This window comes from Pedobacter suwonensis (genome assembly GCF_044762335.1).
GTDB lineage: Bacteria > Bacteroidota > Bacteroidia > Sphingobacteriales > Sphingobacteriaceae > Pedobacter.
This window is the reverse complement of record NZ_JBIWEB010000006.1, coordinates 230,687-288,357: the sequence shown is the minus strand read 5'-3', so window position 1 is coordinate 288,357 and position 57,671 is coordinate 230,687. Positions and strand designations below refer to the sequence as shown.

Below are 57,671 nucleotides of genomic sequence, written 5' to 3'. Positions count from 1 at the left end.
AAATCGACTATGGAGTTCAGCCATATCCCTGTGATCTTGCTGACTGCAAAAAATTCGCTGCAATCCAAAATTGAGGGCTTAGAACTGGGTGCCGATGCCTATGTAGAGAAGCCCTTTTCACCAGAATTCCTACAGGTGCAGATTTCCAGTCTGCTTAAAAACAGAAACAAGATCAAAGAATATTTCTCCAATTCTCCCCTCCTCCACCTGAAAAGCATGGCCTATTCTAAGGCAGATGAGCTATTTTTAGAAAAATTACAGGATACCATTAACCAAAACATCAGCAATCAGGATCTTGACGTGGAGCATCTGGCAGAAAAGATGAACATGAGCCGGCCAACGCTTTACCGGAAAATAAAATCCATTTCTAATTTAAGTCCGAATGAACTGATCAATTTAGCAAGGTTAAAAAAAGCTGCCGAGCTTTTAAATGAGGGATTATTGAAAATTTACGAAATCTCGGAGTTGGTGGGTTATAGTTCACAATCACATTTTGGAAGGAATTTTGCAAAACAATTTGGCCTGTCGCCTACTGACTATGTTAACAGTAAAATAGCAGAGAAGAAAAGAGGATAAATCAACGTGATTTTCGGCTGAAGCGGAACGGAGAAATCTGCCAAGTAATCTTTTCCGCATACATTTTAGTTAAGATCATGACCGCTTTGTCAACATCCCGCTCAAATAGGCAAAAGTCTCCTCAATTTCAAATCATTAGCTACGTATTGTTATTAATATTTATTATGTGTAAATTGTAATAACCAAAATATAGAAGCTATGAAAATGCTTAAGAAAATCGAAAACTGGGGCGATCACCACCACCCAAAATGGCTTGATTTTTTCAGAATCTTATTAGGCCTCGTGTTAATGTGGAAAGGCATTGATTTTTATATCAATATGCAAGCTTTTAGCAATTTAATGAGAGGTGCTTTTCTTGGTACGGCAATCAGCATCAGCCTGCTGGCGCACCTTATTATTGTTTTACATATTATCGGTGGTTTGGCCATCACACTGGGTACGTACACCCGCACATTCTGCCTGATAAACTTACCGATACTGATTGGTGCCGTATTCTTCATCAATATCTCTGGTGGAATTTTTAAACCCTATTCTGAATTCTGGATTTCCATTTCGGTACTGGCCGGATTAATCTGTTTCGCCATTGAAGGAAATGGATATTTATCTGTTGAACGACAGAAAATTAATCCTAAAGAAGCAGTTTAGTTAAAGTTAAAGGTAACCGATTGTCACGATTAACGGCATTAAACGGCCGTTTACGGATGCTCTTTTATTTTTTATGCATTCTAACTAAATGATTAACAAGACTTAAAATATTAATTAAAATATTTGATCGGAAAAGGTTTGGAGATTAACGCCAAATTCCTACTTTTGCAGCGGAGAGCTGGCAGAGTGGTCGAATGCGGCAGTCTTGAAAACTGTTGACTGTAACAGGTCCGGGGGTTCGAATCCCTCGCTCTCCGCATCATAAAAAAGCCTGAAATCGATAGATTTCGGGCTTTTTTTATTTAAACATCCTGTTCTAAATTCGAATGCTGAGGATATTCTTTTAAACGGATCAATTACTCCTGTCATTAACCTCAAATCTCCCCGTTTTTAGGTGCAGTACAATTTTGAACACAATCATTTCTTCATCATGCGTATCTGTTTTGCCTGTGCCATGCGATGGCTGCTCTGATGATGTATTGGTTAAAGGCATCATCCGGTGGATAATGCCCTGCAAAACGTTTTGCTTTTCTGAAGTATCGGTAATTTCTTCAAATTTGCCCCAGCACACTACACTTTTCCAGTTGAAGGTGTCACGGATCTGGTCAATCTGGAAACAGACCTGTGGGTTGCTTCTCATCATCCTGATTTTTTGTCCGGGAGCAGAATGGGCATAAACTGTACCGTTGCGGTACACATAATTAATGGGCACAATGTAACTCACCCCATGGGCGTGGCAGCCTAAACGACCTATATATTGTTCTCTAAGGAGCTTTTCAATATCCTCTTCTTTTAATGTTCCTAACATTTTCGAAAAATTAATGTTGAATAATTATTGCTACTGGCCTCCTGAAATATCTAAAACAACCCTGCCCTCTATTTCTCCCATTTTCATCTGTTCAAACACATCGTTGATGTCTTCCAGTTTTGCGGATTTAATCTGTGCCCTCACCTTGCCATCCACAGCGAATTCGATAGCTTCCTGCATGTCTTTTCTCGTTCCTACAATAGAACCCCTGATCGTAATCCTGTTTAATACGGTATCAAATATGGGAAGATCGAAACTGCCCGGGGGTAATCCGTTTAGCGACAAAGTACCTTTTCTGCGCAATGCGGAAAGCCCCTGGCTGAAAGCGATTGGCGATACTGCTGTAACCAATACGCCGTGCATTCCCCCTGTTTGTTTTTTAAGGAATTCCCCTGGATCCTGTTCAAGTGCATTAACCACAATGTCGGCACCTAATTTTCTGGCCAGATCCAATTTATCGTTTGAAACATCAATCGCAGCAACCTGTAACCCCATGGCTTTTGCATACTGAACGCCTAAATGGCCTAATCCGCCAATACCTGATATGGCAACCCATTCACCTGCTTTCACCTCAGTTTCTTTTAAACCTTTGTAAACGGTAACCCCTGCACAGATAATCGGCGCCATTTCCGCAAAATTTACGTGCGAAGGAAAATGGGCAACGTACCTGGAATCGGCGATTACATATTCTGCGAACCCACCATCAACACTATAACCGCCATTTTGTTGTTCGTAGCATAATGTTTCCCAACCTGTTAGGCAAAATTCGCAACAACCACAGGCACTGTACAACCACGGAACGCCAACTACATCGCCTTCTTTAACAGTTTTAACATCATGCCCCATTGCGGCTACCAAACCGATGGCTTCGTGACCAGGTACCAACGGCATTTTCGATTTTACCGGCCAGTCCCCGTTACAGGCGTGCAGGTCAGTATGGCATACACCGCATGAAATTACTTTTACCAGAACCTCATATTGATTGAGCGGTCTGACTGGCAGTTCTTCTATGGCCAGCGGTCCCCCATACTGGTGGACAACCGCGGCTTTCATGGTTTTAGGATACATATTTTTTTGTTTAGAATAGATTTCATAATTAAGTTTCTGAAAATCAACAGGCTTTACATCGGAATGCGGTGTTCGGGTGGTAAAACCAGGAGCGGGATCTGAATATGATCAGACATGGTTAATGTATAGCTACCATTGAACAAGCGATAAAAAAATCCTTGTTTCCGATGTACCATCACCAGCATATCGATCTGACCATTTTCCACGATCCAGTCGAGGCCATCTTTAACCCGCTCGCTGTTTACATGCCTGTGATAGATATTTTTATAGTTGACCCTATCGGCTACCCGATTTAAAAAATCTTCTGTTTTCTGTTTGTAACCTGCCGGTTCCGATGCTGGATGACCGGTATGCATGATGAGTATATCAGCATTAAAAGGTTTTGCAAATTCGGCAAGTGAACATAAAACGGGGATATCGGTATGACTGAAATCGGTAGCGAAGGCAATTTTTTTTAGTTTCTTAAACTGATAACCACCAGGTATGAGTAAAAGCGGTATTTCGCGCTCAATCATTTTTCTGGCATTACTACCGACCACAATTTTGGAGAGCTTACTTGCACTGTTCAAGCCGATTACAACGAGATTCATTTTACATTCAGTAAAAACCTTACCAACCTCATCATCCACTTCGCCATAAACCAGTTTCGAATACACTTCTGGTTTAAGGCTGTAATCCTTGTAGGCAGCTTCGTATCTCTTTTCAATCTTATGAAGCAATTTCTCCAGGGCTTTTTTAGCATCGTCTTCCATTTGGCTGTATTCTTCAGATGGCCAAACCATCGACGCTGCTAAGGGTGGTACGATAGGAAGCTGAAAAACATGGATTAGTTCTAACCTTGCCCCAATATTGTAGGCCAGGTCAGTTGCATAATTTGCTGCATTCTCTGCTGTCGGAGAGAAATCAACGGGTACCAGGATTTTTTTCATATCGTGCGCTATTTATTAAGCATAAATTTTGAAAAAAATCCATGTTAAAAATGTGAGCAGCATCAGCTATTTAAATGATTTTCAAAGAAATGCAGTAAAAACTACGCTTACTATTGCTTGGCTTCGATAAGGAGGGATTTCTAATAGCAGATATAGCGGCATGGTTATTCCCGTAATCAAAAGATATTTAGGCATTTTACTTTTCGTCCAATATTGAACAATCAATAAGCTTAACAAAAGCACAAGCCAGGCTTTGTACCAACTGAGTACACATCTTACGCCAGATAGGTAAAGACATGCAGACTATAGATAAAAATTTATCGGCTATGAATTTTAAATTTCAATGAGACATTTTGCAATATCTTTGCATCATGAAAATCCATATCCTTGGTGCATCCTGTGCAGGCACGACAACACTGGGCGAAGCTTTATCTGCCAGATTAAATATCCCCTATTTTGATACTGATCGTTTCTTCTGGGAAAAATCTGCTGTTCCCTATACGGTAAAAAGAGATCCCAAATTGCGGAACCAGATGCTCAAAAATGAGCTGAACCAAACGGAAAGCTATATTGTAGGTGGCTCGCTGGTAAGCTGGGGGGATGAATGGAAACAGATGTTCAACCTTGCGGTTTTCCTTTACCTGCCTAAAGAGATCAGAATGGAACGCCTGGTTAAAAGGGAAATAAAACGATATGGGAATGATATCTATGACGATCCGCAGCGGCACAAATTGTTTCTGGAGTTTATGGATTGGGCATCGAAATATGATGACCGCTCCTTTACAGGACGGAATATTGGCATTCATGAAACCTGGCTGGCAAGTGTAAAATGCCCGGTTATGAAAATTGAAGGAGATACCACTGTAGCGGAGCGGTTAGAACGAATTTTAGCGGTTATTAATCGTGTTTAAAAATACAATCAATATTCTGATCCATAGGTTTGGTTTCGGGAAAACATTTTTCAAAATATCGTCTTGCCGACCTTCCATCATTAATCTACCAGACGCTTACCCTAATTGCTGCAGAAACAAATTCAAATCTTCCTCCTTACCTAAACCCAACTTTTGTTTAATGCGGTAACGGCTCATGCGAACACTTTTGGGTTCAATACCTAAACGAACAGAAACCTCTTTATTGCTTAGTCCCATCAGCATATATGAACAGTATTTAAGATCGAGCCGGGTAAGGGTATGGTTTGCTTTTTCCTGCAAGCGTTCAAAAAAAGCGGGATTGGTTTCGATAAAATCTGTCTTGTGTTCTTCAAATACCTTATCCATCTTTTTCTGTTGGTTCACAATCCGTTTAATCTGCTCATCAAGCGAAAGATGGCTTTCAGGATTTACCTTTTCCGGTATAAGCTCCAGCAGTTCGTTTTTTTCTTCGATCTGTAAATTTCCTGCCAATACTTCCTTTTCCAGGCGCTCCTGGCGCTCTTTTAGCAAAACCTGCTCGGTTTGAAGCTGCATGGCCTCTGCTTCTTTTAACTGTGCTTTTAATTCAACAGCCCTTTTCTCCTGATCAATCAATTCCTGTTTCCTGATCGATGCTTTAAGTTTATAATTGTAAGACATCAGCAATAAAAGCAATGCAGCAATCCCCGTTAATCCCGAAATAATATAAAAAACATTTAGTTTTTTGGTATACCTGGCTTGCTGCTGTAAATAAGCAATCTCCCGCTCATTTTTTTGAGATTGATACTGTGCCTCTATCCTAACGGTACTGTTTATTTTTTCTTCATCAAAAGCCTTTTTATAATAATTAAAATACTGCTTTAAATAATTTAATGCTGCCTGCTGATTACCTTTTTTTTCAGTAATATTGGCGAGCCCCTGGTATATCCTGGCCTGTGTTAGTGGCATTTTTACCACTACTCCCGAAATTTTATCCAATCCGGTGAGAAGTAGTTTTTCTGCTTCATCATAGTTTCCGTCGCGTAATGCATATTCGCTTCTTAACCCATAGCAGTTTAGTAAAACCTCAAGTAAATTTGTCTTTTCAGCAATTCCCATGGCGATATCAACATATTTTTCGGCACTATCACGATAGGAAGCAGGGTAATACTGGAAATAGGCGTTGGCCGTATTTAAAGCAGATGCAGCGGTATTGCTATAGGTAAGCATACGTCCCTCCTGTTCTTTTGAGAGCCTAAGTGATTTTTTATAGGTATACAAAGCCGAATCAAGCAGATAACGTTTTAGTGTATCCTGCTTAAAACGATCATAATAACTTTGGCCAATGGTAAAATAAGCATTGTTTAACAAATCAATCTGTTTACTTTTTATCGCGCTCGAGTAACATAACCTGGCATATTTCTGTTGCTTTAACGGATCATTACCGTAGCCATAAAAACTGGCCAGATAGTGATATATGGTACTTTCGTAATCATCTGCATGCTGGCCTTTAAAAAAATCCAGGGCTTTAAGCAGCTTGGGTACCGATTTATCATTCTCATCGTTTACCAGATCTAGCCAACCACTTCTAAACCATACAAAGCCCAATGCAATACGGTCTTTTGTTCTTTGAGCATAAAGTTGGGCACTATCTAAACTTGCATAAGCACTTTTGAGATCTTTTTTCCATACATATAAATGTACAAGTGTAGCATAGGCCATGGCTTTACTTTTTCCGTCTTTTAACCCCGCTGCAACTTTAATAGCCGCGCTTGCCTGTTGAAAGGATAGTGGAAGGTTTTTTTCAAAATTAGCCTTGGCGAGTTTGCAGTATATATTTGCCTTTTCTTCTTTTGAAGTGCTTTGCGCCAGCAAATGGTTTAACGAATCTAAATAGATCTTTTGCGCTTCTGCACTTTTTAAAAAAAATAAAAGACAAAGTAAAATAACCGGTAATTTTTTCAGTGGTAGCTGCATAATCAAAAATAGAAAGAAACATTTACAACAACAGAATTACGACAATTAATCGAAAATCAGCCATTTTTAAGGCTTTTGTAGTCTCCTTGTAGACGGCTTTTTAAAAATTGGTAGTCGCAGTGTAGGTTCTCTTTTCTTGATGAAACATAAAGGCAGAGGTAATTTTGTATTGTTCAATTTACTAGAAATTCAAATTATGAAACAGAAAACAATTGCGGTAGTCGCCTATATTACACTCATCGGATGGATTATTTCTTACCTGGAATTTAAAAAATCCAAAGATAAAAGTGCATTGGCCAATTACCATTTGGGGCAGTCGCTTGGCATTATCATTACTTCTGTCTTATTAAGTGTCTTGAGTAGTATTATCCTGGCCATCATACCCTCGTTGGGCTTTGTATTTTATCTCATTTTATTACTTCCATTTGTATTGATGCTGTTGGGTATGGTAACGGCCAATAATGGTTTAGAAAAGCCTGTCCCATTGATCGGAAAAGTATTTGAAAGGAAGTTCAATTTTTCTAACTGAGCTTACTAACGCTGTATCGATATGAAAACGCGATAGCTCAACTCGCAAAATGGCAGCATCTTTGAAAGCATTTTAAACTTAATTAACCTGATCATGACTACTGAACAATATAAACAACAGTTTAACCCAGATGATAGCCCCGGATGGCAGGCGATAGATGATCAACTGGAAAAAATTTATGGCAAAACCGAAGCCAGGCATTATCCACCGCTATGCGGCATCCATTACGTAGCGGGCGGAACCGACCCTATAGATGGCGCCAGCATATATGATAGCCACCACCAGCGCTTTCACCGTCACATCATCAGCTATGGTATGAGCGAACTTTATTATGATGAAGAAAAAGCCGGTGGAGAATTTAGCAAGTGGGGCTTTGAATTTACGTTTAGGTTAGCACCATTTAAAGATGATGAAAAAGATCCTATCTGGGCCGTCCAGGTAATGAATAATTTAGCGAGGTATGTATTTACAAGTGGAAAATGGTTGGAGGAAAACCACTTCATACCGGCTAATGGACCAATAAGACTGAATACCGATACCCAGATAACGGGTTTTGTATTTGCATTGGATCCGGAACTGGGAAAAATTGAAACTCCTCATGGCGAACTTAGCTTTCTTCAGTTGGTGGGCATTACCGATACCGAGGTAGAAGAACTGAAAAAAAATCCCTCCATAGGAGCTGTTGAGGAACTGGTTGAAAGTCTAAAAAAGGATAACCCTTTATTGATAACAGACCTGAACAGAAAATAAAAAAGCTATGCGAAACATCCTTTTTACACTGCTGGTTTTTTGTTTAATTTCTTATCAATCCAAAAAGGCAGTTCAGCTACATAAAGTCCTTTCAAACTCAGAAAGGGCTGTGTTTAACATCATGGTGGGTAAAAACGGACCCAACGAAAGAAAACTTCGTTGTATTATTGACGGCGATTTTAAATGTGCTCTGCAGGCGGTTGATGATAAAGAAAGGGCTTTTAATACAGTAATCAATAAGATAAACGCGGTGGAAACAAACGACATAAAATATGGAAATGACTTAAAGAAAGCAGCGATCAGCTATTATAACGCACTTAAGCAATTCGAAATTTCTGACCGACAGGAGATTGCCCTACAACAGCTAAGCCATGATAAAACAAATACAGCACATGTGCGCGATAGCGCGATGGCAAAACAGCTGCAATTACTGAACAAAAAACAGAAAATGCGTCAGCTTATTGATAAAGAGGAAAGCAAATTGGCCGAAATACAAAAACAGTTTAACTCAGTTAACCACCTTGATTAATGGGAGAAGCATATTATTTCATTTCCTGTAAAAACAGTTTCAGATCCTCATCCTTACCCAAACCTAATTTTTGCTTTATCCGGTAACGGCTCATGCGCACGCTTTTGGCTTCAATATGCATTAGCTGAGCAATTTTTTTTGTATCCATCTTTAAATGAAGGTAGGCACAGAGTTTTAAATCGAGCGGGGTAAGTTTTTGCTGGGCTTTCTGGTTTAACGTAGAAAAGAAATCAGGATGCACCTGCTGAATCTGGAATTTTGCTTCTTCAAAATCATTATCCAACAGCAATTCTTCATTCCAGATTTTATTAATGTTGAGCTTTTGGTGATCACTCAGTTTTTCCTTAAGCTGAAACAGCACTTCCTTTTTGTGCTCCAACTGCAACTGACTGGCCATTACTTCTTTCTGCAATTGCTGCTGCTGACTTTCAAGCAAGAGCTGCTCCGCTTTTAATCTGGCCTGCTCTTCTTTTTCGAATTTCATCAGCAGTTCGGCATCCTGTTTTTCTAGATGCAATTGCCTTTCGCGCTGTAAAGAGTACCTTAACCTAAAGTGGTAAGAACGGAACATAAATATAAGGCCCAAAATGGAGGCAATGGCAATACCGATGTACAGGTACTTTTGTTGCCGCGCATATTGGGCGCGTTGCTTTAATAGCTTTACCTCATTGTTTCTTTTTTCAGCCTCATACTGTACCTCTAATTTTTGAGCATTTAAAGTCCGTTTTTCATCAAAATATTTGCTGTTGTATTCGGTTACCCGTTTCTGAAATGCCAAGGCCTTTTCGTAGCTTCCCTGTTGCTCATAAAAATTAGCCAGAGCAGTTACAATATTGATTAAAGTGTAGTAGGAAGGTACTTTCTGAGTTTTTAATATGCTATAGGCTTCTTGCAAATAGGCTTCAGTCATCATAAAATTCTTGTTCCTCTTGGCATATTCACTCAAAATCCCCAAACTGCTTGCCCTGATTTCTTCACCGTTGATGGCCCCTTTCATAACTTCGTTAGCCAATCCAGCATATCGGATGGCATTGGCTTTTGCAGCCTCATCCGTATCAGAAAAATAACGCAGGTAATAATCTGCGCTATTGATACAGGCAATACCATAGGTTTTGCGGGCAACATATTTAGGATATTGCTGATAAAGGTTTTGGGCTTTATTTAAATAGTAAATGACACTGTCTCGAAACACTGGATTTTTAGTGCTGGTGTAATTGTAATCTGCAGCAACAGATAATGCAGTATAACAATTGCCTAACAGATTATAATCGGTAGTTTTTAAGGCATTTTCGGTAGCAGCCCTCGCATATTTATTTACATTTTTAACTTCATCCCAATGGGTATTGATCATATAAAGCAGGTAATATATTTTGGCGCTAAGGTAAGGGTCGGCCATTTTCTCCGACAACTTTAGTGCAAGTCCACAATATTTGGTAATCTGCTCCGAATTATCTATCGCATTATAGAACAAAGCCTGTGCATAATAAGCGTAGGCTATTGCGATGGGCTGCCGCGATTGCTGCGCGATAAACAATGCACTATCGCCAGCTTTTTTTGATGAAACAAAATTTTTGGTTGTGGCATATATACTAGCCTGTATGGTATAGGATTTCGTAACCTCTGCTAAATTTTTAAATCTTAAAGCCAAAGCTGCGCTCTGTTGAGCTTTTCGTATCGCTGCTTTATAATCGCCGTTAATTCTACTTTGCTCCGCAAGCTGCGTTAGCAATGCCGGTTTATCTATATCGCTTAACTGATTGAGTGCAGTACTATCTAACAAAGTTTGCCCACTCGTCATCAAACAACTGGTACAAATGATGATTAAGAGAAATATCTTTTTAAAATGTTGATGTTTCATAGGGTAAAATTAACATAAAGATTGGCCTTGATGGTGATTGTAGACAAAATCCGAAAAACAGAAAACAATATAAAAAACTGAAATACAGATAATTAAATCAAACTGTAGATGTATTGTAGACGTTTTGCAAAATGCTGTAGATGCTCTGTAGGCGGCAGATTCTTTTAGATGATGATGGTTTACCCCAAATTTGACCTCAATAATTTTTCAACCTAAAAACAGAAATCATGGACAACAAAACCCTTTCAATCGTTTCTTACATCACCCTTATTGGTTGGTTAGTCGCTTATTTTGTCGGAAAAGATAAAGCTGATACTTTGCTTAAATATCATTTAAGACAATCGTTAGGCCTTGCCATTGTAAGTATTATTTTCAATATAGCCTTTACCATCATTGCTGGCATAGTACCTAGTTTATCCTTTTTAGGATTTGTGGGTTATGCATTTATCATCCTTTGGATTATTGGAATCATCAATGCGGCCAATGGCGCATTAAAACCTGTTCCGTTTATTGGTAAATGGTTCGAAGACAAGTCTTCAGTTGTTGGTAAATACTAAGATAAAGTTATGCGCCTCAAAATTTAAAATATCATGCAATTGGTGATGGCATTTGCCATCACCGCATGTTTTTTAACATTAGCCAAAGATTAAAGGTAAACCTTAAACGGATGGTAGAGGAATTGAAGCATATTTTATACTGTAGATAATCATAAAAAATGGAAGCATTTAAATACTTCGAACAAGAAGGAAACAATTATAACCTAAAAGTACAAAAGGGACTTTTATTTACCCTTGCTATTGGCTGTGTTGCAGCTATAGTTGCCATATTGATGTATAGCACCAGCAAGGCGACATTTTTCTATGTTGCTTTATTTGCTTTTATAGGCATAATGTGCATCCTGCGTACAACGGGCGCCATTATATTCAATAATCAAACCCGCGAAATACAGCGTAAACGATTTTTCTTCAGTGCTCCGGTAAACTATAGTTTTGATGATTTTGACCATTTCCTCATCTCAAAGCAAAAAAGCTATTTTATCACTATCATGGTTCAGGCCGTTATGGTCATGAGAAAAGATAATAAAACCAGACATATCCTACTGGCCCAAACTTTATTCACAGCAAAACCCCTGCAAAAACTTAGTGAAGAAGTAAGTACGATCATGGGCTTGCCACAACATTAAAATCCCAATACCTAACTATGACAGGATATAATCTAAAAAATGAAAGTGGACGTCTGAGTTTTCAGCCTGAACGGGATTATAAAGGCAAAATTTTATTTTTTTCCTTCCTTGCGGCAGTAATATTTGTGGTAACGCCTATGCTAAACCTCTATCCGAACACATACTGGAGCGTGATGGCCATTGGATTTATATCAGCCCTAACAGCGCTTTACGATTTTATCTTCCATTTTAATATTACCTATATTTTCGACGAGTACACAGGGCAAGTCTATAAAAAAATCCCCGGTTTACTTACCCGCAAGATTATGGCTTTTGAGGATGTATACATCCTTCGTTTACAGGAAGATGGGCTGTTACACTATGCCTTATCGCGTAAACAGAATAAATTTGGCAAAAGCTTTGCCATTAGCCAACCCTTTGGCAGCAGCCGCAAAAGTCAGATCAGGCAGGCAGCTTTTGAAACAGAAGTTTTAGCGGAAATTGAAAAAATCATCCATTGAAGCAAATGATAAATAAGCGCTTCAAACGTCCTAATTAAATACGATAAAAATTAATCTGGCCAACTTAAAAAACATGAACAAAGGACTTTCGATATTCTGGATAAGTTACATGCTGTTTTTCGCTATTCCGTTCCCCATGTTCATTTATTACAGCACCAGGGACGACAGCATACCCAACCTAATAACCGATAATCCATGGTATTCACTTTCGATACTGGCCATATCTGTACTATTTTGGGCAATATTGTTAATTGGTTATTTCCAGAAATGGGTAATCCGCAATTTTTCGATTAAACGTAATATAGAAAAACTTAAAACCACCGGTGAACCGAGGGAGGCCAGGATATTAGAATCCACAAAAATCCATAAAACTGACGCTGCCTATGACACCTATGAACTTACCTTGCAGTTTAAAAATCTGTCGGGCAGTCTGATTATGCAAAAAACCCTGGCAAATGATGCAAAACCTTATGAACGCCGATACGAAGCGGGCAAAACCATTGACATCCTGCTGGATAAGGAAGTAAAAAACGTTCCTTATTTTATTGTTGCCTCTACAGTGGTAAGCATTAAAAAGATGACCCTATTTTTGACCGGCCTGGCCTGGCTTACTTTTGCCTCCCTTGTTGTATGGTATTATATTTATTCCTACAATTTAGAAAGCATGGGTATGGGCTGGCGTTTCATGGGAATCGGCCATCCCTTATTAACCTGCGCCTTTATGCTGCTACTTTATCGTGCTTTCGGTGCTTTTATAGCCAAAAAATTTATCGGTAAACCAGATCAATTGTTCCTGATTAAATTTAAAGGTACGCATACTAATGCCAGGCTGCTCAAAGTCAGCCAGACCGGAACGTATATCAACGAGCAGCCGATGGTTGATTTTGAACTTGAATTTACCGATCAGTTTAACCGGAAACACCGGGCAAACATCAAAAAAATTGTAGATCTGCTAGACCTGGATAGTGTTAGACAGCCGAGTTTTTCTATTTTTTACCTGAACGAAAATCCACAAAAAATTGCCTTCGAAAGTGATCTTAACGAACTGAAAGGAGAATTTTAATGAAAAATTTCATAACAATTTATGGCCTGGTTGTGCTGCTCAGCTTATTTGGTTTGAGTTGCAAACAGATTACCAAAAGTATAAATGAAACCTTTCAACCAAACAATTCATTAGTAAGATATAATAAGAAAACAGTTTTAAACAAAATGGCATAGCTAAAGGCATTACAAAATCATCTTCTACCACCCAATTCCATTTTCCTTTAAATAATCAGCAAATGCATTAATTTATCCGCAGCCAAAACATATACTAAACATACAATTTTGGCTGCAGATAAAAAAAACCGATTAAATAAAATGCTTAAAATCAGATGTCAACCCTTAACTTGTCCCCCCCGTGCTTTGTCTTCATGTTCTATGTAGTTAAATAAATTTGCAGCTTTTTTTTTTTGCGACGAACACACTAAAACCACGTAACATTACTTAAACATAAACCAAACTTAGCGCCCTTTGCGTTTGCTCTTTGCGTCCTTTGCAGTTAAAAACTACAATAAATCCTTTAACACTACCCAAACATTCTCTGCCAAAATCTTATCGCCTTCTGCCGTAGGGTGAATACCATCGGCCTGGTTTAATTTAGGAACACCGCCCACTTTATCCAATAAAAAAGGGATAAGGGCCATTTTATTTTTCTTTGCCAGTGCCGGAAACATGTTTTTAAAGTCGGCAGCATATTTTGCCCCCATGTTTGGTGGAACCTGCATCCCTGCCAACACCATTTTAACATCAGGATATTTAGCTTTTACCTTATCGATAATGGCCTGAAGATTTTTAGTAGTTTGTGCAACGGGCAACCCCCTAAGCCCATCATTAGCCCCCAGTTCGAGCACAAAAATATCTACATGCTGTTTAAGCAGCCAGTCAACCCTTGCCTTACCACCAGCAGAAGTTTCTCCACTTAGACCGCCATTAATTACGTTATAAGGCATTTTTAAAGAATCAATCCGATTTTGGATCAATGCCGGATAAGCTTCTGTCGGGTCGAGCCCATAACCTGCAGTTAAACTGGTACCGAAAAAAAGGATATTCTTTTGTTTGGTTGCCACAGCAGCCTGCTTTTGGTCAGTTGAATCTAAAGTTTTATCCGCATTGTTTTTACTTTGCGGATTTCCGCAGCTTATCACCACAAGGCTCAAAACAAATAGCCCCATTAATCGTTTTCGTAACATATCTAATTAATCTGTATCTAATTATCTTAACAGGCAGTGCCCCGTTATGTTTGGCAAAACCTATACGCAAACCCTAAAAATTCAGCTATTGGAAAGCATATTGAACATCCGAAATGTAAGCAAAATTTACCAAAGTGCCGGACGGGAACTCACCGTTCTTGACAATATTAATTTCTCGATAACTGCCGGCTCAACGGTAGCCATTACAGGGCCATCGGGAAGCGGAAAAACCACCTTGCTAGGTTTATGTGCCGGATTGGACAGGGCCAGCAACGGAACGGTTGAACTGAACGGAATTGCACTCGAAAAATTAAACGAAGATCAGCGCGCTGCTGTTAGAAATCAATACGTAGGGTTTATTTTTCAGAATTTTCAATTACTACCTACTTTAACCGCATTGGAAAACGTAATGGTACCCTTAGAATTAAGAGGCGCAAAAAATATCCGCTCACATGCCTTAGAGCTACTGGATAAGGTTGGTCTGGCCGACCGTTCCCATCATTACCCCATCCAGTTATCGGGTGGAGAACAGCAGCGGATTTCGTTAGCAAGGGCATTTTCCAACCAACCTGCCGTGCTCTTTGCAGATGAACCTACCGGAAACCTTGATGCCGAAACCAGCGAAAAAGTAATCAAATTGCTTTTTGATTTAAACAAAGATGCAGGAACTACCCTGATCATCGTAACACATGACCTTGAGTTGGCTGCCAGAACGGAAAGAAACATTAAAATTAAAGGTGGCATCATCATCTCAGACGAAAACCCAGCTTATGTCCAATAGCCTTCCAAAACAATCTGTTCCGTTTTCCTGGCTGTTTAAAATGGCCTGGCGCGATAGCCGGAAAAACCGCGCCCGTTTGTTGCTCTTTATCTCTTCAATTATTTTGGGCATTGCGGCCCTTGTTGCCGTTTATTCTTTTAAAGATAACCTGCAAAAAGATATTGATGCACAGGCAAAAGAACTTACAGGGGCTGATCTGGTTTTAGATAGCCGGAAGGGAGTGAGCAAAGCCATGCAAAAAATGCTCGATACGCTTGGCGACGAGCGATCGCAGGAGAAAACTTTTGCTTCCATGATTTATTTTCAGAAAGGTGGAGGCAGCCGTTTGGTACAAATGAAGGCCCTGGAGGGAAATTACCCTTATTATGGCACCATAGAAACCATTCCGCTGGCTGCAGCCAGGCACTTTCAAACCGGAAGAAATGCCTTGGTAGATCAAACCCTGATGCTGCAGTTTAACGCAAAAGTTGGTGATTCGGTAAAAATAGGAGACCTTAATTTTAACATTTTGGGCACTTTAACCAAAGCACCTGGACAAACGGGCATTGGTGCCAGTATAGCTCCCACGGTGTATATTCCCCTACAAATACTAGACAAAACCAACCTAATCAAAACCGGAAGCCGGATCAATAATAAATTTTATTTCAGGTACAATGATCCGTCCGGAATAGATGAGTGGGTAAAAAAAAATGATAGTAAATTAGAGCAGGAAGGCTTTGATGCCGATACCGTAGAATCTAGAAAAGAACAAACCGGAAGATCGTTTAAAGATGTAAACCGCTTTTTGGCTTTATCTGGTTTTATTGCTTTGCTACTGGGCTGTGTTGGTGTGGGTAGTGCTATCCATGTATATATCCAGGAAAAATTAAGTGCCATTGCCACGCTAAGGTGTTTAGGATTAAAATCCCGTCATGCCTTTTTGATCTACCTGATACAGGTATTTTTTATCGGCTTAATTGCTGCAGTATTAGGGGCAGCTTTAGGCACGGGCATACAGTTTTTACTTCCATTGATGTTAAAAGATTTTCTACCGATTGAGATTACCATGCAGGTTTCGTGGCCGGCTGTAGGCCAGGGTATTTTGTTGGGGTTGATCATTTCAGTCCTTTTCGCCCTCCCCTCGCTCTTATCCGTTAGAAAAATTTCGCCATTAAACGCCATCCGGATATCTTTTGAAAAAGCAGGCGGAAAAAGAGATCCGCTAACCTGGGTAGTGTATTTGCTGATGGTAATCTTTATTACCGCTTTTACGCATCTGCAGATGAAAACATGGCTGCAAACATTTGCTTTCACCGCCAGTATTGCTATCGCTTTTGTGCTGTTAATTATACTGTCTAAAATCCTGATGTTTCTGGTACGAAAACTTTTACCCAACTCATCCGGTTATTTATGGCGGCAGGGATTTGCCAACCTCTATCGTCCGAATAACCAAACCTTAATGCTCACGGTTTCTATTGGTTTATCAACCGCATTTATCTGTACCCTGTTTTTTGTGCAAGGTATCTTAATGAGCCGTGTTACGTTGTCATCTGGCAATAACCAGCCCAATATGTTCATGTTCGATATCCAGAATACACAAAAAGAAGGATTAGACAGTTTAACCAAAGCTTTCAAACTGCCGTTAATGAACCAGGTGCCTGTAATTACCATGCGCATTGAGGAGATTAACGGGAAGAAAGCCAGTGCAGATACCAATAACAGGAGAGCTTACCGCAACGAGATCAGAGCTACTTACCAGGATACTTTAACGGCAGCAGAGAAAATTACAGCAGGCAAATGGACCGGAAAAATAAAACCCAATCAAACGGTTTATATTTCACTGGATCAGCGTTATGCCCAATCTATTCATGTTGGCCTGAATGATAAAATCCTTTTTAACGTTCAGGGCATGATGATCCCTACAGTTGTTGGAAGTTTAAGGGAAGTAAACTGGAGCAGGATGCAGACCAATTTCAGGGTAGTTTTTCCTGCCGGGGTGTTAGAAGAGGCACCGCAGTTCCATGTTTTGATGACCAGGGTACCATCGGGCGAAGTTTCGGCCCGTTTTCAAGGAGAAGTGGTTCAAAAATTCCCCAACGTTTCTGTGATTGATTTAGACCTTGTGTTAAAATTACTGGATGAATTGCTGAGTAAGATCGGTTTCGTAATCCAGTTTATGGCTGGCTTTAGTATGGTAACCGGCTGGATTGTACTTATTTCGTCAGTATTAACCAGTAAAAACCAGCGGATAAAGGAAAGCATTCTATTAAGGACCATAGGCGCCAGCAGAAAACAGATTTTAGCAATAAATGCAATTGAATATTTCTTTTTAGGTGCTTTTGCGGCAGGAGCCGGTTTAATTCTGGCCATAAGCGGAAGCTGGGCATTGGCGAAATTTACTTTCGATGCGGCCTTTGTGCCCCCATTTGTACCAACTGTGCTGTTGTTTGCTTCAATTGTATTACTCGTGGTAATTACAGGCATATTAAGTACAAGAAGTATCCTGAACCAACCACCGTTAAAGATTTTAAGAACGGAGGGGTAAGCATGTTCAGTTAATAGTTTTCGGGAGTTTTTTTAAAGTCATCATACTGGATTTATTTCGGCATCTGTCGCGCAGTTAAAGTAGCATCCCCAATTAATTTAACATCAGCACAGCTACTCTTCATTTATCTTTAAAAGGAGGCTATCCATTAATGTAACTCAATCGAATTTGTCACGTTGAGCCCGTCGAAACGGCTTTTAAGACATTTGAAACAGGTCCTTCGACAAGCTACCATTGACAGAATACCTAAGAAAGTCGTCATTGCGAGGAGAGGAACGACGAAGCAATCTATCCTGTTAGTAAGGCTTGCTGCAAAGATTTCTTCGTCGGCTGAAAAAGCCTTCTCGCAATGACGATCCTACCAGAGGCTTATTTCCAGTAAATACTTATTTCAATCATATTGATTTTATAAAATAAATTATCCCTCAGGATGACAATTCTATTTATAAAGCAGCATCTACGTTGCCATTTAACGCAAAACACTCTCTACTTTTCAATTCATTTAAACTAATCTACAGTTTTTATTAATAATCAATACTTTTACATCATGATCAGATTAAACAGCGATACCCCTAACGATATTCTTCAGGATGTAAAAATCGGAGATATGGTTACCGATACTTTCAGCAAAACCGGCCTGGTAGAAAGTATAGAAATAAAAGATGACGGCCTATACCGGATTTACGAATTTAACCTTGTTACCGGAAGAACCATTACGGTTAAAAAATAATTAAGTTTAAAAGCCTATATTTAATCACATTACCTCATAGTTCTAGCCAAATGTCATTATTAATCCTGCTTTTCGGCATTCTATTGCTTTTTGTATTGATCTTAAAAAAGATTAATCCTATGATTGCCTTACTAGCTGTGGCAATTATTACAGGTCTTTTATTAGGAATGCCCGCTACGAGAGTAATGAACTCCATTAGCAACGGAATCGGCAGTACGTTAGGGAGCATGGTAATGGTTTTGGCCCTGGGTGCGATGATGGGCAAACTGATTGAAGATAGCGGATCGGCAAAAAAAATCGTCTTCATTTTGATCGGCGCTTTTGGCAAAAAGAATATCCAGTGGGCTGTGCTGTTAACTGGCTTATTGGTTGGGATTCCATTATTTTACAATGCTGGTTTCGTGGTGTTAATTCCTTTGGTTTTTGCCATTTCAGCAACAACAGGGCTATCGAAATTATATATTGGCATCCCGATGGCCACGGCCCTTTCGGTTACCCATGGCTTTTTACCTCCTCACCCCGGTCCTGTTGCTTTAGCCGGAATTTTCCATGCCGATATTGGTAAAACCTTAATTTATGGATTAACTTTAAGCTTACCCATTGCGGTTATTGCCGGAATTTATTTTCCGAGATTAATTCTCAAAAGGGATCAATTAGCAACAGTCCAAAACTTTAGCATTAATGAAGAAGAAAATCTTCCCTCTGCCTCAAGAAGTTTTATTACCGCATTGCTGCCGGTATTTTTAATCATCGCCGGAACCATTGGGAGCAGTATTAAGATAGACTATATTGGTAAGCCGCTGTTTACATTCCTGGCCGATCCTACCGCGGCCCTGTTAATTTCGGTTATTATTGCGCTGGCACTACAAAAAACTTCTATTACAAAAGCTATGGAATCTTGTGCAGAAGGAGTGAAAAGCATTGCCATGATTATCTTGATTATTGCCGCAGGTGGTGCCTTTAAACAGATCCTGATTGATAGTGGCATGGGCGAAACGGTGAAACAGCTTACCGGAGGTTTAAATTTATCACCATTACTGCTCGCCTGGTTAATTACGGCATCACTTAGGGTAACGCTGGGTTCGGCAACAGTGGCTGCATTAACGGCTTCGGGTATGGTACTTCCTTTAATTGGTCCCGGCGCATCGCCAGAGTTAATGGTATTATCTGTTGGTGCCGGAAGTTTAATGTTCTCTCACGTTAACGATACCGGTTTCTGGATGTTTAAGGAATATTTTAACCTTAGCCTTAAAGAAACTTTCAGCACTTGGACCATGATGGAAAGTCTGGTTTCGGTTTTGGGGCTTTTAGGCGTGCTGGTATTGAATCAGTTCGTTTAGAAAAGAGAGTTGTCAACTTTAATAACCATAGCGCTGGTAAGTTGACAACTCTTCATGTACCTATAGATTTATACTGTATACGGTCTTCCAATCAGACTTTTGATCTTTTTTTGGAAAGCAGTTGCAGAAGCTTGTAGGTTAAAACAGCCCCGCTCCCACTTCTGCCGATCGAAAAAATCAGCATCCCGCTCCGATCGGGTTTAGATGGCTTAAACACTGCTGCTATCCCAGGTAAAATAAACCCGACCGACTGCCTTATCCGGTCTTTCATAGAATTAAAGCAACAGGCAAGTAGAGTTGTCAACTTTTAATACCCATAGCACTAGTAAGTGAACAACGCTTCAGGAACCTATGGATTTATCCGAAAGATTGTATTCCAAAAAAACCATTAATTCTTTACCCTGTTTTTTTCTGCATCGGCACCAGAAGATTCGTGTTTTTCAGGAGAAGAAAAGGTCTTTCCAAAACGATAGCTATAACTTAAAACAAAGTTCCTGGAATCTTGCCTGTTCCTCCATCCGGCTTCTGTTGCGGCAAGGTTATTAATTATCCCATTATATATCCGGGTTCTAAAAATATCATTTGCAGTTAATTTCAGGGTACTTTTTGCCGAAAGCTTTTTTTGCACTGCTGCGCCAAAATCATGCACCGAAGCCAGTAAAAACTGAACGTTTGAAAGTTTACTCTGATAGCTCATATTCAGCTCTGCATTCCAGGTAGGACTGATTTTAAACTGTAGATTAGGATTTGTTCTAAAATAACTGCCATTCGTCACCAAAAAACCAGTATAAAAATCTGTTTTTGAGGTTATTTTGCCAAACTCTAGATAGGCATTTAATTTTGCCCATTTCGTAATGTCGATTTCTGCATTTACAGAAACATTGGCTACCCTTGTTTTGCCTACATTGGCTGGCCGGCTATAATAGGTACCATTTAAAATTTCGATGGTCTCATTCACTTCATCTCTCACCCAGCTATAACTAAATGTTGTCGTAATCTTACTTTTGTAGGCATGAGAAAGTTCGATACTTTGTGTAAAAGAGGGTTTTAAAAAAGGATTACCAACATAATAGGTAAATTTATCCAGTGGAGAAAAGAACGGATTAAGGTCCTGATAATACGGACGGTCAATCCTTCTTCCGTAATTCAGTCCGAGTTCATTGTTCCCTGCCGTATCAAGCTTATAGGAGAAATAAAGCGTTGGAAACAAACTGTTATAAGTTCTTTTAAAACTGGAATCAGGTTTGATCAGATTCCCCAACTGATGCCCGTTGGAAACCGTATTTTCGTACCTTAAGCCAGCCTGGAGCGAAAACCGCTTCCCCTCCCTGCTCATGTTTAGGTAAACTGCATTGATATTCTCCTGATATAAAAAGTGATTGCTTTTGTCATAATCAGCACTTGTTTTTCCATTTGCGGTATTAGCGTAATCCGCAATATTATCCGTTTTGGTATAAGCGGTTTTAACTCCTGCATCCAGCTTCCACTTATTTTCCAGGGGATGCGAATAATCCATTTTAGCGGTATAGATATCGATGTCGGATGGAAGATTACCTGTTAAAATATCCTGGTATTTTAAAGCGCCGCCGGGCAGGTAACTAAAATTATTATAGGTCTGAGCCGTTCTATCCCGATAAAGCAGATAATCTGCATCAAACGTTAATTCCCGCCCTACCTGCTTAAATTTATGCCTGTAATTTAAATTTACCCCTGCATTTTGGTACTTAATCTGATCGATATTTTCGGCCCTGATTACCGAATCTAACTGCATGGAAGCATTGGATAAATTACTGATATTGTTATTTACCTGTTTGGAGATCCTGTTCATTCCGGTAAGTACCACCCCCCAGGTAGTGCGTTCAGATGCATAATAATCAACACCCGTTTTCAGGTTAAAAGTATTACCATGCCTGCGGAAATAAGAATTTTGATTAAAGTAGGACTTAGCACTACCATCAGCATTTTTATATTTCCGGTTCAGATCAAGATCCGTAAAGCTGTTATTGAGGTTATAACTTAGGTTTCCAAAAACATTAACCTTGTCTTTTCGGTAATTAAAGTTGAAGCTATTATTCGAACGGCTTAATTCGCCCTGGTTTAAACTCAGATTAATCCCTCCATTAAATCCGGCAATTTTGGTTTTCTTGGTTTTAATATTAATTACTCCCCCGTTGCCGGCAGCATCGTACTTGGCCGGTGGATTGGTCATCAGTTCAATCTGATCAAGCGAAGAAGAAGGCAAAGAACGCAAATAGTTCTCCAGATCCGAACCCGATAAATAAGTCGGTTTATCATCAACAAAAATAGTCACCCCATTTTTGCCTTTCAACGAAATTATCCCGTTCTGATCCACATTTACACCGGGCGATTTGCTTAGCACGTCCAATGCAGTTGTACCTGCATTAGAAATCAAGGCATCTACATTAACAACGGTGCGGTCTATCTTCCGCTCAACAAAAGCTTTCTGCCCCGAAACAGTCACCTCCTTTAAATTGGTTGCTCCGGTTTTGATTTTGATATCGGGCAATGCAATAACTGCATGGTCTGTGGTTAGCATCACCGTATCGGTTTGGTATATGGGCGATCCGACGACTGATATTTTAATCAGAAATTTTCCATAACCGGGCTGATCAAAACTGAACAGTCCATCCTTTTCCGTAAAAGTAGTTTTAACCAATACAGAATCTCTGAGTAGGACCACTGTAGCAAATTCTATATTTTTTCCTTCGGCATCCAATACATGGCCATAAATTCTGGATTGAGGGGATTGGGCTTGGGCAAAGGTTAGGGCAATATTCATCCATACGGCTAAAAAAGCCATGATCTTAAATTTCATGATGTGAATTGGATTAGCGCTTTAGAAATCGATTTTATTTGTTTTCAATCAGGAAATTATACATCAGCGAATGGTTATCGTTCTTTAAAAAGCGCTTTTTGTACTTTTGCTGTACTTCAGCATTTTGTTTCACCCCATTTACAATCAGCTCATCTTTATTGAGTTTATATGAAAGTTTATTGGTGCTGCTGATAATGCCATCTTTCATCAATTCCTGATTGATTGCATCGGTATAATCATGACCATCGCCATTGGTTACCGTTTTTGAGGTAACTGTACGCTGCGAACTGGTTTTAGTGGTACCTCTTTCGCCATAAACAACCGGCATTGGTGGTGTTGGAGGCGTAGCAGGAACAGCAGGTATAGCCGGTACTGCATATACAACTCCAGGTACTTTTGGTGTTCTAGGTACTTTTGGTGTTCTAGGCGTGCGAGGTGTCCCTGGCACCATTGCATAACCATATGATTTATAATCTGTTGCATGCTTCTGATATTCTTTTGCATCTTCAACAGCTTGTTTGGCATCAATAATGGCTTGTTGCCTATCATTTTCGGCTACTTTAGCGTCAACTATGGCCTGTTTACGATCCACTTCGGCTTGTTTAGCATCGATAACAGCTTGCTTTGCATCTTGCTGAGCCTGCCTTACATCGTCCAGCCATGCTTTTTCATCCGCTTGCCTGGCCTTTCTATCTTCCTTGGTTTCTGGCAGCTGTTGTTTTTCATTCATCTTTTTTAGCTGGCTTTCTACCTTTGCATTGATCTCCTTTTCCATTTGGTCTGCAGATTTTCCTTCGGCAGGCTTGGCTTTTTTCCTGGTTGTATCCTGTAGCGTAACAATTGTTGTGAATGTTTCTTTTCTGGTAACTGTTTTTGCATGGCCAACGCTTTTAAAAGCGGCAGTACAAACCACTACCGATACCAGGGCGATGGTTAATATCGTTTTTTCCATTTTGTTTAAAGTTGAATTGGTATTGAATAACATCCTGCTTGCTCTTTGCAGCAGGCTACCTTTAGTCCCGCTCATGGCCATAGCATAAGCAGGTGCACGCTGCTTAAACTCCTGACACACAATAAGGGCCTGAACGTAATTTTTTCGATCGTTTACACAGGCGATGGCCAAATCATCGCAACAGTGCTCGCGTTCTGTTTTTATTAATTGCGATACCCAAAGTACCGCCGGGTTAAAGAAAAATATAATTTCGATGAAGCTTTGCAATATATTCACCAGGTAATCTTTCCTTTTAATGTGAGCCAGTTCATGAGAGAGAATGGCTTCTACTTCGGCATTGGATAAACCATTGAGCAACCCCAAAGGAATAAGGATTAAAGGTTTAAAGTGCCCCACTACCAGGGGTACCTGTGCAATACCCGACTGCATCAGTTTGACCTGTTGCGTTAAGCCCAGTTTTTGTGCAAGTTCGTTAAGTTTTTCATCCCATTTTTTACCCGCCGCATAGATTTTATAATTACGCAGGTGATACACACCGTTTAAGCCCACCACTAACCGGATACTTTTTCCGCAAATGATCAGGAACCAAACCAATACGATCTGATAGGCATAAGCATTCCACAAAGAGAAGATGCGATTGATTCCTGAGTACATGTCGTGCTGTACTTCTGTAACGGCTTGCTGATCTGCAATTACCCTGGGCAAGTTAATTCCAACCTGATGAGAGGCCTGCGATTGTGAATGATTAACCGGCTGCTGAAGCTGCTGATAAAAAGTGTAACCTATTGCTACAACAAACAAACCTAAACATAAGGTAAGCAAATTATAACGCCATGTAGCACTTGCCTTACGGGAGGTAAACATGACCAAACCAGCTAACAAAGCTAAAATTACACCAAGCCACAAAGAGTGGAACAAGGTAGCACCCAGGGCATGAAGCCAGTTTTCGGGTAAAAGATTGATTAATTTAAATTCCATTATGATGGTTCTGTAGCTTTTGATCTGGTTAATTATTCCATGCTATCCAATAGCCGCTTAATCTCTTCGATTTCCTTTTTTGATGTTTTTTCATTGCCCAACAGCTGCATCATCAATTTCGATGCAGAACCTTTATACAAGGTGTTTACGAAACGGTTCAATAACTGATCTTTGGTTTTTTCCTCTGCTTCAACCGGAATATAAATGTGTTTCATTTGGCTTTCATCACGCTTTAAAATTCCTTTTTCAGCTAAAATTTGCATCTGTTTCAAAGTAGAGGTATAATTTACCTCTCTAAGTTCATTCAGCTTATCGTTTACAAACCGAACGGTCGAAGGTCCACATTCCCATAACACCTGAAGAATTTCCAGTTCAGCTTTGGTTGGTTCGGGCAGATTATTTTCAGCTTGATTACTTTTCATATTTTAAAGGTACGATAAATTTCGTACGACACAAATATTAGGTTGATTTTTTTTTATTTATTTAAATAAGTAATTGATTTAAATAAAATTAAAGATTAAAAACATCTTTTCATCTGCATAATGTGATTCTTTTATCTTGGATTTGGCCGGAAAGTAATCATCTATGTTGAAGCATATTTTGAAGTAAAGCATAACAAACGCTGCGAAAATAAAATGATTTTATGCAGACAAAAAACATCTGATGTTTAAAATAAACATCGTATGTTTGTTTCATTGATTTCATATTATGGAAAAAGAAAGCAAACTTTTCGAGCAAATATCCACCAAAATCAGGAACGACATTAAAGAAGGTAAATTTAAAGTAGGAGAAAAAATTCCTTCTGAGCCCGCCTTAATGGAATTATATGGTGTAGGCCGCTCTACAATCCGGGAAGCCATAAAGTCGCTCACCTTATCAGGCATCCTCACCGTGCAGCAAGGTTTTGGAACAAAAGTTAACGCCACCCCCAGCGAGCCTATTGAGCAGCGTTTGCGAAGTGCTGATTTTAAAGAAATCAATCAGGTCAGGGCCTTGCTCGAACAGGAAATCGTTCGCCTGGCCAGTAAAAACCGTACAGAATCAGACCTGAAATCCATTAGCGATGCACTTGAAAAAAGAAAATCAGCCATCGAAAGCGAATCGAGAACTGAATGTGCCAATGCCGATATTGCATTCCACCTGGCTATTGCCCACGCATCTGGCAACCATGTACTGCGTGATCTTTACGAAAGCTTTACGGTAATCATCCGCGATTTTTTTGCTAAACGCGCACCATCTGGCATCACTCATTTCGCCATGAGCCACCACCTGCATGAAGCATTGTTTGAGGCCATCAATAACAGGAATGCTGATGCTGCCCGCGAAATCATCAAAACCATATTGAACAACAATCATTAAATTATAAAAACATGTCAATTTTAACTTTTACCCTCATCTTACTCCTCGGGGCATACCTTGCAGGCCTTGTGGGCTCCTTAACCGGACTCGGTGGTGGAGTAGTTGTAATTCCCCTGCTTACGCTTGTTTTTCATGTCGATATCCGCTACGCCATAGGTGCAGCATTACTTGCTTCTATCGCCAATTCATCGGGTGCCGCCAGCGCCTATATAAAAGAAGGGATTACCAATATCCGCCTGGGGATGTTTTTGGAAATTGCAACTACCTTAGGTGCAGTACTTGGAGCAGTAATTGCTATTTATACACCTACCAATACCATCGCCATCCTTTTCGGCTGTGTTCTGCTTTTTTCTGCCGCAATGACATTAAGAAAAAAGAATCAGGCGGCTTTAACAGAAGGCAGCAAACTTTCTGCCGTATTAAAACTCAATAGCAGCTATCACACGCCAACCGGCCCGGTTAATTATAAGCTTAAAAATGTTGGCGCCGGTTTTTCCATCATGACGGTAGCGGGGGTAATGTCGGGTTTGCTTGGAATTGGTTCGGGCGCGTTAAAGGTACTGGCGATGGATACAGCCATGAAAATTCCTTTTAAGGTAAGCACAACTACCAGCAATTTCATGATCGGTGTTACGGCAGCAGCCAGTGCTGTAGTTTACCTGCAACGCGGTTACATGGATCCGGGAATTGCATTCCCTGTAGTGCTTGGCGTATTGAGCGGGGCTTTTACAGGCGCTAAATTATTAACCAGAATCAATCCTTCCACTTTAAGGATTATTTTCTGTATCGCTATTACTTTCGTTGCACTAGAAATGATTTATAACGGCTATCATCACAAATTTTAAGTTAAAATAAAATGAAAAATATGATCTCAACCCATCTTATACAAGACCGCGATGTAGAAAAAATTGTAGGCAAACTATTGAGGTTTGGTGTAATCACCGCAAGCCTGGTAGTTTTATTGGGCGGCCTGCTTTTTTTGATACAGCACGGAGCGCAAAGCCGGCCCGATTACCATATTTTTAAAGGTGAAGAAACCGACTTTATCACCTTTGATGGCATTTTTAAAGGACTTTTTACTTTTAAACCAATGGCTATTATCCAGTTTGGGGTATTACTTTTAATCATCACACCAATTTTGCGGATCATATTCTCGCTGTTCGCTTTTATATTGGAAAAAGATAAACTCTACGTTGTGATTACTTTAATTGTATTGGCCATTATATTGGGGAGTACTTTTGGAGGATTAAAGATTTAGTCTACCCATTTTTATACGATATACATGAAACTTATAAAGAGATCCATTTATATTAATCGGATTATTCCCTTTACGAATAAACAAGTCATAAAAGTATTTACTGGTCAAAGACGTGTAAGCTGATTACCAGGTATACCATAGGAAGTCATCAAAATCTCCTATGGGTATTCTTTTCAAAAGATCGCTCTATTCCTTAATCTGTTTGATGACTGCAATGAGATCTTCCTCTCCAAATTTGGCGGTGGCGGCCTTAAAAGTATTTAAGGCGGTTTGGGCCAGTGGTGATTCCAAACCAATGTCTTTAGCTAAATTTAAATCTTTTACAATATGTTTGAGGGCGAACGCCGCTTTATAATTGTCAGCAACAATAGCATCTCCTTTAATTTTGGTAAAGGTGTTAGCTATAGCACCATTATTGAGCAAATTAAGCAGATCTTCCGTTTTAATTCCCTGCTGATTGGCAAAAAGCACCGTTTCGGCCAAACCTTGTGTATATAATGCCAACAGCGAGTTAATGGCTAATTTTGCAACATTCCCGGCACCAGTACCACCTAAGTATACCGCCATTTTCCCTATTTTTTCTAAAATTGGCTTTACTTCATTAAAAGCAGCTTCATCACCACCAACCATAATCACCAACTGACCGGTTTCGGCCTGTTTTACACTACCGGAAACTGGTGCATCTAAATATTGTCCGCCTTTTTCCTTGCATAATTCCGCCATTTTTTTTGAAATGGCTGGAGAAACCGTACTCATGTTGATGATCACTTTACCTGAAATACCGCCACCGAAGAGCCCATCTTTATCATTAAAAATCTGATCAACTGTTGTATCATCGGCTACCATAATAATCACCACTTGGGTAGCATTGATCAGCTCTTTCGGGCTTTCGGCAGCTGATGCGCCCATTTCTTTCAAAGAAGCTTCCTTACCCTTGCTCCTATTGTAAACCATTACGGTATAACCTGCTTCTACCAACTGTCCGGCCATTGGGATTCCCATGTTGCCCAAGCCTACCCATCCTATTTTTGTCGTATTCATTTTACTTTTTTTATAATAAACAAATTTGCCAAAGAAAAAGCTGATATTCTTAAACATACTTAAAAAATAAATGATTTATATCGATACACAAGAATGCGAATAACTGTCAGTCTAAAGAATACTTATTCGGGCAGTACTAGATACTAATATTTTTAGTAAATTAGCCGCATATTAAATTTTCTTATCCATAAATACTGATCATGGCCAGCCCACTTAAAGATTTATATTCACCTGTTTTTTATGAGCGATTAACCCATGCATTGACGGCAGCTATACCTGGTTTCGATAAAAGTTTATTCATCAAAAAAATCTTTACGCCTGAATTCGAACTTCAGGAACTAAAAGAGCGGATGAAACATACTACGAAGGTATTACATGGTTTTTTACCTGAAGATTATCCTCAAACAATCGTAATCATTAAAAAAACAATTGAACAATTCAGGACACAGGGTATTGGAGAAGATGGACTTGCTTATATGTTTTTACCTGATTATATCGAAACCTATGGCATTGATGATTTTGAAACTTCGGTTGAAGCACTCGAATTTGTAACTCAATTTGTGAGTTGTGAATTTGCCGTTCGCCCATTTATCTTAAAATACCAGAATGAGATGATTTTGAGAATGCATAAATGGTCGCTGCATGAAAACCATAAGGTGAGAAGGCTTGCCAGCGAGGGCAGTCGTCCAAGATTACCCTGGGCTATGGGCATTCCCTTTTTAAAAAAAGACCCTTCATCCATTTTACCGATACTGGAAAATCTTAAAACAGATCCATCACCATATGTACGGCGGAGCGTTGCCAACAACTTAAATGATATTGCAAAAGATCATCCCCATGTGGTTTTAAATATGGCTAAAAACTGGTCGGGTTTAGGTGCCGAAACGGATGCAATTATTAAACATGGCAGCCGTACATTGCTTAAACAGGGGCATACTGATATCCTAAAACATTATGGATTGGATGATGCCGGAATTTTATTAAAAGACTTCAAAATCCTAACACCACAGATCAGCATTGGCGAAAGTCTGGAATTTTCTTTTTCTATTTTTAACAGCGATCCTTCTGAGCGAAAAGTGAGGCTGGAATATGCCATTTATTATAAAAAGCAACATGGGCAGAACACCAAAAAAGTATATAAAATATCGGAAAGGATTTACCCTGCCGGCGCAACTACAAACATCGTCAGAAAACAAAAGTTTGTACTGATTACCACACGTAAATTTCATTTAGGTGACCATCAGCTCTCGATCATTATTAACGGTGCCGAAAAGGACATTTTACACTTCGAATTAACGGCTTAACTTTGATTTCAATTCGTCAAGCAAAGCAATCTGCTTTTCGTTAATATGTGTAATGGCATCGCTATAACCGAACCACCCAGCCCGGTCTATTTCGGCAAAACTTTGTTTCTTACCCGATCGCGGCGGCCATTCTATTTCGAAAGTATTACTCACGACGGCTGAAGGTTCAAAATCTCCCTCAAATGCCCAGCATAATACCTTTTTACCGCCCTTTTGCACGACGGGTGTTAATTCGATGAAATTGCCAGTCAAACTTTGACCTGTTTCCTCTTTAAATTCGCGGATGGCAGCCGTTAAAGCATCTTCGCCCTCATTTAATTCCCCTTTTGGCACAGTCCAAAAGCCAAGATCCTTTTTGGCGAAGAATGGTCCACCGGGATGAACCAGAAAAAATTCAATCAGCTCATCTTTTTTTCTGAAAAGCAATATTCCGGCACTTTGTTTCATAAGGGTAATGTAGGAATTGTATCCAAAGAAGTCAAGTTTTTAAAACTTGACTTCTTTCAAATCTAATAAAAAAGCAGCTGACTTTTAAGTCTGCTGCTCTATATCATCTGTTAAGAAGAGTTTTTTTGGAGGCGTTTTACAACAATCCGTAAAGGCCGTGTGCGTAATTTCTTAAAGAGGACGATACCGTCTTCATCTTGTCAGGCGATGGGCCTTTTACTTTATAAGCTTCCGGATGAAGTTCTAAAGGTTGTTCGTTAACTTGTTCTAATGTACTTCTATTGCTTAATGTAGCATGCTGTTCTTCGCTTAATTTTAAAGGTGCCATGATCTTAAATTTATACCTAGAATAACAGCGGTACTGGAAATTAGTTTGCCATTTTTTGTTAATTTTTTAAATTATTTTTCAATATCCGAAATCCAGTTCTCGGTATCAGAAATTTTAACAGGTACTGCGGAAGCAACGATTTTCAGCACCCCACCTGCATTGATATCTTCCTGGGTGATAAAGTTCTTTTTGTAGGGCTTTCCGTTGAGGAAAACAGCTTTAATATATTTATTTTTTGAATTGAAATTTTCGGTTTCGATGGTAAAGGTTTTTCCTTTCGGCAGGCTATAGCTTAATAATGGAAATAAAGGCACATTTAAATAATAAATCGGCCAGCCTACGCAGGCAGGAGAAAAACCGCTCGCAGCAAATACATACCAGGCACTCATCGCTCCGGCATCGTCGTCCATGGTACGCAGGTAGGCTTGTGGCTGATTGCTGTAGATTTTACCGATGTAACTGCCAATTCCACGACTGTTATCATTAAAGTAGTTCTGAATAACAGTATCTGCCGCCAGTTGGTGCATCCAATATTGAGACTTGTAACCTGATTTGGTTACATTATACATCAACGGAACCTGTAAATCCGGTTCGTTGGCATGGTTGTATAAATCGCGGGCAAAAAATTCGTCAAGTTTTGCCAGATAGGATTCCTCTCCTCCATCAAGTTCAATCAATCCTTTAAAATCATATGGCACAAACCACCGATATTGCCAGATGGTACCCTGATATAAACCACGGGCCTGCATCCGGTCTACATCATTTTTGGTCATATCCTTAAAATCCTTTTTCCAATATTTTTTGTATTCAAGCGCCTTGTTCAGATAAAAATCTGATTTTTCTTTATTCTTTAAAATTTTGAAGATTTCTGCAAGCGCCCAGTTATCATAACTTGACTCTAAAGCTTTATCCGGCGATTTATAATCGAGTCCATTTGCCTCTTTCACTAACGAATCAGCAATTTTACTAAAATCTACCGGATAACCTTTACGGTAAGCATCAAGTAAAACCACAATGGCATGTTCAGAACGCACCGTATTTGATGGCTCATATTGTCCGGCATAATCTTTTTTACCCGAATTATAGAGGTCAGCAATAGAATTCACCATACCGGTATACCTATCCTCCTCAATTAACGATAGCAAGGGTAATTGGGTGCGGTAATTATCCCAAATGGCCCAACCGTTATAACGGATTTCTTTATCTCGCTGAATTTCACCTTTTGTATTACGATAGGTCCCATCAGCCTCTGATATGACATAAGGCGACTGCATGGTACGGTACAAAAGCGAGTAGAATAGTTTTGCACTTTCCAGATCGCCATTTACCGAGATTTTAGAAAGATGGGTATTCCAATCGTTACTGCTTTGTTCTTTTACCATATCAAATGGATTTTTATTAATCGCATTTTTTGCAGCTTCAACGCTTACAGCAGATAGTGCAATATCAATTCCTACCGAAGTGACCGCTTCTTTGAGCAAGGCAATCATTTTATGATCTCCGCTTACTTTCCATGATACATCATCTCCAATTTCCATATAATAAAATAGCTTGTATTTACCTACGCCACAGGTTGTTTTCGAGGTAATCCATCCACTTATGGCATTGCCGTTTACTTCATGCGACTCGGCTACAAAAGCACCATTAAAGGCATAACCCAAATCGAGATAAAAACCTTTTGCTCCTTTCGGAAATTGGTAAGCATGCTTCCCCGCTTTGCCGAGTACCGTAAAACTAGCTTTAATTTTATTTTCAAAACCAACTTCATAGTAACCCGGATTAGCTTTTTCCGAAACTTTAATCAGTTCAGATGCTGCCGGATCAGTGCCTAAAAACGGTTTGATAAAAATATTACCACCCGAACCCTGACAGCCCACGCCCTCGAAACGGTTATGCGTAAAACCTTCAAACTTCTTCGCCAGGTGTTCGTATCCCGTATGTGTTTTAGGATAAGTTTGAGGGCCTATGCTCAACATACTGAAAGGCGCTGATGCAGCTGGCGACATCTGCCCGTGATCGGCAGAAGAGCCTAGAAAAACATTCACCTGGTCAACAGGTTTAGCAGTTTTAACGGAAAAATTTTGTGTTTTTTGTTGCGCTAAAACGTTTAATGAAAGAAGCGGCAATAAGGCCAATAATTTAACGGGAAACTTCATTATAGGGGTGCTGGTTTGTAATTCGGCCTAAAATAACATTTTAACATGAAGTAGGTATTATGTGTTAGGTTCTTTACAAAGAGCGTAGAAAAGCTTTAACAATAGGTGTTTTGGAGCGCAAGGACTGTACAAGATCAGAAATGCCTTCCCGTTTTACGCTTTTACGCTTCGCTGACTCGCTATGACAGCATTCCATTTTTTAGCTTGCAATATGCACAAACCTTTGTTCGTAAACCCGATAGAAATGTAAAGCCCGGAGCGCAGCGAGGACTTGAAATGAATAGCGGGACTATCAGCCGCCAAGAACCACAATCCATTCGTTTCCTAAAACCATTTTCGATATTGGCTTATTGAAATAGATTTGAAATCTACTTGCTTAGACCTGATCTGGACAGATTTTGCTTCGCAGAGCCTTCGGGTTCGCGACTGCGTTACACTCCGCCCTAAATGACGATTGTTCGACAAGACACACAAAAAAAGCCGTTCCAATATTAAATTAGAACGGCTTTCAAGAATTTAATCTAATTATTTAATGGTTACCGGAACAGAAATTTTATCCCATTCTAAGGCAAAACCGCTTTTGGTAATTTTATAAACCAAACGTTCTTGTGTTGCTTTTAATGCTTTGGTTTTAACATCAACACGCAGAGCATCTTTAGCTTCTTCATATTTGTAAGCGCCCCACTGTTTTGGTTCCTTATTGAAAATAGCTGTCCAGGTTCCGCTTTCTCTAGGGATTAAAAAAAAGCTGTATTTTCCTGCTGCTAAAGCTTTACCTTCTACCATGATATCTTTATCGGTTTCAAAAGTAGTAGCTTCGTTTGCACCTGCACGCCATACTTTATCAAAGGCTTCTAAACCGCCCCAGATTTTACGTCCTTTTACCGCCGGACTGCTGTAGTTAATGGTTATGGTTGCACCTTTAACTTTTCCTGTTGCGGTTGCTGCCGGACTCGGTTTAGGCTGCGCATCCTGTGCCATTGCACTTGCTGAAATGGTAATTGCCGTGAACAGTAACGCAATTGATTTAATCATCGTTTTCATAGTATTATATTTATCTGTTTTGTTGTTTTTATTTTACGAATTTATGGCTTTAGCACGATAAAACAATAACCTTGGAGAAATTGATATGGGAATGACTTAAGGGCGATATGAATACGGATGAGTTAACAACCTCATACAAAAAAAATCGGAGATACTTACCTATGCGCTAATCTGTAATGCCGGGCGGAACCAAACCGACAATTAAGCTTATTCGCTTACAACTACCTTCGGCCTGTAAAACAACAAGCCTATTAGTGAAAAAGCAATTACTGCGGCAGCACCAATTACGTTAAGCCACAAAAAGGAAACAATATCGAACTTGTATATAGCAACCACTACAATTTCAGACAGGATTGCTGCAATAAAGACCAGGGAACCTTTAATCTTTTTAAGATAAAATGCCACCAGGAAAATGCCTAAAATAGGTCCATAAAAAAGTGAACCCAATACATTAACGGCTTCGATTAGCGAACCCATTTGGGTAGCAAACATGGCAACAGCTATTGAAAAAATGCCCCAGCCTAAAGTATGCAAACGGCTGTATTTCAATTCGGTTTGGTCGTCTACTTCTTTTTTGCTAAAAATAAGATGTACATCTTTTAGAGAACAGGCCGCCAACGAGTTTAACGCTGCAGAAATAGAACCCCAGCTGGCTAAAAATATGACAGCGAAAAGCAGACCGATCATCCCGACCGGAAGGGTATTTTTTACAAAGTACAGAAAAATATAGTTGGTATCGGTTTTCTCTGCATTATCATTCGATTTGTTAATGGCATCTTCCACCCTGCCATGCAATTCCTTTACCTGTTTTTGGGTCGATTTAAATTGCGCTATCGAAGCATTTAGTGTGGGTAACTGTCTTTTCTTTTCTTCAAGGATATTTTTTGACTGTTGGTTAAATTGCTGTGCTAATGCAAGGTGTTCTTTTTCAAAAGTTGCAGCCTGCTGAGGCTGCGTTTCCTTTAAATGCTGATAAGACCGTTCGTTGAAGTAAATCGGAGCCGGTTTTAAAGAGAAAAAAGCAAATAGTAACGAGCCGATGAGGAGAATGGCAAACTGCATCGGGATTTTGACCAATCCGTTTAGCAGTAATCCCATTTTGGCATTGGTATTATCTTTTGCGGTAATGTATCTTCCTACCTGGCTCTGATCGGTACCAAAGTAAGAAAGCGCCAGAAAAAATCCGCCAATTAAACCGCTCCAGATATTATATTTATCCTTCCAATCGAAATCGGTGGTAATCACATTCAGTTTACCCGATTTTCCAGCCAGGTAAAGCGCGTCTTTAAATCCGATTCCGTTGGGCATATTTTGTACCAGCAGGTATGCAGCAAAGGCCATGGTACCGAGAATAATTAAGAATTGTAATTTTTGCGTATGCGCAATTGCTTTTGCACCACCAACGTAAGTGTAAATCAATAAAATACCACCGGTAAGGAAATTGGTTAAATAAATATTCCAGTTTAAAACACTGGAAAGGATAATACTCGGCGCATAAATACTAATACCCGTTGATAATCCCCTCGAAAACAGGAACAGCAATGAGGTTAATACCCTTGTTTTTTTATCAAAACGGTTTTCTAAATATTCGTAAGCTGTATATACATTTAACCGCTGGAAAATGGGAATGAAGGTAATGCAGATCACGATCATAGCCAAAGGCAGACCGAAATAATACTGAACAAAACGCATACCGTCGGTATAGGCCTGCCCCGGCGCTGACAAAAAAGTAATGGCGCTGGCCTGCGTGGCCATAATACCAAGCAACACAATGTACCAGGGCATTTTATTATCGGCCTTTAAATAGGAGGCATTGCTTTTCTGCCCACGACCAATAAAAACGCCATAAGCTACCACGGCAAGCAAAGTAAATATCAATACAGCCCAATCAATATCACTCATGCCCAGAATTTAGTAAACAAATAATAAAACACAAGCTGAAATACCAGTGCAAGCGCTAAAAGGATGTACCAGGTATTCCAGTTTTTAAATTGGTTTTTCATTACTTCCCAGCCGATAAAAAGTTAAAGAACAACCTGGCTGCGCCAACATTTCCGGCAGGCAATTGTCTAAAAAATGCCAGCGGTGTATAAATGAAATTCCCTTTACCGTATTTAGCATATAGGGTTGATCCCTGAAGTGGCTCCTCACCGGTATCATGCATTTCGAAAAGCGGTTCATATTTAGCATCCCATTGATCAGGGAAGTAAGCGCCCCTTTCTTGCACCCAGCCTTTAAAATCTTCAGCAGTGATTTTATTTGGATAGTTCAGCAATTTATGCTCTGGTTTTAAAAATTTTACTTCCGCATTTTCTTCAGTTACCCTTTTTCCACTGATGCTAAACGGATAAATTCCGAAATCCTGCAATGCCATATCTTGTGTAGTATTATATTGCATGACAATGGTTCCGCCGTTTTCTACATAACTGCGTAAAGCAGTTTGCCAGTTTTTAATTCTCTTTTCTGTATTGATTACCCTTACGCCGGTTACCACGGCGTCATAACTTGCCAGTTTGACCGGATTTAGGATATCTGCTTCTGTCAGTACATCAACCTGTAAACCCGCCTGTCTTAAAAACTCGGGAATGAGGTCTCCTGCCCCTTCAATATAGCCAATCTTTTTCGCCAATACTTTGATGTCTCCCTTAACTAACCAGGTAGTAGCCGGAACGAAATACTGAAGGGTTGGTAAATGCGGGTATTGGATCAATACCTGCCCTTTTGAATATTCATTTGTTTCTGATGAAAAAACTGCTTCTAATTTATTCTGGCTGGTTTTAATTTTAGCTAAATCTTCAACAGGGATAACAAAATTCATCGTGCTCAGCGTATTCTCGCCCAGGTTAATCCCCTGGAAGGTTTTTATAACCTGGTTACCAATTTTAAAAGTAATTCTCCCGTAATTGATATTCTTGTTGGCCCTTAAGCGAAGGCCGACATTTAAAGCTTCTTTTTCTTTTGCAAAATAAACAGGTTCGCTAAAACTTAAGTCTAATGCAGGGACAATTCTCAGTGCTTCTACGACATCACCTTTTACCGGATCTAGTTTTTTATAGGATAGCGGCAAGCTGACCGCAAATTTTTCAGATTCTATTTTCAGTGATAGCAATACATTAATGGGCGACTGCATTTCCGGAAGCCCGATCAATGTATCATTTACCACGCTAAATGTTGCCGCATTTTTTGCAGGCTTAGCCAGCCAATAAGGTTCAGTAGGTGCAGCATCTGCCGGAATCTGGATTTTACGTTCTATGGTAATCAGCGAATCGTTTGCCAGCGTTCTGTTTAACTGATCTGTTTGGTTTAACCAGTTTACACTTTCTACCTTTACTGGTGTAGCCGATCTCGAGATTAGGTTTAAACGGAAATTATAGCTACTGCCCGCAACTGCTTCAGGCTGATTGGTGACCAACTCTCCCATAAAACCAGCACTGCTTAAAATAATGTTATCAATAGCCGCCAGTTTATCTTTTCTTAATGCTACATCCTGCAATTCTGCCATTTTTCTTCTTAGCATCAGCAAACCATGCAAGCTTTTATCAGGCTGGTTGTAATTAAAAGATAATAGGACAATGTCAATCAGTTCATCAATATCGCCGATGCCCTTATCAGACCAGTTCATATTTAAGCCATCAAAAAGCGTTCTTTTGGCAGGATCGCCCAAAACATTGACAAAATATTCAGAACGTATACCAGCCACAGACTGTGTTCCGGCTCCCTGGCTTTTATGCAAACTTCTGCTTAATCCAGCCAACTCTCCATACCCCATTCCCAATTGAGCATCATATTGTCCAACGGATACCTTTAATTGATTTTCAGCTGTTGTATTAACTGCACCAAACCTGAAGGTATTCCATAACAATCTTTTGGGCTGCCAAACAGCAACGTATTTCAGCTGTTCAGGAAACATATTTTTATCGGCGGCCGCCTTAAATGCTTTTTCGGCAACAACTGCAGAAGCAGCATGTTGTCCATGACCCGCGGCGGCAGTTGGCGGGAAACGGCAGATAATCACATCAGGCCTGAATTTTCTGATTACCCAAACCACATCGGCCGTAATGCTATCGGCATCCCACTGTTTAAAAGTATCTGTAGTATTTTTAGAGAAACCGAAATCAATTGCCCTGGTAAAAAACTGTTGTGCGCCATCTAATCTACGCGCTTCCAAAAGTTCGTGTGTTCTGATCAAGCCCAAAGCTGCCCCTTGTTCGGTACCCAAAAGGTTCTGCCCGCCGTCTCCCCTGGTGAGCGATAAATAAGCTGTTTCTACATTCTGATCGTTAATCAACCAAGACAGCAAACCCGTATTTTCATCATCAGGATGGGCGGCCAGATACAAAACCTTTGGCAGATGTTTTAGGGTTTTGAGTTCTCTATAAATCTCGGATGATTTTGCCGGGCGAACCTGTTGCGCCGCACAGCACATTACCGTTAAGCATAGGGTAAATATGGCAGTTAATCTTTTGAACATATTATTTGTTTTGCGAAATTCAAATATGCTCAAAATGCTTTTATTTTAGTGCCTCCGAAACGAAAAAGGTACAAAAATGCGTTTCTCCGTATTACAGTCTTTTAGAAACAGATTCGAGCAGATGGATATAGAGTGTTATCCCTTCTTCAATTTCTTCAATCAGCACAAACTCATCTGCTGTATGCGATCTGGCTGATTCTCCCGGTCCCATTTTTACGGAAGGCATCGTAAGCCAACCCTGATCGGAACTGGTTGGAGAAATGTAGGTTTTCCTGCCAAGCGCCTGTCCGGCCACTACCAGCGGGTGTAATACGTCGATGTTGGAAGGATGGAGCACGTTAGGGCGTACGTTAAAACTGCTTATGGTATGGTTGATGATGATATTCAAGATCTCGCGCGGGGTATAATTGTGATCGAAACGGATATCGACCGTAAAATGGCATTCTCCGGGTATAATATTATGTTGTAAACCGGCATTTATTTCTGTAACAGTCATTTTTACCGGCGCAGGTAAATGGTCTTCAATCGGAAATTGATAATTTGAAAACCAATCGATATCCTTAATGGCTTTATAAATGGCATTATCGCCTTCTTCGCGTGCGGCGTGGCCCGATCTGCCTCTGGCCACACAATCAATTACCATCGAACCTTTTTCGGCAATGGCCATTTGCATACCTGTTGGCTCGCCAACGATGGCAAAAGAAATGGGCTTAAGCTCATTCAATATACTTCTGATGCCATTTAAACCCGAGTTTTCTTCTTCACCGGTTGCCGCCAAACATAAATTGAAAGCAAGATCAGTCGATTCGTAAAAATAAATAAAGGTAGAAATAAGTGATACCAGCGAAGCACCTGCATCATTACTGCCCAAGCCATGTATTTTTTCATCATCAACAACGGCATGAAAAGGATCTAATGTATATTGCTCATTTGGTTTTACAGTATCGTGGTGCGAATTGAGCAGGATAGTTGGTTTTGTGTGGTCGAAATACTTATTGTAACACCATACATTATTGTTTTTGCGAATGGTGTTAATGCCATGTTTAGTCAGGTGTTTCTCTATTTCATTGGCAGTACCCTGCTCTGAACCACTAAAAGATGGTATGGAAATTAAAGCAGCCAAAAGTGTTATGGCTTCATTGTATAATTGATTTAAATCAGGGTGGCTGATGATTAGTTGTTTTTCTACAGTATTCATAGCAATGTATTAAATGCTTTTAAGGTTTAGATCTTTTTTCAATTTAAGGGTATATTCTGCGCTGGCGATAATTTGATCGATATGTGCCGGACTGAATAACATGGCCGTACATAAGCAGTTACTTTTATTTTTGCTTTCGAGGATGGCATAGTTAATACAGCTTTTGCAACCTTCCCAAAAGTCAGCATCCTGTGTAATTTGCGCAAAGGTTACGGGCTCGAACCCTAATTGACTATTCATTTTCATAATGGGTGCACCAGAGGTAATGCTGAATATTTTAGCTTCGGGATACAAGCGACGAGATAGACTGAAAATCCGGTTTTTAATACTTTTGGCAACACCAGAATTTCTAAATTTAGGCGCAACAATTAATCCTGAATTGGAAATAAAAGTATTTTTCTGCCAGCTTTCTAAATAAGAAAAGCCAACCCATTCGCCAGCAGCAGTTACGGCAATAACGGCTTTTCCGGCATTTATTTTTTCGACAACAGAAGCAGGTGTTCTTTTTGCAATCCCAGAACCCCTTAACAATGCGGAGCTTGCGGTTTCTGCTACAATTTCAGCTGCATATTTTGCATCTGCGCTGGTTGCTATCCGGACAAAAATTAGTGAATTGTTCATTTTAATAAAATTTCATATCTGCCAGTCATCAAAAGCGATACCCATAGCGCGAAACAAAACATAAAACACTGTAAATCAGCGCTAAAATTTAATAAAATAAATAAAATTGTGGTAAGCGGAAACCATATCCTACCATTTTGAAAGACTTTTTACCATATTGAAAAGTTATTCTTATCCCCTGCTTAACGGTCTAAGTTTCGAGCTAAGCCGGAAAGACCGATTTATTACAATCCTTAACTATTCGGTATATTTATTGTTAATATTGCAGTATAATTTTAACCTATGAATGGGATGGTCCTCATCATTGATGATGAAAAGAAAATCTGCAGTTTACTTTCCAGGATTATAGAACTGGAAGGCTTTAAAACCTTGCAGGCCAATACCGGAAAAGAAGGACTCAAACTTTTAAAAAGCAATGAGGTAAGTATTGTCATCAGCGATGTAAAACTTCCTGATGTAAATGGTGTTGCACTGGTTAAAGATATTAAAGCGATAAAATCCTACGTAGAAATTATCAACCTCACCGCGTACGGAACAATTGCTGATGGGGTTCTGGCCATTAAAAACGGGGCATTTGATTACCTTGTAAAAGGCGACGATAATGAGAAAATCATCCCGCTTTTATACAAAGCGATGGATAAGTCTAACCTGCAGCGCAGGGTTTCTGATCTTGAAAACAAAATCGCAAAGAAACATAGCTTTGAAACGATCATCGGGCAATCTAAAACATTAAAGGATGCCACTGAACTGGCTAAAAAAGTAAGCAAAACCGATACTACCGTTTTGTTGCTTGGTGAAACGGGGACTGGAAAAGAGGTTTTTGCACAGTCCATCCACTATGAAAGCCCTAGGGCAACAAAACCGTTTGTGGCCTTAAATTGTAGCGGATTTAGTCCGGATCTACTGGAAAGTGAGTTATTCGGATATAAAGCGGGAGCCTTTACGGGTGCAAATAAAGACAAAAAGGGCTTATTGGAAGAAGCCAACGGCGGCACTTTATTGCTGGATGAAATTGGAGAAATGAACCTGGATTTGCAAGCTAAGCTATTACGCGTACTCGAAAGCCAGACCTTTATCAAAGTAGGCGATACCCAAACGCAACAGGTAAACGTCCGGATTTTAGCCGCCACCAATAAAGATTTAAAAGCCGATGCCTTATCAGGAAAATTCCGGTCTGACCTGTATTATCGTCTTTCCGTTTTTACCATTACCTTGCCTCCGCTCCGAGAGCGTAAAGCCGATATCCCTGCATTGGCGACTTACTATCTGAAAGAATTTGCAGATAAAGTAAATCGAACAGCACCCAAAATGGATGATAAAATTTTATCCATATTAAGCGGTCATAGCTGGAAAGGAAATATCCGTGAGTTAAAAAACATCATTGAGCGTTTGGTTATTTTATCAGATGGTGAGGTATTAAGCGCTACTGCCCTACCACCCGAATTCTTTGAATTTACCCCGTTAGAAAATGATTATAACCTGCAACAGATAGAAAAACAGCACATTCAAAAGGTGCTAATCCATACCAAAGGGAACAAAACGGAAACTTCGAGGTTATTGGGAATCGGTTTAACCACACTCTACAGAAAAATAGAAGAGTATCAGATTAAGGAGTTTTGAAGGCAGGAAGGTTGTAAATTTTTCTCGTGCTGTCAGAGTTACCATTTGACGGGAATTACGAAGCTTTAGTTAGCGAGTTGAAAGGTTTAAAAGTTGGAAGGTTAAAAATCCATCCGCTAAAATTCAATTAGAAGCGTTTTTAAGTTAGCACAAGCATCGAAATTTGGAAAGTTGAAAGATTTGGGCGCGAACGGTGGTGCCCATTATCAATCTTCCATCATCCATTTTACACCAGCTTAAGCGCCAAACCTGATCCACTTATCACCTTCATGTCCGAAGATAAATGAACCGGGATGCAGCATTTCAGCAATATCTTCGATCAGGGAGACAGCATTTTCGGCGGTCCGTTCTCGTTCTACGTCATCATTTAATAGAATAATACGGTTGTTTTTTACCGCAGGCCAGTTCGCATCCAATACAGATGGTACTTCTCGCATTAAATCATTTAGCATTTTGCCAGGCTGATAATAAATGATGAAAACAGCACTTAAAATATCAGCTTCCAACATTCCGCCTGCCAAAGCAATCTCTTCTGAAAGCAGATAGACGGCAGAATTACTGGCATCGATACAGGCTACAGGCACCTTATCCATAAATTTAATCTTATGTTCTACCAGATCTAAACGCTCCTGCAATTCTTCCTGTTTAGCTTCATCGAGGCCAATAAATAAATCGTTTAAAAAAGACATCTGCATTAAATTTATTAATTTGTGCAAAAATAACATTCCTGATCGCATGAGACGCTCATTTAAATATATATTTTGGTTTTTTTATGTAATTATCTGCATTTCATGTAAGGAAAATACCGATCATAGCGATAAAAAAGTATTCAATATCAATCTCGATCAGGGTTTAACTTCGATTGACCCGGCTTTTGCGCGAAACCAGAACGCCATCTGGATGACCAACCAGATTTTTAATGGTTTGGTACAGATTGATTCATCCCTGCAAACCCTGCCCTGCATAGCCAAAAGCTGGGCGGTTTCGGAAGATGCACTTACCTACACTTTTAATCTGCGTAGCGATGTTTACTTTCATGACGACGCCATTTTTAAGAATGGAAAAGGCCGAAAAGTAGTTGCAAGCGATTTTGTATATAGCTTTTATCGGTTGATCGATCCAAAAGTGGCTTCATCAGGCGGGTGGATTTTTAGTGATAAGGTAAAGGACAAGGGCAATTTTATTGCACTGAACGATTCTACTTTCCAAATTAAACTGGTACGCCCTTTTCCGCCCTTTATGAGCTTACTTACTACCCAATATTGTTCTGTTGTTCCCAAAGAAGTAGTAGAACATTATGGCAAAGACTTCAGGAGCCATCCGGTGGGTACCGGCCCATTTAAATTTAAATACTGGAAAGAGGGCGAGATACTGGTGCTGTTAAAAAACGAACATTATTTTGAAAAAGATGTGAAAGGAATATCATTACCCTACCTTGACGCCATCAAAGCCAGTTTCATTACCGATAAACAAAGTGGTTTTATGAGTTTCCTGAAAAAGGACCTGGATTTTTACTATAATGTAGATGGCAGTTACCGCGATGATATCCTGACCAAAAGCGGAAAAATGACCTCAAAATATAAAGGGAAATTTAAGCTAACCAAAAGCCCTTACCTATGCACCGAATATGTTGGTATTTTGGTTGACACTAATCTTTCGATTGTAAAGAAATCGCCATTGCGTTTTAAAAAAGTCAGACAGGCCATTAATTATGCCATAGACCGTGACCGATTAATTAAGTACCTGAGAAATGGCATCGGTGTTTCAGCCACATCTGGTTTTATCCCAAAAGGCATGCCCGGTTTCGATAGCCTGGCCGTCCGTGGATATGCCTACAACCCAAAACTTGCGGCCAAACTGCTGTTGGAAGCGGGTTTTCCTGGAGGGAAAGGGATGGAAGAAGTTACCTTAAATACGACTACAACCTATAAAGATCTGATTGAGTTTATTCAGGGCCAGCTTACCGTCGTCGGGATTAAAGTTAAAATAGATGTTAGCCCCAGCGCCAGCCTCAGGGATCTGATGTCTAAAAACAGCGTCAATTTTTTCCGTGGCTCCTGGCTGGCCGATTACGGCGATGGCGAGAATTTCCTTTCCATGTTCTACTCTAAAAACAAAGTGCCTTACGGACCAAATTATACCGCTTTTTACAACAAGGAATTTGATCAGCTTTTTGAGAAAAGCTATTATGAAAGCGATAATGAAAAACGTTTTGAGCTGTACCGAAAAATGGACCAGATGGTAATGGATTACGCTCCGGTTGTCCCTTTATTCTACGATCAATCAGTGGTGATGCTACAGAACAATATCAGCGGCTATTCTTTTAATCCGCTAAGCCTGATGATTTTAAAAAGGGTAAGGAAAATTTGAAAAAGCAAATGTATTTCTTAAAATTAGCTGTAAACATTCATTTATTTTATTGGAGTATAAACAGCTTTATTGTTAATAGCAATAATTATCTTTAATTTTGAGTATGGATGCATTAATAGTTTACCCGGAAAACAAGGAACAGCTTACTGCTTTGAAAGCAGTAATAAAAGCGATGAAAATCACTTTTGAACAAAAAAGTGAGGTAATCCCTCAGGCGGTAAAAGAGGGTATTAAAGAGTCTTTGCTACAAGCCGATTCAGGTGATCTAACTCCATATACTGGCATCAGGGAAATGATCGGCAAATAATGGCTTTAAGTATTTTTTATACAAAAAGAGCAAAAGAAACAATTACCTTAGTTTATCTTTCCATACAACAGAAGTTTGGAGATCGTGTTGCTAATAAGTTCATCAAAAAAACGGAAAAAACGATAAAATTAATTTCAGAACAACCATATATGTTTAAAGAATCCTCATTCGAAATAAATGTTAGGATTGCTCTGATTACAAAACAAACTTCAATCTTTTATCGCGTTACCAATGATTCTATACATATATTATTTTTTTGGAACAATCTGCAAGAGCCGCTAAGTATTTAAGCGAAAATTAAATAAAAAAGCTTCCCATTTTTGATCCTATCTTGCAGACACATCGTTATGTGTGCCCAACCTTATTTTGCTGCTCTGTTTTGAACCTGTGAATAAAACACAAAAGTCTACTTTTTACCCATCAACTTCCTTTTAAGGAAATCAGCCGTTGCTTCGCTTACTTTCAAACCATTTGAAAATTTCATCCAGTGGTGGGTATCATCCGGAATGGCCAAAAACTCAAAATCATTTTTTTTATCTTCAAAACGTTTAACGAGATCGACACTTTGGTTAAAAGCAACATTGCGGTCGTCGTCAGCGTGGATAATCAATGTGGGCGAAGTCCAGGTACTTACATAGCTTACTGGTGATGATTGTTCGGCTACTTTTGCTGCAAGTGCCGCATCCGGAGCTGGTTTTCTTCCTTCCTGATCTGAAGTAGTAAACCGGTTATTTACACCATGGATATCTACACCTGCTGCGAACAGTTTAGAATCTTTGCCAAGGGCGAGCGCGGTGAGGTATCCGCCGTAAGAACCACCATAAATCCCGATTTTATCTTTGTTGATACCAGGCTGTGCAGCCAGCCATTCGCCGGCGGCTTTAATATCCTGATATTCTGACGCACCTTGTGCGCCTGCTTTCAAGGGTTTATGGAAATCATAACCATAGCCGATTCCTAAACGGTAGTTTACAGACAGCACAGTAAAACCGATACTAACCAAATACTGATTTAACGCATAATCTATCGAATAGTAATCCATCGGATTCCAGCCTAAAAACATCTGCCTTTGGGGTCCGCCGTGTACATAAATAATCGCCGGTTGATTTTTACCCGCTTTTTTTGGCGAAAACAACTGGCCATAAACACTACTACCATCTGCAGCTTTAAAACTCACATGTTTAGGAGTTACCATATCTTTCAGTGGAAAATCATTTGGAATGAGGGATTCTCCAATGAGTTCCAGCGCTTTTCCCGTAGTAATCAATGCAGGTAATAGTGGTCTTTCAGCAGTTGAACTCAGACAAAAAACAGTTTGATTGTTGGCTGCAATAACAGGATAGGCTTCTATTCCTTTGCCTATAGTTAAGGCCTGCATATTGGCCTGATTAACTGAAACTTTATAAATATGCCTCCTGTCCATGTCATCTGCATCTTCGCCCTTATTGGCGGCAAAAACCAATGTTTTCTTATCGGCACTCAATTTAATGTTCTCTACAGCGAAATTACCGGGCGTGAGCAATAAGCGTTTTGATCCGTCTGGATTGATGGCATACAGATGTGGCCAACCGTCCTCATAAGAGGTAAAAACAATTTTACCGTCGGCCCATAACAGGTTCGTGCCACCATCAATTGAAGGGAAAGAACCACGTAAAGTTTCGGGAGCTTTCCAAATCATTTTTCCTGTACCTGTACTTACGTTTACCGTCCATATGGCCCAGGGCTGATGTTTCTTGGTTAAAATGGAGTCGGTTTCCCCACCAACACCGGGCGTTCTGATAAAGGCAAGATTTTTTCCATCCGGCGACCATACCGGCGTATTATCTTTAGCAAATGAAGGCAATAGCCATTTAACAGGTGTTTGCTGATCAGTATAAATCCCTAAAAAGGAGTGATCGCTCCGGTTTGAAATAAAAGCTATTTTTTTTCCGTCGGGCGACCATTTATAGGCTCCGTTTATTCCTTTGGCGTAAAACAAGTTTTTAGCCGCTGATGTCCCATCAATAGGACTGATCATAACCTGACCGTTTTTGGCAAAAATAACCTGGTCGCTATTGGGCGAAATTACCGGATTGTCGCCTTCGCCTAAAGTAACTATATTACCTCCCTCAAAAGGGGCACTAAATACCTGTATTTTAGGTGCAACTGGCGATGAGTTTGCATTAACCGGCCCGCCATCTCTCCCTCCATGATCTCCGCCACGTACAAATACAATCCATTTACCATCAGCAGAAACAGATAAGCTGGTTAATTCCTGCCCGTCATCTTCGGCATAATCGGTAATTTTTACAGCTTTATAATCTGGTGCCTCTGCTACGTAAATATTCCTTTTTCCTTGTTCGTTTGCGGCCCAAGCAATTTTAGCATCAACTGGCGAGGCCACTAACTGAGTAGGAAAAGGATAAGATAAAACAGATTTTAAGCTAAAAGACTGCGCGAAAATAGGAGAGGTCGAGAGTAGAACCAGTAGGGAAAATATTGCTTTTTTCATTTATCAGGTTAAATTGGTACTGAACGCATAACCGTGAGCGAATAGTACTTGGCGAATAGCGCTAGGCAAATGTTGCCGGGATACAAAATAGATAGCGTTTGGCGAAAGCTAGATAAACGCTTCCCGCCAAACGCCTAATGCTTACTGATCCCACCAAAGTTTGGTTGTTCTTGGAACATCGGCAGGCACATTTGCTCCATTTTTACTTCTTTCGCCTTGCGTATAATCTAACCGGCGGATGAATGTAGGAAGCGCAGCATTAGCAGGCATACCAAAATCTTTGTACTGATAATCGAAACGGCGGGCATCATTCCATGCTTCCGGATTCAGATAAGTAGCAATGTACTTTTCTTTAAAAATGAGGTCTTTGGTTAAGGCAACCGCACCAACACTCACTAAAGGGTTTGCCAGATAAGCATCACGATTTGCTGCAGTAACCTGAAACTTATCCATATTGGCACTTATACCTGCGAGATATGCTGCATAAGCTTTCGTTTTATCGGTATTGAAATAAGCTTCAGCCTCTATAAATTTCAATTCAGCAAAGGTAACGATGAATATTGGCGAAGTATCGCTGGTCCATGGGGAGTTTCTCGAAATATAACATTCATCTTTCGTCGTATTAGCCCCGGGCAACCTGTTACCTGCACCGTTTATCGTTCCTATATAAATGTTATTGATGGTTTTATCGGTAATCTTTTCTATACGGGGATCAAAAACGCTAAATGTCTTACCATTTAATGCATCAATTAATTGTTCAGAAAGCCAGCCTCCTAATGATTGTTGTGAATTGGATAATGCTACATTTGCCCATGGATTACGCTCTTTAAAGGTAGCCATAGTGGCATCATCTGTATTAGCTGTAAAAGAACTGCCCAATGCGGTCAATACTGCTGTAGGGTTATAGGCACTGGTTTTGCTAATCTTATTTAATAACCTGGCCTTTAAAGCATAAGCCATTTTTAACCAGCTTGCCCTTTCAGTTGTACTTTTTCCATAAATTAAATCGCTGGTTGGCGCCAGTTTAACAGTTGCATCTGTTTTAGCAAGTTCCATAATGGCTTCATCTAAAATTTTAATAGCCTGGTTATAAACATCCTGCTGTTTATCGTATTTCGGTGTAAGGTTATTGATATTAAAGGCTTCTGAAAATGGCGCATCTCCCCAAAGATCGTTCACCAGCGTAAGGTTATAGGCAATAAGTACATTAGCTACGCCTTTATATTCGCTTGAGTTTTGAGCAACGGCCAGCTTTTTCATTTCATTGGCATCGGCCATCGCAAAATAAAGGGCATCCCAGGTAGCGGTAAAATCAATGGCCTGATAAGTATCGCCAGCACCATTCGCAGCAGGATTGGCTGTATACTGTACATAAGGAGCGATAATGTTTCCAATAAGGTAATTGTTATTTGCTGCCTTATAAGTTGATGTGGCCAGTAAAGTACTTAAAGTAGCTACGGGAACCTGGTTCGGGTTGTCGGACAGTGAATCAAAGTAACTTTTTTTGCAGCTTTGCAGACTTAGTGTTGCAATCAAAGCTGAGCACAATGTATATTTTATAATTTTTTGCATCGTATTTCTATTTAAAAACCAACATTAAGCGTGAACATAATTGTACGGGCAGATGGATAGGTAAAACCAGCAGAACCATCGTTATTACTGCCAGCATCATAAGAGCTGGATTCAGGATCAACGCCGTAATATTTCGTCCACAGCCATAAATTATTTCCGGTAACTGATAGCGAAGCATTTTTGATCGTTTTTGCAGGCAACCAGTTTGCTGGTAAGCTATAGGTTAAACTGGCAGAGCGCAAACGTACCCAGGAGGCATCGCTTACAAAAGGTTCAGAAACGTTACGGTAGTAAATGCGGTAATATCCTTCGCCATAATCAACGCCGTCAGGCCCTATCCTTTGGCCCATGTATACCGGTTTTGTATTCGGCTGACCGTTGGTCAGGACACCATCAAATACTTTTATTGTTCTTCTGTCAGCAGTATAATCAGGTAATCCGAAAGCCGAATAAAAATCTTCCAGCCAGTTGTATTTTTCAAATCCCAAACGTGCATCAAACAATACATTTAAACTAAAATCTTTGTACCTGAAGGTATTGCCCATACCGATAATATATTTCGGTTGCGAGTTACCCAACAGTTTCTGCTTTCCTCCTGAAATGCTAGGGAAACCATTTGCACCGATCAGCAATGGAAGGCTTTTATCAAGCACAACCGGATCTTCTGGTGTATTTCCATAATAGCGGTTAAAATAACTACCGTAAATATTACCATAAGGCTGTCCTTTAATCAACTTCATGGTTACCCCGGCATTGCCATACCCCCTTGCGGCACCGTATACAATTTCTGATATTCCGTTAGGCATGCTCAGTACCATATTCCTATTTGCAGAAAAATTAACATTTACATCCCATCTGAAATCTTTTGATACAATGGGTTTACCATTTAATACCAGCTCCACTCCTCTGTTCCTGATATCGCCTGCATTGATCGATTTGGTTACATAACCGACGGCAGACGACACCTGTGTTTGGATAATCTGATCCTTGCTTAATGAATAATAGTATGTTAAATCAAAACCTAAACGGCTTTTAAAGAACGACATTTCCAAACCCGCTTCATAAGTATTGGTAAACTCTGGACGAAGCTCGGAATTACCAAGATTTGGAGCAATTGTTAAACCTCCGGTACCGGTTGGCAAAGAAGTATAAGGTGTATAGCCTGTAAAGGTAGAATATTCTGATGCATCCTTACCGATCCTGGCATAAGATAAGCGCAATTTGGCCTGACTAATGGCAGATGGTAATTTAAACTGATCGGAAAATACATAACTTAAACTGGCAGAAGGATAAAAAAAGGACCTGCTTGCCTTAGGAAGCGTTGAGGTAATATCATTTCTTCCAGTAATGGTTAGAAAAAGGTAATTTCTATAATCGAAAGTGGCCTCCCCAAAATAACCTACCAATCTTTTTTGTTTTAGTGTTTGCGTAGGGGTTAACACACCAGCATTCGCTAAATTAAAGAAATTATATACCCCAAGTATACTGCCCAAAGTACCCACATCTTTCGACTTACGGTCGTAAAGTTCTTGTCCAAGTCTTAACGTTCCGGTGATATCGTCAGTTAGTTTTGTATTAAAAGTGGCAACAAAAGTGCTGTTGATGGTTCTGAATTTGGTGTTATACTCTCCATAAAAGCCCTGCGCATTATCATACATGGCTTCAGTGGCATACATTGGACCACGTGCGGTGCGAACACGGTTATCGCCATAGGTATCCACCCCTAAACGGTAAGAAAAATTAAGCCATTTGGCAGGATCGTAACTCAAACTTGCTCCACCAATAAAACGGTTAACATCACCTTTAAACCTATTATTTGCAGTACCCCAAATCGGGTTATTGGTTCCGAAATATTTTTGTGATCCATCCGGATTCTGATAATCGGCAACATCATAGCGTGGCGACCAGTAAGCAAGGCTTTCGCCAAATCGATCTGCACTATAGGTATAACCACCCGAATTGGTAAAATTCATGTTTACTGATGCCTTAAATTTCGGACTGATGGTAAAGTCGGTATTCAATCTTCCAGAGAAATTTTTGTTATCGGTATTCGGCATCATCCCCTTTTGATAAAGCTGCGAAATGGAAGAGAAAAATTTTATAGCATCGCTTCCACCGGTAACCGATAAGGAATTTTTTACCTGCTGACCGGTAACAAATGCGCGGTCGTAGTTATTGAATAATTGATCGGGATGTGTTGGATCGATTAATTTTGCCTCGGCAATAGTTGGTCCCCAGCCTGGTCCGATACCACCCGGTGGATTGGTATAAACCCCCAGAACGCCCTGGGTATATTCTGTTTGAACATCTGGCGACTTTAAAACCTCATCAAGGCCATAACTGCTATTAAAGTTTATACTAACACCATTTTGTTTCCCCCTTTTCGTGGTAATAACTACAACGCCGTTTGCTCCCCTTAGGCCATAAAGTGCGGTAGCGGCGCCTCCTTTTAAAATATTAATGGTCTCAATATCTTCAGGATTAATATCTGATGCCCTGTTTGTTACTCCTCTAGAACCAAATGCTGTCCCATCAGGATTTGCACCAATAGTAGAGGTTGAGTTATCAATCTGTACCCCATCAATTACATATAAAGGATCGCCCGAAATGTTCGGATCAATGGAGTTTACTCCTCTTATTCGGATACTTGCCCCCTGGCCCGGACCACCACCTGTACTCGAAATGGTTGCTCCTGCTACTTTACCCTGCAATGCATTAAGCAGATTGGGTTGGTGATTATAGTTTAAATCAGTACTGCCTACAGTTTGTGCCGCATAACCTAAAGATTTTGCCTGCCGGGTGATACCTAAAGCAGTAGAAATGGTTACTTCCTGTAATTCTTGCGCATCAGAAGCCAGCACTGCATTAACCGTGGTTTTACTGCCAACGGTAATTTCCTGGGTTTTATACCCGATTAAACTAATTACGAGTACCGAGCTTGGCGAAGGTGCCTGAATGGTAAAAGCACCATTACTATCAGTTGAGGTACCTGTTGCAGTTCCCTTAATTTTTATACTTACTCCGGGTAACGGACCTCCGTCATCAGATGAAGTGATTTTGCCTGTTATGGTTTTTACCTGGGCCAAAGTAGGTAATCCAGTAAGTAAGATGCAGATAAAAACAAGCGAGGTAAAGAGTTTTTTCATATGTGGATTATTTAGGATAGTGATTGCTAGTTAATTGCAATATAGGTTTTTAACCAAATAAAAATGCATTAAAACAGACGGCAATACCTAATTTAAAGTATTTTTTACATTACAAATTGGCGTAACTCGCACAAACAAGCAGAATATGTATTCAAAAACAGTAAAAACTCACTTAGAAATGATAAATAACTTAAGAAACACCCAAATAGAATCTTAAAAACCAAGAATACGGCAATATAGACATAATTTGAGCAATCACTCGGCTAAACTGGTGAAAATCCAGGGCGTATTCATGCGGCGTAGGATATTAATTTATCTACGCATCGCTATTGAAATAAAGCATCAGTTATTACACCGCCTGATTAACCTTAAATCATTTACACTATATGCCAATAGCCCTGTCTGAAAGCTCGTAGCTTCCATTTAAAGAAAAAAGTCTTTCCGAATTAACGGAAAGACTTAGTATATATTTAAATTGGGTTTTTATTGCTGAACACCACCACCCATCGCACCACCTTGTTGCTGGTCTTGCTTGATATCGTCATTTTTAATCTTTTTCTTCTCTGTATATTTAAGCTTGCCGAAAGAGTAACTAAAATTAACGCCAAAAGAACGTAATGGATAATAGATATTCTGACTTTGAAAAACAGTTTCATTAGCCGTAACAGAATTATTTACAGTTTGGATGTGAAGATCTTTTGTAAAAGGATTTAATGTATTAACACCGATTGAACCTTTTTTATTTAAGACATCTTTTTTGAATGATGCGCCATAAAAAACCATCGCATCGGTTTTGCCTTGATATGTTCTTCTTGGCGAATTTACTACACCAAACAATTCAAAATTGTAACCTTTACCAAAGCCATAAGCTGAACGGATAAACAAATTATAGTTTACAAAAGTACCGGTATTAAAATTAATTAGCTTGTTATTCACTTCGTAAGTATTTAATCCAAAATTACTCATTAAAGTCCATTTAGGCTTAGGATTGTATGAGCCAAAAACATTGAAACCATAAGTTTGGCCAGTACCAACATTGATATAAGTGGTTAACGGTACATTGGCCGCAGTTGTAGTCAGCGAGCTTTCAATTATCCCACCTGTACGGCGATAGAATACGGACGCATTAATTACTGATCCTTTTATAAAAGTACTGTAACCCAGTTCCAAGTTATCGCTTAGTTCAGGATCCAAATACGGATTCCCCTGCTGTAAGCTAATTGGGTTACTGTCGTTAAGGAAAGGATTCAAATAATTCTGACCGGGCCTTTGTAAACGACGATTATAACTTAATTTCAACGTGGCGTTGCCTTTTAAGGTTTGAGAAATAATGGCACTTGGGAATAAATTTAAATAATCGTTTTTCTGGATTCCATTTGCTTTCGTATTAAAACTAATCGCAGTATACTCCGTTCTTAAACCACCTTTAAACTTTAATTTCTTGGTTAAGTTGAAGTTGATTACTCCATAGGCTGCAGCAACGTCCTGATTGTAATCAAAATCTTGAGAAGAAAAATCGAATTGACTTTTAATCTCACGGAAAATCCCTTTTGCTCCTAGTTCTAAAGTAGTCGATTTAGAAAATGGGTAAGTATAATCTGTTTGAACGGTATACTCATTATTTTTACTGGTATTATTTCGCTCAGTAGTTTTCCCTGTTGAAGCACCCTCAGGAATAAACGTATTACTAAATCTTTGAGGGGTACGACCAGTGGATAATTGCGCAGATATAGAAAACTCTTCTCCTTCTTTTTTGGAAGTTTTTTTATAATCGACATTCCAATCCATATTACTGAATGTCATATCCATATCGCTAATATTTTTTTGACGGATACCATTAGAAATAAAATCTGATTCGCCTGGTCCGCCATTCGAAAAACGGTTAAATTTTATATTAGAGCTAATGTTATTATATGCATTGAAGTCGTAATCTACACCTAAGCTACCATTCAAACCATCCCTGCTCCATTTGGAGTATCCATCTTGTGATGTGTTGATGGCGTTTCCATTATTTAGCTGCGTATTATTAACAATTACAACCCTTGAATTCTGGGCATATGCAAAATTACCTCCCAGGGCTGTATTAACACTTAAACGGCCTGTCTTAGCCGTCAAATTGAAAGCACCGTTGTTTTGTCGTGTGCCAGCAGACGCATTTACAGAACCACTTACACCTTGTGCATTGGATTTTTTGGTGATAATATTGATAATACCACCAGAACCTTCAGCATCGTATTTTGCTGAGGGGCTGGTAATGACTTCTACACTTTTAATCTGTTCTGCCGGGATCATCTTTAACGCATCAGCCACGCTACTGGCCATCGTACCAGAAGGTTTACCGTTAATTAACACACGTACCGCACCACCACGCAGCTGAACATTTCCATTCATATCTACAGATAACATGGGTACCTTACGCATTACATCTGTTGCATCACCACCAGCATTTGTTCCGTCAGCCTCTGCATTATAAACCATTCTGTCGATTTTATTTTCTATAACCGCCTTTGTACCCTGCACCTGCACATCTGCCAAAGTGTTCTCTGATCCGGAAATATAAATTGTACCTACGTTATTATCAGGTTTGGAAGGCGTGGTGGTAACCATAACAGATTTTGTTTTATAGCCCATAAAACCAATCATCAATTTGTAGGAATCAGGAGAAACGTTCTGTAAGCTTAGTTTTCCTTTTTCGTCGGTTACGCCTCCATTTACAGATTTATTGTCTTTCACCTTAATCAAAGAAACCGTTGCGTAATCAATTGGTTTTTTAGTTAACGAATCAAGAATAGTAGCGGTAATCCGTCCGGTAACGGTAGATTTTTTGGTTCCTCCACCGAGCCCGCCAGTAGGAAACTGCGCATGTGCGCTAAAGAATATGCCAAGAATAAAGGTTAATAGTAAAAGTTTTTTCATTTCAAGAGTTTGTCTTTAGTAGTTAGTCTGCGCAAATTGCATTTTGTTACAATGTTACGCCATACTTTTTATACAAACCCTATTAATTAACCGGCGAAGCCCTTACTTTTACCGGTAAAAGAATATGGAAAAAGTAAAATGGAAGATGGGGTTTTCACATTCTCCATCTTACATCTTACATCTTCCATTTCACATCCTCCCTACCTCGAAACATTGTTAGGTCTGGAATAAACCATTTGCATCACATTAATATTCCGCATGGCAAAAGCGGCTTCACAATAGTTGAGGTAATAGTTCCACTTGCGAATAAAGGTTTCATCAAAACCCAGTGATTTTACTTTATTAATGTTTTTGTTAAATTCCAGAAACCATAAATGAAGTGTACGTGCATAATCCAAACCCATATCTTTTAAATCAACCATGGTTAGATCGCCAGTTTCATTTATAGCTTTGTTAATGGCTGCTACCGAAGGTAAAAGCGAACCCGGAAAAATATGCTTCTGAATCCAATCTACGCCATTTCTCAATTTATCGTACCTACAATCAGGAGACGTAATGACCTGAAAGGCAAAAATACCATCAGGTTTTAATAATTGCTGGCATTTTTCAAAATAGGTTTCCAAATATTGATGTCCTACAGCCTCCAGCATTTCGATTGATACGATTTTATCAAAAACACCTTCAATTTTGCGGTAGTCCTGGATAATGATCGAAACTTTATCGGCCAATCCCTCTTCATGCACGCGTTCCATCGCTAATCTCTGTTGTTCCTTAGAAATGGTTACCGAAGTAACTTTACAGCCGTAGTTTTTGGCCAGGAAGATGGCATTTCCACCCCAGCCACTTCCAATCTCCAATACGTGGTCTGTTGCTTTAATTCTTAACTGCCTCGCCAGGCGATCATATTTGGCATACTGCGAGTCTTCTAAACTTAAATCATCGGGGTTAAAGTAACCGCTCGAATAAGTCATGGTTTTATCCAGGAAAGTGGCGAAGAAATCATTATTCAGATCGTAATGCTCTGAAATATTTTTCTGCGATCCGGCCAAAGTATTTGCCCTGCGCACATGGTAGATTTTATTTACCCATTTAAAAATATTCAGCGCTATGGAATTTACCTTACTTCCGGTTACTGAGGGTGCATTTTCAATATTCAGGATGACCCATTTAATTACGTTGGTAATATTTGTGGTATCCCACAGGCCAGAGGTATAGCCCTCTCCAAAACCGATATCACCATAAAGTGCGATGGATTTAAAGAAATGAGGATGATTTACCTGTATGTGCGCTTCTATTTGATGTTCACCATTTCCAAAAACCAGTGTTTCGCCACCTGGCAATGAAAGTTCCAATCTGCCCAAAGTCATTTTAGAAAGTGCATTCAATACTGCTCTTTCGAAAAAGCCCTTTGATGTTCTGGCGGCGGTAAGCGTATTCATAGTCTCTGATCTATTTAATTTGTGGTTTGTAAGGTTTATATACGTTACGTTGCAATTCAGGGTTTTCGGCTTTTGGATGAAAAGGTATTTTTTTAATCCAAAGTTTAAAGGCCTGCCAGTGGATCATGCCCATGATCTGTAACGGAATGAAGGGGATGGAAAAAAAATAGCGAAGCAAAGCAGCATTGGTTAACGGCTTTTTCTCTCCTGTTAAAGTGCTGATAAAAAAGCGATTGCCATGCTTATCAATATCATCAATTTTAATATCAAGTTTATGATCTGGTACTTTTAACCTAAAATCGAAAGTATCGTCGTGGTCTATAAAGGGTGAAACATAAAAATATTTAGTCGTGATTTTTTTAAAGGTATCACCATGCAGTTCGTCTTTTCCAAAGAAAAAAAGTTTCATTTCACGGAAGGTGTTACTGATTTCGGCCACACAACACACCGGATTGCCCCGTTCATCAAAGCCATAATAAAAGGAAACGGGGTTAAAGTTGTAACCCAGCACATTGAGGTTGGTGAGCAGTTTAATTTTAAGTTTGCTGCCATCAATGCCATTTTCTTTTAAATAAGCTTCTAAATGCTGACGTGTATTTTTAGTTTTATCAGGATTTTCTCTTGGCAACTGAAGATGTTCAGCATCACGAAAAGAAAAGAGGTTAAATTTATTCTTGCTGAACCAGCGCAATTTTTTATCCAACAGATCCAACTCATCCAGATCGATATAAAACATATACACGCTATACCAAAAGGAATGTTTTTTGGGCGCCAGGCGGTGGTGCATGACTTTTGCAGTATAGATGTTTGATGTAAAATGTGAGATGGATGATGGACTTTTCATATATACTGCAAAACGGAAGATGCTATTACTTGCTGGATGAAATTTTAATAGAGGTAAATATTTTTTTAAGTTCAATAGCTTCAGCTTTAAATCGCTCGAAATCTGCCTGATATTTTTTCATCTTGATATAGCTCACTAAGCGTGCGTAACCAATACACACTTTCTCTAGCTTCTCTATATGAAATTCCTGTTTTATGAATAAAGTCTCTTTTACTTACAGCTCCCTGTGCTTCTTCGTAATTTGCACCAATCGAGGTTGAACATCTACTTAACTGCAACATAGGTACCTTAAAGATAAAATTGTAAGGCAGCGTACCTAAAAATTTTAAAACATCAACGCCGAAACGAAATGTTCTTTCTAATAAGTGGGTTGTTTTTTCGTTCATCTTAAAAAGATTAAATATTAAAATTTCTAAGGATGATTTACCTAAAGCTAATAAAAAAATGGAAGATATAAAAATGAAGCAAATAGCTATGAGACATTTCTCACATTTAATATCATCCATCTTACCTCCTCCTTATTACATCAAAACACATCATCCATTTTACCCCTTCCATTTTCCATCATGAAGCACAAATCTACCGCACTCTTATAAGCGTCTTCATGAAAACCATATTTAAAATAACTTCCGCAATAGTATATCGGGCCCGTCTCATTTAGCCTGTGCAAATGTTCCTGTGCCTGCATCGCCGGAACGTCAAACAACGGATGATGATAATCAATTTCCTTAATAATCTTATCCGGATTTAAAGTATCAGTAGGATTAATGGATACAAAGTAATTTTGCTTTTTAGAAACCCCCTGCAAATTGTTCATCCAATAAATGGTACTGGGCAATAATTTATCGCCCTTTTTTTCTACACGGTAATTCCAGCTGCTCCAGGCCAGTTTGGCTTCAGGCATCTGCTTCTCATCAGTATGTACAACAGCTTTGTTTAACTGGTATTTAAATTTGGAAAGCAACTCAGATTCCAGCGCTGTTTTATCTTTTACGATCTCAAAAGTCTGGTCGGCATGGCTGGCCATAATTACTTTATCGAATTCAAATTTCTCACCTTTTTGGTTTTCTACTTCAACTTTACCATTCCCTAACCGTTTTACTGAAACAATTTTGGTATTGATCT

At 39.6% G+C, this 57,671-nt stretch carries 49 protein-coding genes and 1 tRNA gene (2 of these 50 running past the window's edge); 23 read left to right on the top strand and 27 right to left on the bottom strand.

Translation table 11 applies throughout. From position 1 onward, the window contains the following. The 3 genes from ACIQXP_RS12300 to ACIQXP_RS12290 form a co-directional block, all read left to right on the top strand. Positions 1-576, top strand: the 3' portion of a protein-coding gene (locus tag ACIQXP_RS12300) for a response regulator transcription factor (protein WP_387503968.1). Its footprint begins 246 nt before the window's first position; the window shows 576 of its 822 coding nt (coding positions 247-822); its start codon lies off the left edge, out of view; the stop codon is at positions 574-576. A 198-nt stretch (positions 577-774) separates the two neighbouring features. Continuing rightward, complete coding sequence (locus ACIQXP_RS12295; RefSeq protein ID WP_134204038.1) at positions 775-1,221, top strand: DoxX family protein; 447 nt, start codon at positions 775-777, stop codon at positions 1,219-1,221. Between the two features lie 172 nt (positions 1,222-1,393). Next, positions 1,394-1,478 (top strand) — tRNA-Ser (locus ACIQXP_RS12290). A 95-nt stretch (positions 1,479-1,573) separates the two neighbouring features. On the opposite strand, the gene ACIQXP_RS12285 is transcribed toward ACIQXP_RS12290, so the two are convergent. The 3 genes from ACIQXP_RS12285 to ACIQXP_RS12275 are packed head-to-tail and all read right to left on the bottom strand — an operon-like array spanning position 1,574 to position 4,026. Then, complete coding sequence (locus tag ACIQXP_RS12285) at positions 1,574-2,029, bottom strand: pyridoxamine 5'-phosphate oxidase family protein (protein WP_387503967.1); 456 nt, start codon at positions 2,027-2,029, stop codon at positions 1,574-1,576. Between the two features lie 30 nt (positions 2,030-2,059). Beyond that, positions 2,060-3,097 (bottom strand): alcohol dehydrogenase AdhP, encoded by a 1,038-nt coding sequence (gene adhP / locus ACIQXP_RS12280; RefSeq protein WP_387503965.1) that lies wholly within the window; start codon positions 3,095-3,097, stop codon positions 2,060-2,062. Between the two features lie 53 nt (positions 3,098-3,150). Continuing rightward, positions 3,151-4,026, bottom strand: a complete 876-nt coding sequence (locus ACIQXP_RS12275; protein WP_387503963.1) for a universal stress protein — start codon at positions 4,024-4,026, stop codon at positions 3,151-3,153. A 371-nt stretch (positions 4,027-4,397) separates the two neighbouring features. On the opposite strand from ACIQXP_RS12275, the gene ACIQXP_RS12270 reads away from it, so the two are divergent. Beyond that, a complete protein-coding gene (locus ACIQXP_RS12270; RefSeq protein ID WP_387503962.1) occupies positions 4,398-4,937 on the top strand; it encodes an AAA family ATPase in 540 nt (179 codons plus the stop codon). A gap of 96 nt (positions 4,938-5,033) precedes the next feature. Here the strand turns inward: ACIQXP_RS12270 and ACIQXP_RS12265 are convergent, their stop codons facing one another. Further along, positions 5,034-6,893: a helix-turn-helix transcriptional regulator gene (locus ACIQXP_RS12265; protein WP_387503961.1), complete on the bottom strand. Its 1,860-nt coding sequence runs from the start codon at positions 6,891-6,893 to the stop codon at positions 5,034-5,036. 196 nt (positions 6,894-7,089) lie between these two features. Between ACIQXP_RS12265 and ACIQXP_RS12260 the strand changes: the two genes are divergently transcribed. The 3 genes from ACIQXP_RS12260 to ACIQXP_RS12250 all read left to right on the top strand — a co-directional run bounded on the left by ACIQXP_RS12260 (position 7,090) and on the right by ACIQXP_RS12250 (position 8,701). Then, a complete protein-coding gene (locus ACIQXP_RS12260; protein ID WP_387503960.1) occupies positions 7,090-7,422 on the top strand; it encodes a magnetosome magnetite crystal formation protein family in 333 nt (110 codons plus the stop codon). A gap of 93 nt (positions 7,423-7,515) precedes the next feature. Continuing rightward, positions 7,516-8,172 (top strand): suppressor of fused domain protein, encoded by a 657-nt coding sequence (locus ACIQXP_RS12255; RefSeq protein WP_387503959.1) that lies wholly within the window; start codon positions 7,516-7,518, stop codon positions 8,170-8,172. 7 nt (positions 8,173-8,179) lie between these two features. Beyond that, positions 8,180-8,701, top strand: a complete 522-nt coding sequence (locus ACIQXP_RS12250) for a hypothetical protein (RefSeq protein ID WP_387503958.1) — start codon at positions 8,180-8,182, stop codon at positions 8,699-8,701. Between the two features lie 13 nt (positions 8,702-8,714). Here the strand turns inward: ACIQXP_RS12250 and ACIQXP_RS12245 are convergent, their stop codons facing one another. Next, positions 8,715-10,559, bottom strand: a complete 1,845-nt coding sequence (locus ACIQXP_RS12245) for a helix-turn-helix transcriptional regulator (protein ID WP_387503957.1) — start codon at positions 10,557-10,559, stop codon at positions 8,715-8,717. Between the two features lie 227 nt (positions 10,560-10,786). Here ACIQXP_RS12245 and ACIQXP_RS12240 point away from each other — a divergent pair, with 227 nt between their 5' ends. The 4 genes from ACIQXP_RS12240 to ACIQXP_RS12225 all read left to right on the top strand — a co-directional run bounded on the left by ACIQXP_RS12240 (position 10,787) and on the right by ACIQXP_RS12225 (position 13,305). Next, positions 10,787-11,116: a magnetosome magnetite crystal formation protein family gene (locus tag ACIQXP_RS12240; RefSeq protein WP_293741900.1), complete on the top strand. Its 330-nt coding sequence runs from the start codon at positions 10,787-10,789 to the stop codon at positions 11,114-11,116. 158 nt (positions 11,117-11,274) lie between these two features. Further along, entirely contained in the window at positions 11,275-11,742 is a 468-nt protein-coding gene (locus ACIQXP_RS12235) for a hypothetical protein (protein WP_293741901.1), read from the top strand. A 17-nt stretch (positions 11,743-11,759) separates the two neighbouring features. Then, positions 11,760-12,242 (top strand): hypothetical protein, encoded by a 483-nt coding sequence (locus ACIQXP_RS12230; protein WP_387503956.1) that lies wholly within the window; start codon positions 11,760-11,762, stop codon positions 12,240-12,242. A gap of 73 nt (positions 12,243-12,315) precedes the next feature. Continuing rightward, positions 12,316-13,305: a hypothetical protein gene (locus ACIQXP_RS12225; protein ID WP_387503955.1), complete on the top strand. Its 990-nt coding sequence runs from the start codon at positions 12,316-12,318 to the stop codon at positions 13,303-13,305. A 484-nt stretch (positions 13,306-13,789) separates the two neighbouring features. On the opposite strand, the gene ACIQXP_RS12220 is transcribed toward ACIQXP_RS12225, so the two are convergent. Continuing rightward, positions 13,790-14,473: an arylesterase gene (locus tag ACIQXP_RS12220; RefSeq protein WP_387503954.1), complete on the bottom strand. Its 684-nt coding sequence runs from the start codon at positions 14,471-14,473 to the stop codon at positions 13,790-13,792. 46 nt (positions 14,474-14,519) lie between these two features. Between ACIQXP_RS12220 and ACIQXP_RS12215 the strand changes: the two genes are divergently transcribed. From ACIQXP_RS12215 to ACIQXP_RS12200, 4 genes are all read left to right on the top strand, one after another. Then, entirely contained in the window at positions 14,520-15,254 is a 735-nt protein-coding gene (locus tag ACIQXP_RS12215) for an ABC transporter ATP-binding protein (RefSeq protein WP_244278773.1), read from the top strand. Continuing rightward, complete coding sequence (locus ACIQXP_RS12210) at positions 15,244-17,778, top strand: ABC transporter permease (protein ID WP_387503953.1); 2,535 nt, start codon at positions 15,244-15,246, stop codon at positions 17,776-17,778. The genes ACIQXP_RS12215 and ACIQXP_RS12210 overlap by 11 nt, the downstream gene beginning before the upstream one ends. Before the next feature lie 547 nt (positions 17,779-18,325). Then, the gene (locus ACIQXP_RS12205) at positions 18,326-18,508 is read left to right on the top strand and encodes a hypothetical protein (RefSeq protein WP_090499373.1); all 183 of its coding nucleotides are present in this window, start codon (positions 18,326-18,328) and stop codon (positions 18,506-18,508) included. A gap of 50 nt (positions 18,509-18,558) precedes the next feature. Then, positions 18,559-19,848, top strand: a complete 1,290-nt coding sequence (locus ACIQXP_RS12200; protein WP_387503952.1) for a gluconate:H+ symporter — start codon at positions 18,559-18,561, stop codon at positions 19,846-19,848. Between the two features lie 388 nt (positions 19,849-20,236). Here the strand turns inward: ACIQXP_RS12200 and ACIQXP_RS12195 are convergent, their stop codons facing one another. From ACIQXP_RS12195 to ACIQXP_RS12185, 3 genes are read right to left on the bottom strand one after another with little or no spacing between them, the layout of a single operon-like run. Beyond that, positions 20,237-22,684: an outer membrane beta-barrel protein gene (locus ACIQXP_RS12195; RefSeq protein WP_387503951.1), complete on the bottom strand. Its 2,448-nt coding sequence runs from the start codon at positions 22,682-22,684 to the stop codon at positions 20,237-20,239. A 34-nt stretch (positions 22,685-22,718) separates the two neighbouring features. Further along, positions 22,719-24,614 carry a M56 family metallopeptidase gene (locus tag ACIQXP_RS12190; protein ID WP_387503950.1) on the bottom strand — a complete coding sequence of 632 codons (1,896 nt, stop codon included), beginning with the start codon at positions 24,612-24,614 and terminating at the stop codon, positions 22,719-22,721. Between the two features lie 32 nt (positions 24,615-24,646). After that, entirely contained in the window at positions 24,647-25,036 is a 390-nt protein-coding gene (locus tag ACIQXP_RS12185) for a BlaI/MecI/CopY family transcriptional regulator (RefSeq protein WP_293741910.1), read from the bottom strand. Between the two features lie 286 nt (positions 25,037-25,322). Between ACIQXP_RS12185 and ACIQXP_RS12180 the strand changes: the two genes are divergently transcribed. From ACIQXP_RS12180 to ACIQXP_RS12170, 3 genes are read left to right on the top strand one after another with little or no spacing between them, the layout of a single operon-like run. Further along, a complete protein-coding gene (locus tag ACIQXP_RS12180; protein WP_387503949.1) occupies positions 25,323-25,973 on the top strand; it encodes a FadR/GntR family transcriptional regulator in 651 nt (216 codons plus the stop codon). A gap of 11 nt (positions 25,974-25,984) precedes the next feature. After that, a complete protein-coding gene (locus tag ACIQXP_RS12175) occupies positions 25,985-26,818 on the top strand; it encodes a sulfite exporter TauE/SafE family protein (RefSeq protein ID WP_387503948.1) in 834 nt (277 codons plus the stop codon). An 11-nt stretch (positions 26,819-26,829) separates the two neighbouring features. Next, a complete protein-coding gene (locus ACIQXP_RS12170; RefSeq protein ID WP_387503946.1) occupies positions 26,830-27,231 on the top strand; it encodes a DUF1634 domain-containing protein in 402 nt (133 codons plus the stop codon). A gap of 186 nt (positions 27,232-27,417) precedes the next feature. On the opposite strand, the gene ACIQXP_RS12165 is transcribed toward ACIQXP_RS12170, so the two are convergent. Further along, positions 27,418-28,272, bottom strand: a complete 855-nt coding sequence (locus tag ACIQXP_RS12165) for an NAD(P)-dependent oxidoreductase (protein ID WP_387503945.1) — start codon at positions 28,270-28,272, stop codon at positions 27,418-27,420. A gap of 200 nt (positions 28,273-28,472) precedes the next feature. Between ACIQXP_RS12165 and ACIQXP_RS12160 the strand changes: the two genes are divergently transcribed. Beyond that, positions 28,473-29,576, top strand: a complete 1,104-nt coding sequence (locus ACIQXP_RS12160; RefSeq protein ID WP_387503944.1) for a DNA alkylation repair protein — start codon at positions 28,473-28,475, stop codon at positions 29,574-29,576. Here ACIQXP_RS12160 and ACIQXP_RS12155 read toward each other — a convergent pair. The 8 genes from ACIQXP_RS12155 to ACIQXP_RS12120 all read right to left on the bottom strand — a co-directional run bounded on the left by ACIQXP_RS12155 (position 29,565) and on the right by ACIQXP_RS12120 (position 39,841). Beyond that, on the bottom strand, positions 29,565-30,023 hold the full coding sequence (locus tag ACIQXP_RS12155; protein ID WP_387503943.1) for an NUDIX hydrolase: 459 nt from the start codon (positions 30,021-30,023) through the stop codon (positions 29,565-29,567). The genes ACIQXP_RS12160 and ACIQXP_RS12155 overlap by 12 nt on opposite strands. Positions 30,024-30,159: 136 nt before the next feature. Further along, the gene (locus ACIQXP_RS12150; protein WP_205056786.1) at positions 30,160-30,351 is read right to left on the bottom strand and encodes a hypothetical protein; all 192 of its coding nucleotides are present in this window, start codon (positions 30,349-30,351) and stop codon (positions 30,160-30,162) included. 71 nt (positions 30,352-30,422) lie between these two features. Next, the gene (locus tag ACIQXP_RS12145; RefSeq protein ID WP_387503942.1) at positions 30,423-32,507 is read right to left on the bottom strand and encodes a glycoside hydrolase domain-containing protein; all 2,085 of its coding nucleotides are present in this window, start codon (positions 32,505-32,507) and stop codon (positions 30,423-30,425) included. A gap of 525 nt (positions 32,508-33,032) precedes the next feature. Beyond that, on the bottom strand, positions 33,033-33,551 hold the full coding sequence (locus tag ACIQXP_RS12140; RefSeq protein WP_387503941.1) for a DUF2911 domain-containing protein: 519 nt from the start codon (positions 33,549-33,551) through the stop codon (positions 33,033-33,035). A 207-nt stretch (positions 33,552-33,758) separates the two neighbouring features. Beyond that, complete coding sequence (locus tag ACIQXP_RS12135) at positions 33,759-35,453, bottom strand: sodium:solute symporter family protein (RefSeq protein ID WP_387503939.1); 1,695 nt, start codon at positions 35,451-35,453, stop codon at positions 33,759-33,761. Positions 35,454-35,553: 100 nt separating this feature from the next. After that, the gene (locus ACIQXP_RS12130) at positions 35,554-38,022 is read right to left on the bottom strand and encodes a PIG-L family deacetylase (protein ID WP_387503938.1); all 2,469 of its coding nucleotides are present in this window, start codon (positions 38,020-38,022) and stop codon (positions 35,554-35,556) included. Between the two features lie 91 nt (positions 38,023-38,113). Further along, positions 38,114-39,220, bottom strand: coding sequence for a M20/M25/M40 family metallo-hydrolase (locus tag ACIQXP_RS12125; protein ID WP_387503937.1), 1,107 nt, complete (start codon positions 39,218-39,220; stop codon positions 38,114-38,116). A 9-nt stretch (positions 39,221-39,229) separates the two neighbouring features. Next, positions 39,230-39,841, bottom strand: coding sequence for an N-acetyltransferase (locus ACIQXP_RS12120; RefSeq protein ID WP_387503936.1), 612 nt, complete (start codon positions 39,839-39,841; stop codon positions 39,230-39,232). A 282-nt stretch (positions 39,842-40,123) separates the two neighbouring features. Here ACIQXP_RS12120 and ACIQXP_RS12115 point away from each other — a divergent pair, with 282 nt between their 5' ends. Beyond that, a complete protein-coding gene (locus tag ACIQXP_RS12115; RefSeq protein WP_387503935.1) occupies positions 40,124-41,461 on the top strand; it encodes a sigma-54-dependent transcriptional regulator in 1,338 nt (445 codons plus the stop codon). Positions 41,462-41,697: 236 nt separating this feature from the next. Here ACIQXP_RS12115 and ACIQXP_RS12110 read toward each other — a convergent pair whose 3' ends face one another. Beyond that, positions 41,698-42,150 carry a substrate-binding domain-containing protein gene (locus ACIQXP_RS12110; RefSeq protein WP_387503934.1) on the bottom strand — a complete coding sequence of 151 codons (453 nt, stop codon included), beginning with the start codon at positions 42,148-42,150 and terminating at the stop codon, positions 41,698-41,700. Between the two features lie 46 nt (positions 42,151-42,196). Between ACIQXP_RS12110 and ACIQXP_RS12105 the strand changes: the two genes are divergently transcribed. The 3 genes from ACIQXP_RS12105 to ACIQXP_RS12095 all read left to right on the top strand — a co-directional run bounded on the left by ACIQXP_RS12105 (position 42,197) and on the right by ACIQXP_RS12095 (position 44,428). Continuing rightward, the gene (locus tag ACIQXP_RS12105) at positions 42,197-43,831 is read left to right on the top strand and encodes an ABC transporter substrate-binding protein (RefSeq protein WP_387503933.1); all 1,635 of its coding nucleotides are present in this window, start codon (positions 42,197-42,199) and stop codon (positions 43,829-43,831) included. 103 nt (positions 43,832-43,934) lie between these two features. Next, positions 43,935-44,138, top strand: coding sequence for a DUF2683 family protein (locus tag ACIQXP_RS12100; RefSeq protein ID WP_293744500.1), 204 nt, complete (start codon positions 43,935-43,937; stop codon positions 44,136-44,138). Then, a complete protein-coding gene (locus ACIQXP_RS12095) occupies positions 44,138-44,428 on the top strand; it encodes a type II toxin-antitoxin system RelE/ParE family toxin (RefSeq protein ID WP_293744501.1) in 291 nt (96 codons plus the stop codon). The genes ACIQXP_RS12100 and ACIQXP_RS12095 overlap by 1 nt, the downstream gene beginning before the upstream one ends. 116 nt (positions 44,429-44,544) lie before the next feature. On the opposite strand, the gene ACIQXP_RS12090 is transcribed toward ACIQXP_RS12095, so the two are convergent. The 8 genes from ACIQXP_RS12090 to ACIQXP_RS12055 all read right to left on the bottom strand — a co-directional run. Beyond that, positions 44,545-46,629, bottom strand: coding sequence for a S9 family peptidase (locus tag ACIQXP_RS12090; protein ID WP_387503932.1), 2,085 nt, complete (start codon positions 46,627-46,629; stop codon positions 44,545-44,547). A gap of 141 nt (positions 46,630-46,770) precedes the next feature. Then, complete coding sequence (locus ACIQXP_RS12085) at positions 46,771-48,201, bottom strand: SusD/RagB family nutrient-binding outer membrane lipoprotein (protein ID WP_293744503.1); 1,431 nt, start codon at positions 48,199-48,201, stop codon at positions 46,771-46,773. Positions 48,202-48,212: 11 nt separating this feature from the next. Next, positions 48,213-51,347 carry a SusC/RagA family TonB-linked outer membrane protein gene (locus tag ACIQXP_RS12080; RefSeq protein WP_387503931.1) on the bottom strand — a complete coding sequence of 1,045 codons (3,135 nt, stop codon included), beginning with the start codon at positions 51,345-51,347 and terminating at the stop codon, positions 48,213-48,215. A 483-nt stretch (positions 51,348-51,830) separates the two neighbouring features. Continuing rightward, positions 51,831-54,263, bottom strand: a complete 2,433-nt coding sequence (locus ACIQXP_RS12075; RefSeq protein ID WP_387503930.1) for a TonB-dependent receptor domain-containing protein — start codon at positions 54,261-54,263, stop codon at positions 51,831-51,833. A 200-nt stretch (positions 54,264-54,463) separates the two neighbouring features. Then, complete coding sequence (locus tag ACIQXP_RS12070; protein WP_293744506.1) at positions 54,464-55,702, bottom strand: SAM-dependent methyltransferase; 1,239 nt, start codon at positions 55,700-55,702, stop codon at positions 54,464-54,466. A 10-nt stretch (positions 55,703-55,712) separates the two neighbouring features. Further along, positions 55,713-56,546, bottom strand: coding sequence for a DUF1365 domain-containing protein (locus ACIQXP_RS12065; protein ID WP_293744507.1), 834 nt, complete (start codon positions 56,544-56,546; stop codon positions 55,713-55,715). A gap of 86 nt (positions 56,547-56,632) precedes the next feature. Further along, a complete protein-coding gene (locus ACIQXP_RS12060) occupies positions 56,633-56,932 on the bottom strand; it encodes a four helix bundle protein (protein ID WP_293744508.1) in 300 nt (99 codons plus the stop codon). 140 nt (positions 56,933-57,072) lie between these two features. Next, positions 57,073-57,671, bottom strand: the 3' portion of a protein-coding gene (locus ACIQXP_RS12055; RefSeq protein ID WP_293744509.1) for an NAD(P)/FAD-dependent oxidoreductase. 679 nt of this gene lie beyond the right edge of the window; 599 of the gene's 1,278 nt are visible here — the last part of the coding sequence; its start codon lies off the right edge, out of view — the gene reads right to left on this strand; its stop codon occupies positions 57,073-57,075.

What these genes read in the sequence shown, in the direction of transcription:
- ACIQXP_RS12070 (WP_293744506.1), bottom strand. Translation starts at nt 55,702, where the DNA reads ATGAATACGCTTACCGCCGCCAGAACATCAAAGGGCTTTTTCGAAAGA.
- ACIQXP_RS12185 (WP_293741910.1), bottom strand. Translation starts at nt 25,036, where the DNA reads ATGAAAAGTAATCAAGCTGAAAATAATCTGCCCGAACCAACCAAAGCT.
- ACIQXP_RS12065 (WP_293744507.1), bottom strand. Translation starts at nt 56,546, where the DNA reads ATGAAAAGTCCATCATCCATCTCACATTTTACATCAAACATCTATACT.
- ACIQXP_RS12285 (WP_387503967.1), bottom strand. Translation starts at nt 2,029, where the DNA reads ATGTTAGGAACATTAAAAGAAGAGGATATTGAAAAGCTCCTTAGAGAA.
- ACIQXP_RS12155 (WP_387503943.1), bottom strand. Translation starts at nt 30,023, where the DNA reads ATGAAACAAAGTGCCGGAATATTGCTTTTCAGAAAAAAAGATGAGCTG.
- ACIQXP_RS12195 (WP_387503951.1), bottom strand. Translation starts at nt 22,684, where the DNA reads ATGAAATTTAAGATCATGGCTTTTTTAGCCGTATGGATGAATATTGCC.
- ACIQXP_RS12260 (WP_387503960.1), top strand. Translation starts at nt 7,090, where the DNA reads ATGAAACAGAAAACAATTGCGGTAGTCGCCTATATTACACTCATCGGA.
- ACIQXP_RS12090 (WP_387503932.1), bottom strand. Translation starts at nt 46,629, where the DNA reads ATGAAAAAAGCAATATTTTCCCTACTGGTTCTACTCTCGACCTCTCCT.
- ACIQXP_RS12175 (WP_387503948.1), top strand. Translation starts at nt 25,985, where the DNA reads ATGTCAATTTTAACTTTTACCCTCATCTTACTCCTCGGGGCATACCTT.
- ACIQXP_RS12275 (WP_387503963.1), bottom strand. Translation starts at nt 4,026, where the DNA reads ATGAAAAAAATCCTGGTACCCGTTGATTTCTCTCCGACAGCAGAGAAT.
- adhP (WP_387503965.1), bottom strand. Translation starts at nt 3,097, where the DNA reads ATGTATCCTAAAACCATGAAAGCCGCGGTTGTCCACCAGTATGGGGGA.
- ACIQXP_RS12165 (WP_387503945.1), bottom strand. Translation starts at nt 28,272, where the DNA reads ATGAATACGACAAAAATAGGATGGGTAGGCTTGGGCAACATGGGAATC.
- ACIQXP_RS12225 (WP_387503955.1), top strand. Translation starts at nt 12,316, where the DNA reads ATGAACAAAGGACTTTCGATATTCTGGATAAGTTACATGCTGTTTTTC.
- ACIQXP_RS12270 (WP_387503962.1), top strand. Translation starts at nt 4,398, where the DNA reads ATGAAAATCCATATCCTTGGTGCATCCTGTGCAGGCACGACAACACTG.
- ACIQXP_RS12100 (WP_293744500.1), top strand. Translation starts at nt 43,935, where the DNA reads ATGGATGCATTAATAGTTTACCCGGAAAACAAGGAACAGCTTACTGCT.
- ACIQXP_RS12255 (WP_387503959.1), top strand. Translation starts at nt 7,516, where the DNA reads ATGACTACTGAACAATATAAACAACAGTTTAACCCAGATGATAGCCCC.
- ACIQXP_RS12125 (WP_387503937.1), bottom strand. Translation starts at nt 39,220, where the DNA reads ATGAATACTGTAGAAAAACAACTAATCATCAGCCACCCTGATTTAAAT.
- ACIQXP_RS12080 (WP_387503931.1), bottom strand. Translation starts at nt 51,347, where the DNA reads ATGAAAAAACTCTTTACCTCGCTTGTTTTTATCTGCATCTTACTTACT.
- ACIQXP_RS12205 (WP_090499373.1), top strand. Translation starts at nt 18,326, where the DNA reads ATGATCAGATTAAACAGCGATACCCCTAACGATATTCTTCAGGATGTA.
- ACIQXP_RS12295 (WP_134204038.1), top strand. Translation starts at nt 775, where the DNA reads ATGAAAATGCTTAAGAAAATCGAAAACTGGGGCGATCACCACCACCCA.
- ACIQXP_RS12130 (WP_387503938.1), bottom strand. Translation starts at nt 38,022, where the DNA reads ATGTTCAAAAGATTAACTGCCATATTTACCCTATGCTTAACGGTAATG.
- ACIQXP_RS12075 (WP_387503930.1), bottom strand. Translation starts at nt 54,263, where the DNA reads ATGAAAAAACTTTTACTATTAACCTTTATTCTTGGCATATTCTTTAGC.
- ACIQXP_RS12105 (WP_387503933.1), top strand. Translation starts at nt 42,197, where the DNA reads ATGAGACGCTCATTTAAATATATATTTTGGTTTTTTTATGTAATTATC.
- ACIQXP_RS12145 (WP_387503942.1), bottom strand. Translation starts at nt 32,507, where the DNA reads ATGAAGTTTCCCGTTAAATTATTGGCCTTATTGCCGCTTCTTTCATTA.
- ACIQXP_RS12215 (WP_244278773.1), top strand. Translation starts at nt 14,520, where the DNA reads ATGTTTGGCAAAACCTATACGCAAACCCTAAAAATTCAGCTATTGGAA.
- ACIQXP_RS12245 (WP_387503957.1), bottom strand. Translation starts at nt 10,559, where the DNA reads ATGAAACATCAACATTTTAAAAAGATATTTCTCTTAATCATCATTTGT.
- ACIQXP_RS12160 (WP_387503944.1), top strand. Translation starts at nt 28,473, where the DNA reads ATGGCCAGCCCACTTAAAGATTTATATTCACCTGTTTTTTATGAGCGA.
- ACIQXP_RS12240 (WP_293741900.1), top strand. Translation starts at nt 10,787, where the DNA reads ATGGACAACAAAACCCTTTCAATCGTTTCTTACATCACCCTTATTGGT.
- ACIQXP_RS12180 (WP_387503949.1), top strand. Translation starts at nt 25,323, where the DNA reads ATGGAAAAAGAAAGCAAACTTTTCGAGCAAATATCCACCAAAATCAGG.
- ACIQXP_RS12200 (WP_387503952.1), top strand. Translation starts at nt 18,559, where the DNA reads ATGTCATTATTAATCCTGCTTTTCGGCATTCTATTGCTTTTTGTATTG.
- ACIQXP_RS12085 (WP_293744503.1), bottom strand. Translation starts at nt 48,201, where the DNA reads ATGCAAAAAATTATAAAATATACATTGTGCTCAGCTTTGATTGCAACA.
- ACIQXP_RS12190 (WP_387503950.1), bottom strand. Translation starts at nt 24,614, where the DNA reads ATGGAATTTAAATTAATCAATCTTTTACCCGAAAACTGGCTTCATGCC.
- ACIQXP_RS12150 (WP_205056786.1), bottom strand. Translation starts at nt 30,351, where the DNA reads ATGGCACCTTTAAAATTAAGCGAAGAACAGCATGCTACATTAAGCAAT.
- ACIQXP_RS12120 (WP_387503936.1), bottom strand. Translation starts at nt 39,841, where the DNA reads ATGAACAATTCACTAATTTTTGTCCGGATAGCAACCAGCGCAGATGCA.
- ACIQXP_RS12220 (WP_387503954.1), bottom strand. Translation starts at nt 14,473, where the DNA reads ATGTTACGAAAACGATTAATGGGGCTATTTGTTTTGAGCCTTGTGGTG.
- ACIQXP_RS12110 (WP_387503934.1), bottom strand. Translation starts at nt 42,150, where the DNA reads ATGTCTTTTTTAAACGATTTATTTATTGGCCTCGATGAAGCTAAACAG.
- ACIQXP_RS12135 (WP_387503939.1), bottom strand. Translation starts at nt 35,453, where the DNA reads ATGAGTGATATTGATTGGGCTGTATTGATATTTACTTTGCTTGCCGTG.
- ACIQXP_RS12230 (WP_387503956.1), top strand. Translation starts at nt 11,760, where the DNA reads ATGACAGGATATAATCTAAAAAATGAAAGTGGACGTCTGAGTTTTCAG.
- ACIQXP_RS12060 (WP_293744508.1), bottom strand. Translation starts at nt 56,932, where the DNA reads ATGAACGAAAAAACAACCCACTTATTAGAAAGAACATTTCGTTTCGGC.
- ACIQXP_RS12265 (WP_387503961.1), bottom strand. Translation starts at nt 6,893, where the DNA reads ATGCAGCTACCACTGAAAAAATTACCGGTTATTTTACTTTGTCTTTTA.
- ACIQXP_RS12170 (WP_387503946.1), top strand. Translation starts at nt 26,830, where the DNA reads ATGAAAAATATGATCTCAACCCATCTTATACAAGACCGCGATGTAGAA.
- ACIQXP_RS12210 (WP_387503953.1), top strand. Translation starts at nt 15,244, where the DNA reads ATGTCCAATAGCCTTCCAAAACAATCTGTTCCGTTTTCCTGGCTGTTT.
- ACIQXP_RS12115 (WP_387503935.1), top strand. Translation starts at nt 40,124, where the DNA reads ATGAATGGGATGGTCCTCATCATTGATGATGAAAAGAAAATCTGCAGT.
- ACIQXP_RS12095 (WP_293744501.1), top strand. Translation starts at nt 44,138, where the DNA reads ATGGCTTTAAGTATTTTTTATACAAAAAGAGCAAAAGAAACAATTACC.
- ACIQXP_RS12140 (WP_387503941.1), bottom strand. Translation starts at nt 33,551, where the DNA reads ATGAAAACGATGATTAAATCAATTGCGTTACTGTTCACGGCAATTACC.
- ACIQXP_RS12250 (WP_387503958.1), top strand. Translation starts at nt 8,180, where the DNA reads ATGCGAAACATCCTTTTTACACTGCTGGTTTTTTGTTTAATTTCTTAT.
- ACIQXP_RS12235 (WP_293741901.1), top strand. Translation starts at nt 11,275, where the DNA reads ATGGAAGCATTTAAATACTTCGAACAAGAAGGAAACAATTATAACCTA.